Genomic DNA, 45,370 nt, shown 5'->3' with positions numbered 1-45,370 from the left:
CCAGCCGCGCGCCGCCGAGCCGGCTCGCCCCGGCAGCCGCCGCGCGCTGCGCGAGCAGGCCGCCGCCTCCGCCGCCCCCCTCGCAGCGACCGCCCCCGAGCCGAGGCTCCCGTTCGCGGCCGAGGCGGCCTGGGCGCCCGCCGCTCCCGAGCTGCCCACCCGCTCGGACACCGAGGTGCTGGCCCAGCTCGAGGCGCTCCTCGCCGAGCCGTTCGTCCCGCTGTCCACCGAGCCGGCCGGGCCGGCCGTGCCCGCTGCGCCGGCGGCGCTCGACCTGCGCACCGACCCGCTCCTGCCCGACGTCGGCTGGGCCCGCCACCGGCCGGAGACCGCCGCCCCCGCCGTGCCCGCGCCGGCGCCGGCGCGGTGGAGCCAGCAGCCCGACGTCCTCGAGGTCCCCGAGGCCCCTGCGGCCCCGGCGGCGGACCCCCGGAGCGCCCCGTGGACCCCCGCGATCGGGATCACCCCGGTGGTGCTGGCCCCGGCCCCCGTGGCCGCCGCCGTGGCCGACGCGCTGCTCGCCGCCGACGCCGAGCCCGCCACCGAGGCGTTCGCCCCCCGCCGGGGCCGCGGAGCGCACCGGCTGCCCCGCCGCGTGCGGGTCGCGCTGCCGCACGCGGCCGTGGTGGGCGCCCTCGGGGTGGCCACCCTCGTGGCGCCGCTGGTCGGCACGCACCTGCGCGCCGAGGCCGACACCGCCACCGGCACCACGGTGGACGCGGGGGCGAGCACCGCGCGGGCCGCGGCGGCCGCCAGCCTCGCGGAGGCCGCCGACGTGGTCGCCGGGCGCGCCTCGGAGGCCCTGTCCCTGTCCCGCGCCTCCGAGCGCGACGCCGCGGTGCAGGCCGCCTCCGACCGCGCGAGCGCCGCGAAGGCGGCCGCCGACGCAGCGGCGCTCCAGCAGCAGCAGGAGGCCCAGCGCCTCCAGGCCGCGAAGGACGCGGCGGACCAGGCGGCCGCGGACCACCGGGCCGCGATCCAGGGGCTGGTCGGCCAGTGCAGCGGCGTCCGCCCCGACACCGACGGCAGCCGGAACGGGCGCCTCGACGACGACCAGATGTGCGACCTGTGGAGCCCCGGCCACCAGCTGCGCTCCGACGCGGCCGTCGCCTTCGCGGAGCTCAACCTCGCCTACCACGACCACTTCGGCAAGGACATCGTCATCACCGACTCCTACCGCTCGTACGCGGCGCAGGTGGCGGTGCGCCGCAAGAAGCCGGGCCTGGCCGCGGTCCCGGGCACCAGCGAGCACGGCTGGGGCCTGGCCGTGGACCTCGGCGACGGCGTCCAGAACAGCGACGAGCACTACGACTGGCTCATCGAGAACGCCCCGAAGTACGGCTGGGACCACCCGTCCTGGGCCCGCCGCGGCGGTGGCGGCCCCTACGAGCCCTGGCACTGGGAGTTCGTGGCCGGGGAGTGAGCCCCGTCAGCGGCGAGCAGCCGCGCTGGTATCCTCTCCAGGCCGCAGCAGTGCGGCAGCTGCCCCCGTAGCTCAGGGGATAGAGCACCGCCCTCCGGAGGCGGGGGCGCAGGTTCGAATCCTGCCGGGGGCACCGCAGGAGGCCCGGTCAGACCGCGAGGTCAGGCCGGGCCTCCGTCGTCTGCTCGGGCGTCGTCCGCCCGGTCGTCTGCCTGGTCGTCTGCCTGGTCGCCGCCCTGCCCCATGCCTCGCAGGCATCCCCCGGGCCGCCAGCAGGCATTGGACGCGCCTCCCCGCCCTCCACGACGCTGCTGGGCAGTGCGCGACGGCGTCGTCAGCACGGTGCCCGCGGACCCGGTCCCGGACGCCCCGCGAGCGCCGGCGCGCGGCGCGCTCGCAGCGGGCGCGCGGCCGACCCCGCGGAGGACACCGTGCAGCACAGCGACCAGACCACCGTCCGCGACGTCGACGTCGTCGTCGTGGGGGCAGGTGCCGCCGGTCTGACCGCGGCGACGGACCTGCGCCGCGCGGGCCTGCGCGTCGTGGTGCTGGAGGCGCGCGACCGCGTGGGCGGGCGCCTGCACACCGACGTCGTCGACGGGGCGGTGCTGGAGATCGGCGGCCAGTGGGTCTCGCCGGACCAGACGGCGCTGCTGGCGACCCTGGAGGAGCTGGGGCTGGAGACCCACGCGCGCTACCGCGAGGGCGACTCCGTCTTCGTGGACGCCGACGGCACGCGCACCCGCTACACCGGCGAGGTGCTGCCGTGCGACCCGCGCACGGAGGCCGAGGTCAGCCGCCTCACGGAGGTGCTCGACGCGCTCGTGGCGCAGGTCGACCCGGACCGGCCGTGGGAGCACCCCGACGCCGAGCGCCTGGACGCGACGAGCTTCGAGGCGTGGCTCGCCGAGCAGACCGAGGACGAGCAGGCCCGCGTGCAGGTGGCGCTGTTCGTGGCCGGCGCCATGCTCACCAAGCCCGCGCACGCCTTCTCCGTGCTGCAGGCCCTGCTCATGGCCGCCAGCGCCGGCAGCTTCTCGAACCTCGTGGACCCTGACTTCATCCTCGACCGCCGCGTGGTCGGCGGGTTGCAGCAGGTGCCGCTGCGCCTCGCCGAGCAGCTCGGTGACGACGTGCTGCTGGGCCGGCCCGTCCGCACCCTGCGCTGGTCGGCCGGTGAGGACGGCGACGACGACGGCGCTCGGGTGGTGGCGGAGGCGGACGGCGTGGTCGTGCGCGCCCGCCGGGCCGTGCTGGCCCTGGCGCCCGTGCTGCTGCCGCGGATCACCTTCGACCCGCCGCTGCCGCGCCGCCAGCAGCAGATGCACCAGCACCTGTCGATGGGCTTCGTCATCAAGGTGCACGCCGTGTACGAGACGCCGTTCTGGCGGGCCGACGGGCTGTCGGGCACGGCCTTCGGCCCGCACCAGCTGTGCCACGAGGCCTACGACAACACCAACCACGGCGACCCCCGCGGCACCCTGGTCGGCTTCGTCTCCGACGCCCGGGCCGACGAGGTCTTCGCCCTGTCCGCCGAGGAGCGGCGCGAGCGGGTCCTGGGCTCCCTGGCCGCCTACTACGGCGAGCGGGCCGAGCACCCGGTCGTCTACTACGAGAGCGACTGGGGCGCCGAGGAGTGGACGCGCGGCGCCTACGCCGCCAGCTTCGACCTCGGCGGGCTGCGCCGGTACGGCCCTGACCTGCGCACCCCGGTCGGGCCGATCAGCTTCGCGTGCTCGGACCTGGCGGGCCTCGGGTACCAGCACGTCGACGGGGCCATCCGCATGGGGCACCTCGTGGCCGAGCGGATCGCCGCCGAGCTGCCCGCTCCCGTCGGCGCCTCCCGGTGAGCAGTCCGGTGAGCAGCCCCATGAGCAGCAGTCCCGTGGGCGAGCCGGTGCGCCGCACCGTGGTCGGGTGCACCGCCACGGAGGCCGGCCGCGCCGCCGTCCGCGCGGCTGCCCGGCTGGTCCGCGCCGTCGGAGGCGAGCTGCACCTCGTCATGGTGCTGCCCGACACCGGCCGCGGCGCCGTGGTGCCCCCGGATGCCGGCTACGAGGCGCTGCTGCGCTCCAGCGCCGACGCGTGGCTGGACGAGGCTGCCGCGCTGGTGCCGCCGGAGGTCCCGATCGGCCGCCACGTGCGCCGGGCGGAGTCGGCGGCCGAGGGGCTGCTGGAGGCCGCGCGCGAGCTGGCCGCGTCGCTGGTGGTGGTGGGGTCCGGCGCCGAGCGCGGGCTCGGCCGGATCGGCGTCGGCACGGCGGCCAGCGAGCTGCTGCACAGCGCGGACCTGCCGGTCGTCGTCGTCCCGGTGACCGCTGAGGACGACGACGGAGCCGACGACGGAGCCGACGACGGAGCCGCCGACGACGGAGGTCCCGCGCTGAGCCGCGTCACCGTCGCCGTCGGCACGCGTCCCGGCGCTGACGTGCTGCTCGAGGAGGCCCTCGCCCTGGCGCGGGCCGGGGGCGCCCCGCTGCGGCTGGTGTCGCTGCAGGTGCTCGACCTGCCCGGGCACCTGGACCGCGTGGTCGCCGCGGACGCGGCCGACGCGCACCTGCGGAGCGTGCTCGAGGAGGCCCGCGCGGCCCTGCCGGACGGGCTCGTCGACGACGCGCTCCTCGTCCGCGGGCGCGACGTCGCCGATGCCGTCCGCGACCTGGACTGGCTGCCGGGGGAGGTGGTGGTGGTCGGCTCCAGCCGGCTCGCCGCACCCCACCGCTTGTTCCTGGGCGCCACGGCCGCCAGGCTGCTGCGCGCGGTGCCCGTCCCCGTCGTCGTCGTCCCCCGCACCCGCCCCCAGGGAGGCCGTCCGTGAGCGCCCAGCAGGCCGAGCGACCCACCGGAGACCTGTCCAGCAAGGGCCTGGGCGCCGGGACCGTCGGCCTGGTCGGCGCGGTGGTCATCGGGCTGTCGTGCATCGCGCCCGCCTACACGATGACCGCGGCCCTCGGCCCGACCGTCTCCGAGGTCGGGTACCAGGTCCCGGCGCTCGTGCTCGTGGGCTTCGTGCCGATGCTGCTGGTGGCGCTGGGGTACCGCGAGCTGAACCGCGCGATGCCCGACTCCGGCACCACCTTCACCTGGGCCACCCGGGCCTTCGGGCCGTGGGTCGGGTGGATGGCGGGCTGGGGCCTGGTGGCCGCGACCGTGCTGGTGCTGTCCAACCTCGCCGGCATCGCCGTGGACTTCCTCTTCCTGCTGCTCGCGCAGCTCACCGGGAACGCGGGGCTGGCCGACCTCGCCTCGAACGCCGTCGTCAACGTGCTGGTCTGCCTGGCGTTCATGGCCGCGGCGACCGCGGTCGCCTACCGCGACATGCAGACCACGCAGCGGGTGCAGTACGCCCTGGTGGGGTTCCAGCTGCTCGTGCTGGTGCTGTTCGCGGGCGTGGCGCTCTACCGGGCGACCACCGGCGAGGCGGGCAGCGCGACGCCGTCGCCGGAGTGGTTCGACCCCACCGCCGTGCCGAGCACCGCCGCGCTCGCCGCGGGGCTGTCCCTGTCGATCTTCATCTTCTGGGGCTGGGACGTCACCCTGACCATGAACGAGGAGACGAAGGACCCCGACCGCACGCCGGGCCGGGCCGCCACGGCGACCGTGGTGGTCATCCTCAGCGTGTACCTGCTGCTGGCGGTCTCGCTGCTGGCGTTCGCCGGCACCGGGGAGAGCGGGCACGGCCTGGGCAACCCCGAGATCCAGGACAACGCCTTCTTCGCCCTCGCCGGTCCGGTGCTCGGGCCGCTGGCGGCGCTGGTGTCGCTGGCGGTGCTCACCAGCTCGGCGTCCTCGCTGCAGTCGACGTTCGTCTCACCGGCCCGCACGCTGCTCGCGATGGGCCACTACGGCGCGCTGCCGGCGTGGTTCGCGCGCGTCCACCCGCGCTTCTTCACACCCGGCAACGCGACGGTGGCCGCCGCGGTGGTCGCCTCCGCCTTCTACGCCGTGATGCGGGTGGTCAGCGAGAACGTCCTGTGGGACACCATCACCGCGCTGGGCATGATGATCTGCTTCTACTACGGCACCACGGCCTTCGCCTGCGTCTGGTACTTCCGGCGGCAGTGGTGGACCTCGGTGCGGTCGGCGCTGCTGACGCTGGTCTGCCCGCTGGTCGGCGGCGTCGTGCTGGCCGCGCTGTTCGTGACCACCCTGGTGGACAGCACCGATCCCGACTACGGCAGCGGCTCCTCCGTCGGCGGGGTGGGGCTCGTCTTCGTCCTGGGGGTCGGCGTGATCGGCGCGGGCGCCGTCCTCATGGTCGCGCAGCGCCTGGTGTCACCCGCCTTCTTCCGCTCTGAGACGCTGCGCCGCAGCGACAGCACCGCGGACCTCCGCTCACCCCTCAGCCCAGACCTCAGCCCAGACCGAACCGACAGGGAGCACGCATGAGCACCGCCAGCGAGTACCGGGTCGTCAACCCCGCCACCGGCGAGGAGCTGGACTCCTACCCGACCGCCACCGACGCCGAGGTCGAGGCGGCCATCGCCGCCGCCACCGACGCGCACCGCGGCTGGTCGCGCTCGGCCACCGCCGCTCAGCGCGGCGAGCTGGTGCGCCGCGTCGCCGCGCTGCACCGGGAGCGCCGCGAGGAGCTCGCCGACGCGATCGTGCGCGAGATGGGCAAGCCCAAGGAGGCCGCGCTCGGCGAGGTCGACTTCGCCGCGGACATCTACGAGTACTACGCCGACCGCGCCGAGCAGCTCACCGCCGACCAGCCCATCGACCTGCTGTCCGGTGAGGGCACCGCCGTGGTGCGCCGCGCCTCGCTGGGCCCGCTGCTCGGGATCATGCCGTGGAACTTCCCCTACTACCAGGTCGCCCGGTTCGCCGGCCCGAACCTCGTGGTGGGCAACACGATCCTCCTCAAGCACGCCCCGCAGTGCCCGGTCTCGGCCGAGCTGATCCAGAAGGCCTTCGACGACGCCGGGGCCGAGCTCGGCGTCCCGCACGGCGCCTACGTCAACGTGCGCCTGTCCAACGACCAGGCCGCCGCGGTCATCGGCGACCCGCGCGTCGCCGGGGTCTCGCTGACCGGCTCCGAGCGCGCCGGCGCTGCCGTGGCCGAGATCGCCGGGCGCCACCTCAAGAAGGTCGCCCTCGAGCTGGGCGGCTCCGACCCGTTCGTGCTGCTGTCCACCGACGACCTCGACTCCGTGGTGGAGTCCGCGGTGGCCGCGCGCCTGGACAACACCGGCCAGTCCTGCAACGCCGCCAAGCGGTTCATCGTGGTGGACGACCTCTACGAGCCGTTCGTCGAGAAGCTCACCGCGAAGATGGCCGCGGCGACCACGGGGGACCCGTTCGCCGACGGCACCGACCTGGGCCCGCTGAGCTCGCTGGCGGCCGCCGAGCGCCTGGCCGACCAGGTGGACCGCGCCGTGGCGGCCGGGGCGACCCTGGTCACCGGCGGCACCCGTGACGGCGCCTTCTACGCCCCGACCGTGCTCACCGACGTGGTGCCCGGCAACCCCGCCTACTCCGAGGAGCTCTTCGGCCCGGTGGCCGTGGTGTACCGCGTCGCCGACGAGGACGACGCCGTGGAGCTCGCCAACGACACCGCCTACGGCCTGGGCTCCTACGTCTTCACCACCGACGCAGCGCAGGCCGAGCGGGTGGCCGACAAGATCGAGGCGGGCATGGTGTTCGTGAACTGCGTGCTCGCCGACGGTCCCGAGCTGCCGTTCGGCGGCGTGAAGCGCAGCGGCACGTCCCGGGAGATGGGCACGCTGGCCGCTGACGAGTTCGTCAACAAGAAGCTCATCCGCGTCGCCGGCTGACCCACCCACCGTCCGTGATCATGGGCGTCGTGCGCACCTGCTGCGCACGACGCCCATGATCACGGCGGGGTGTGTGCACGACGCCCATGATCACGAGGGGTAGCGGGCGACGACGAAGTCGCCGATGCGTCCGGCCAGCTCCGCCAGCACATCCGCGGCCGGGTGGCGCGGGTCCCAGGCGCAGTGCAGCCGCACGCGCAGCACGTCGTCGTCCCCATCGGCGTCCCCATCGGCGTCCCCATCGGCGTCACCGTGGGCGTCACTGCCGCCGTCGAGCCAGACGGCCACCCGCGCCAGCCCGAAGCGCGGGTCGTCGGAGACCACCGCCACCCCGCGTCCCGCGGCGCACAGCGCCTGCGCCACCGTGCCGTTGCTCGCCTCCAGCAGCCGCGGCGCGTCGAGCCCGGCCGTGGTGAGCGCGGCGTCCAGCACGCGCCGGGCCGGGTGGGGGGCGGGCAGGACGACGAGCGGCTGCTCGGCCAGCGCCGCCAGGTCCACGCACTCCCGCCCCGCCCAGGGGTGGTCGGCGGGGAGGTAGGCCCAGACGGGCAGCGGCGGCAGCGCGCGCGAGGCGAGCGGCTGCGGCGGGCGCCCGGCCACGATGACGAGGTCCGCCCCGGCGCGCAGCGCCTCCTGGGCGGACGCGCCGTCGGTCTCGTGCACCGAGGGCACCGGGTCCTCCGGGGCGAGCGTGGTGAGGAACGGTGAGACGACGTCGGTGAGCGTGGTGGCGGGCGCCGCGACCGTCACCCGCTCCAGCGCGCCGCGCGCGTGGACGCGCGCGGCACGACGCAGGGCCTCGGCGTCGTCGAGCAGCGCCCGGGCGCGGGGGAGGAGGGCGCGCCCGGCGGGGGACAGCTCCAGGCGGCGCTGCCCGCGCTCGAAGAGGTCGACCCCCAGCTCCCGCTCGAGGGCGCGCAGCTGGCGGGACAGCGACGGCTGGGTGACGTGCACGCGCTCGGCGGCGGCGCTGACCGTCCCCGCGTCCGCGGTGGCGACGAAGTACCCCAGGGTGCGCAGCTCCACGCCCGCTGTTCTGCCAGAGGGCGGGGTACCGCGTCCAGGCCGGTGCCACCACCCCACTCGCATGCCCCGTGGGCATGGGCGAGCGGCGAGATCGGCATTGGACGGCATGAGCGACGCGGCTCCACGCTGGCCGCAGCACGCCGAGCGCCCCGCTCGGCGCCCGTCCCCTCCGTGATGCGACGGACCTCGACCGACGTCGACGAGGAGAGCCCCGTGACCCAGCTGGCCGACCGCACCTCCCTGACCACCGCCGCCCAGCCGGGCGAGCTGCCGCAGTCGCGCCACCTGGCCACCGAGCTGCCCGGCCCCCGCTCGCGCGAGCTCATGGCCCGCAAGACCTCCGCCGTCGCCGGCGGCGTCGGCACCACCGTGCCCGTCTTCGCCGCGCGCGCCGGCGGCGGGATCGTCGAGGACGTCGACGGCAACCGCTTCATCGACCTGGGCTCCGGTATCGCCGTCACCACCGTCGGTGCGAGCCACCCGGCCGTGGTGGCCGCCGTCCAGGAGCAGGTGGCGGCCTTCACCCACACCTGCTTCATGGTCACCCCGTACGAGCCGTACGTGGCCGTGGCCGAGAAGCTCAACGAGGTCACCCCCGGTGACCACGCGAAGAAGACGGCGCTGTTCAACTCCGGCGCCGAGGCCGTCGAGAACGCCGTGAAGATCGCCCGCCACGCCACCGGGCGCGACGCGGTCGTCGTCTTCGACCACGCCTACCACGGCCGCACCAACCTCACGATGGCCATGACCGCCAAGGCGATGCCGTACAAGTCCGGCTTCGGGCCGTTCGCGGGTGAGGTCTACCGCGCCCCGCTGAGCTACCCCTTCCGCGACGGCGGCCTGTCCGGCGCCGAGGCCGCCCGCCGCGCCATCGACGTGGTGGAGAAGCAGGTCGGGGCGGACCAGGTCGCCTGCGTCGTCATCGAGCCCGTCCAGGGCGAGGGCGGCTTCATCGAGCCCGCCCCCGGCTTCCTGCCCGCGCTGGCCGCCTGGTGCCGCGAGAACGGCGCGCTGTTCGTGGCCGACGAGGTGCAGACCGGTGTCGGTCGCACCGGTGATTGGTTCGCCTGCGAGGCCGAGGGCGTGGTCCCCGACCTCGTGGTGGTGGCCAAGGGCGTGGCCGGCGGGATGCCGCTGTCGGCCGTCACCGGCCGTGCGGAGCTGGTCGACGCCGTGCACACCGGCGGCCTCGGCGGCACCTACGGCGGCAACCCCGTCGCCTGCGCCGCCGCGCTGGCGGCCCTGGACGCCGTCGAGCGCGACGGGCTGCTGCAGCGCGCCCGCGACGTGGAGGCGCTGGTCAAGGGCCGCCTGCACGCGCTGGCCGCCCGCGACAGCCGCGTCGGCGACGTCCGCGGGCGCGGCGCGATGCTCGCGGTGGAGCTGGTCGGGGCCGACGGCCTCACCCCCGACCCGGCGCTGGCCGCGGCGGTGGCCGGCGCCGCCAAGGCCCAGGGCGTCATCGTGCTGACCTGCGGCACCCACGGGAACGTGCTGCGCTTCCTGCCGCCGCTGAGCACCAGCGACGAGCTCCTGCACGACGCCTTCGACGTCCTCGACGCCGCCTTCGCGGCGACGGCGACGACGACGGCGACGGCGACGGCGACGACGACGGGCGCCCGGTGACCGCCGTCGCCGACCGGTGTGCGGCCGGGGCGCAGCAGCCCGCTGCGCTGACGGGGGGCGCGGCCACCCTGGCCGACGCCCGCGCGCAGCTGGCCGCGGCCGTGGAGCTGCTCGGCTACGACCGCGGCACCTACGACCTGCTGTCGGTGCCGCGCCGCGAGGTGAGCGTCAGCATCCCGCTGCGCCGCGACGACGGCACCGTGGAGGTGCTCACCGGTCACCGCGTGCAGCACAACTACTCCCGCGGGCCGGGCAAGGGCGGCGTCCGCTTCAGCCCGCGCGTGGACCTCGACGAGGTGCGCGCCCTGGCGATGTGGATGACGTGGAAGTGCGCCCTGCTCGACGTCCCCTACGGCGGGGCCAAGGGCGGCGTTTGCATCGACCCGCGCCAGTACTCCGCCGCGGAGCTCGAGCGCGTCACCCGCCGGTTCACCAGCGAGATCTCCCCGCTCATCGGCCCGACGCAGGACATCCCCGCCCCCGACGTCGGCACCGACGAGCAGACGATGGCCTGGATGATGGACACCTACTCCGTCGGCGCGGGCCACACCGTGCTGGGCGTGGTGACCGGCAAGCCGATCTCGCTCGGCGGGTCCAGGGGAAGGGCCTCTGCCACCTCCCGCGGCGTCGTCCACGTGGCGCTGGCCGCCCTGCGCCACCTCGGCCTCGACCCCCAAGGCTCCACCGCCGCAGTGCAGGGCTTCGGCAAGGTCGGGCGCGGCACCGCGCGCTTCCTGGCCGAGGCCGGCGTGGCGGTGCGCGCTGTCAGCGACCAGTACGGCGCCGTCGAGGCGCCGCCGTCGGACGCGGGAGCGGGGCTGGACGTCGCGGCCCTCGAGTCGCACGCGGACGCCACCGGCTCGGTGGTGGGGTTCTGGGGCGGTGTTCCGCTGCCCGGTGAGGAGCTGCTCACCGCCGACGTCGACCTGCTCGTGCCCGCCGCCGTCGAGGGCGTGCTCCACGAGGGCAACGCCGACGGGGTGCGGGCCCGGCTGGTGGTCGAGGGCGCCAACGGGCCCACCACGGCGGCCGCTGACGCGTCCCTCGCCCGGCGCGGGGTGCTCGTGGTGCCGGACATCCTGGCCAACGCCGGCGGTGTGATCGTCAGCTACTTCGAGTGGGTGCAGGCCAACCAGGCGTACTGGTGGTCGGAGGCCGAGGTGGAGGCCCGCCTGGCCGACCGCATGACCTCCGCCTGGCAGCAGGTGCTCGCCCAGTCCCAGCGGCACGGCGTGGACCTGCGCGCCGCCGCCACCAGCCTCGCCGTCCAGCGCGTCGCGCAGGCGCACACCCAGAGGGGGCTCTACCCGTGACCACCACCGCACCCGCTGCCGGCTCCACCGACCTGGCGCTGCTGCTCGCCGAGCTCGACCCGGCCCGCGCCGTGGTCGTCGGCGGCCGCGCCCTGCCCGGCGGGGGGACCTTCGCCGTGGAGGACCCGGCCACCCTGGAGGTGCTCGCGCACGTCGCCGACGGCACCGCGGCCGACGCCACCGCCGCCGTCGACGCCGCTGCCGCGGCCTTCGAGGGCTGGCGGCGCACCCCGCCGCGCGAGCGCGCCGAGGTGCTGCGGCGCGCCTTCGAGCTGCTCGTCCGCGACGCCGACCGCCTGGCCGCGCTGGTCAGCGCCGAGAACGGCAAGTCCCTGGCCGACGCCCGAGGGGAGGTCCTCTACTCCGCGGAGTTCTTCCGCTGGTACGCCGAGGAGGCCGTGCGCCCCCACGGGGACTTCGGCAGCTCCCCGGCCGGCGGCACCCGCACCGTGGTCACCCACCGGCCCGTGGGCGTGGCGGCCCTGGTGACGCCGTGGAACTTCCCCGCCGCCATGGCCGCCCGCAAGATCGCCCCGGCGCTGGCGGCGGGCTGCACGGTGGTCCTCAAACCCGCGGCGCAGACGCCCCTGACGGCCGTGGCCGTGGTGCGCCTGCTCGCCGAGGCCGGCGTGCCCGACGGCGTGGTCAACCTCGTGCCCACCACGGACGCCGGCGCCGTGGTCTCCACCTGGCTGGCGGACGAGCGCGTGCGCAAGGTCTCCTTCACCGGCTCCACCGGGGTGGGGCGCCTGCTGCTGCGCCAGGCCGCTGACCGCGTGCTGACCACCTCGATGGAGCTGGGCGGGAACGCCCCGTTCGTCGTGCTGCCCGGCGCCGACGTCGAGGCAGCCGTGGCCGGGGCCATGACCGCCAAGTTCCGCGGCGGTGGCCAGGCCTGCACCGCGGCCAACCGCTTCTACGTGCACGCCTCCGTCGCTGCGGAGTTCACGGCCCGGTTCGCCGCCGCCGTGGAGGCGCTCACGGTCGGGCCGGCGAGCACCGGCGCGCAGGTGGGACCGATGATCTCCGAGCGGGAGCGGGCGGGTCTGGCGGCCCTGGTGGACGGCGCGCTCGCGCAGGGGGCGCGCGCGGCGGCGCGCGCCGTCGTCCCCGAGGGCCTGCGGGGGCACTTCCTGGCCCCGGTGCTGCTGGTGGACGTGCCCGCGGACGCCGACGTGCTGGACGAGGAGCTGTTCGGACCGGTGGCGCCCGTCGTCGTCTTCGACGACTCCTGGGGCGCGGGCACCGGGTGGAGCGAGCTGCTGGCGCGCGTCAACGGCACCGAGATGGGGCTGGCGGCCTACGTCTTCGGGCCCCTCGGCGATGCGCTGCACCTGGCCGAGGAGGTCGAGGCCGGCATGGTCGGCGTCAACCGCGGCCTGGTCTCGGACCCCTCGGCGCCGTTCGGCGGGATGAAGCAGTCCGGCCTGGGCCGCGAAGGGGCGCGAGCCGGCGTGGAGGAGTTCCTCGAGACCCAGTACCTGTCGGTCGCCTGGTGAGGGGCCGGCCGGCTGGGGCGCCCGCACAGCGGCCCCCCAGCCGGCCACCGGGCGACGTCCGGGCTGCGCTCCTACCCTGGTCCCGTGGCTCTGGTGCTGGTCGTCGACGACACCGCGCAGATCCGCATGCTCATCCGCCTCAACCTCGAGCTCGAGGGCCACGAGGTGGACGAGGCCGCGGACGGCGAGGAGTGCCTGGCGCGGCTGCGCGACCTCGACGCGCCGCGCCCGGACGTGGTGACCATGGACGCCGTCATGGAGCCGCGGGACGGGTGGAGCGCCGTCGCGGAGATCCGCCGCGACCCCGCCCTGGCCGACATCCCCGTGGTCATGGTTACGGCCAGCGTGCAGGCGCACCAGCGCGCGCGGGCGGTCCAGGTGGGCGTGGACGCGCTGGTGGCCAAGCCCTTCGAGCCCACCGCCCTCGTGGAGGTGGTCGAGGACCTCGCCGCCGCCGGCAGGCCGCCGCGCAGCGCCAGCCCGGCCGGGGCCGCCGCCTCCCGCCAGTAGCCTGGGGGAGTGACCCCCGAGGAGCTGTCGGCAGCCATCCGCGCCTGCCTCACCGCCGCCGTCGACGCCGGTGAGCTGAGCCTCCCGGCGGGCGCCGTCCCGCAGGCCGTCAAGGTGGAGCGGCCGCGCAACCGCGACCACGGCGACTGGGCCACCTCCGTGGCGCTGCAGCTGTCCAAGCCCGCCGGCGTGCCCCCGCGGACGGTGGCCGAGGTGCTGGCCGCCCGCCTGTCCGGCGTCGCCGGGGTGAAGAGCGTGGACGTGGCCGGCCCGGGCTTCCTCAACGTCGTCCTCGACGCCGCCGCGGCCGGTGAGCTCGCCCGCACCGTCGTGGAGGCGGGCTCCGCGTTCGGCCGCACCGACGGCCTGGTCGGGCGGAAGGTCAACCTCGAGTTCGTCTCCGCCAACCCCACCGGCCCGGTGCACCTGGGCGGCACCCGCTGGGCCGCCGTCGGAGACTCCCTGGCCCGCGTGCTGGAGGCCGTCGGCGCCGACGTCACCCGCGAGTACTACTTCAACGACCACGGCGCCCAGATCGACAGGTTCGCCCGGTCGCTGCTGGCGCGCGCGCTCGGCCAGGAGGCCCCCGAGGACGGCTACGGGGGCGACTACATCGAGGAGATCGCCTCCACGATCGTCCGCGACGCGCTCGCCGCCGGTGAGCCGGACCCGAGCACCCTGCCCGAGGCGGAGGCGCTGGAGGCCTTCCGCGCCCGTGGCGTGGCGCTGATGTTCGACGAGGTCAAGCGCAGCCTCCACGACTTCCGGGTCGACTTCGACGTCTACTTCCACGAGGACTCGCTCCACACCTCCGGTGCCGTGGGCACCGTGGTGCAGCAGCTGAAGGACTCCGGCCGGCTCTTCGAGGATGACGGCGCCTGGTGGCTGCGCTCCACGGAGTTCGGCGACGACAAGGACCGCGTGGTCATCAAGTCCGACGGCAACCCCGCCTACGTGGCCGGTGACCTGGCCTACCTGCGCGACAAGCGCGCCCGCGGCTTCGACCTGTGCATCTACCTGCTCGGTGCCGACCACCACGGCTACGTGGCCCGCCTCAAGGCCGCCGCCGCGGCCTTCGGCGACGACCCCGACGTGGTCGAGGTGCTCATCGGCCAGATGGTCAACCTCGTGCGCGACGGCGTGCCGGTCCGCATGAGCAAGCGCGCCGGCACCGTGGTGACCATGGAGGACCTCGTCGAGGCGGTCGGCGTGGACGCCGCCCGCTACGCCCTGGTGCGCTCCAGCGTCGACTCCCAGATCGACGTCGACCTCGACCTGCTGGTCAAGCGCACCAACGACAACCCCGTCTTCTACGTGCAGTACGCCCACGCCCGCACCTCCGGGGTGGGCCGCAACGCCCGCGACCTGGGCGTGCGCACCGAGGACGGGTTCGACCCGTCGCTGCTCGACCACGCCACGGAGTCCGCGCTGCTGGCGGCCCTCGGCGACTTCCCCCGCGTGGTGGCGCAGGCGGCCGAGCTGCGCGAGCCGCACCGGGTGGCCCGCTACCTGGAGGCCCTCGCCGGCAGCTACCACAAGTGGTACGACGAGCGCCGCGTGACGCCGATGGGCGAGGAGGCCGTCACCGACGTCCACCGCACCCGCCTGTGGCTCAACGACGCCACCCGCACGGTCCTGGCCAACGGCCTCGCCCTGCTCGGCGTCTCGGCCCCGGAGCGGATGTGAGGGCGCACCCGGCTGGGCCGCAGCACGCCGCTGGGCTGGGCGGCCCGGGGTGGCTGAGCGAGCCTGACGACCCGAACGACCTCCTGCCCGCCCTGTGGCCGAGCACCGCGCGGCGCGGCGCCGACGGCGTCGTGAGCGTCGGTGGCGTGCCGGTCACCGAGCTCGCCGCCCAGCACGGCACCCCCGCCTACGTGGTGGACGAGGCGGACTTCCGCGCCCGCGCCACCGCGTTCCGCGACGCCTTCGCCGAGGCGTTCGCCGACGCGTGCGGCGGCGCCGACGTCTACTACGCCGCGAAGGCCTTCACGTGCACCGCGGTGGCGCGCTGGCTCGCCGAGGACGGACTGCGCTACGACGCGTGCACGGGCGGGGAGCTGGCGGTGGCGCTGCGCGGGGGCACCGACCCGGCGCACGTGCTGCTGCACGGCAACAACAAGTCCGACGCCGAGATCACCCGCGCCGTGCGGGCGGGCGTGGGGAAGGTCGTCGTCGACGGCTTCCACGACATCGACAGGACCGCTGACGCCGCCCGCGAGGCCGGCGTGCGGCAGGGCGTGCTCATCCGCACCACCGTCGGCGTCGAGGCCCACACGCACGACTACATCGCCACCGCCCACGAGGACCAGAAGTTCGGGCTCTCCCTGGCGTCCGGCCAGGCCGCGGAGGCGGTCCGCCGCGTGCTCGCCCGCCCCGAGCTGGAGCTGCGCGGGCTGCACAGCCACATCGGCAGCCAGATCTTCGACGTCTCCGGCTTCGAGGTGGCCGCGCGCCGCCTGCTGGGCCTGCACGCCCAGGTGCTCGCCGAGCACGGCGTGGAGCTGCCCGAGATCGACCTGGGCGGCGGCTTCGGCATCGCCTACACCACCCAGGACGCGCCGCTGAGCCCCGCGGACCTGGCGCGCGGCTTGGCCGAGGTGGTCACCGCCGCGTGCGCGCAGCTCGGCGTGGCCGTGCCCAAGGTCTCCGTGGAGCCCGGCCGCGCGATCGCCGGCCCGGCCGGCGTGACGCTGTACCGCGTCGGGAACGTGAAGGACGTCGCCCTGGGCTCTGCTGGGACTGACCTCCACCGGCGCTACGTGGCCGTGGACGGCGGGATGAGCGACAACATCCGCACCGCCCTCTACGACGCCGACTACTCCGCCACGCTCGGCGGCCGCCGCTCCGGGGAGCGGCCCGTGCTGAGCCGCGTGGTCGGCAAGCACTGCGAGAGCGGTGACGTGGTGGTCAAGGACGAGTTCCTGCCCGAGGACCTCACCGCGGGGGACCTGCTCGTGGTGCCCGCCACCGGCGCGTACTGCCACAGCATGGCCAGCCAGTACAACCACGTGCCCCGCCCGCCGGTGGTGGCCGTGAAGGACGGCGAGAGCCGCCTGCTGGTGCGCCGCGAGACCGAGGAGGACCTGCTGGCGCTCGACGTCGGCTGACGTCGCGTCCGCGGGGCGCGCGAGCGCTGAGCCGGGCGCACCTGGCAGGATCAGCCCGTGGCCATCGCTTACTCGCTCATGGGTGTCGGTTCGGTGCTGGTGTTCCTCGGCCTGCTCAACGGCGAGGTCTCGACGGCGCACAACATCGCCAAGTTCACGGGCATCGTGCTCATCGCGATCGGCCTGGTGGCCTCGGCGCGCATCGCCGCCAAGCGCCGGCAGGAGGAGCGGGTCGCCCGCGTGCAGGCCGGCCTGCCCCAGTCCGAGCCGCTCGGGCGCGGCGGCGCAGCCCACTGACCCGCCGCCGCGCCGCCACCGCCGCCACCGACGTCGTCGGCGGGCGGCCTCCTGGTCCGGTGAGGGTCAGACCGGCGGCAGCACGCGGGTCGGCACCGCCGGGTCTCCCTTGGACAGGGCCAGTCCCTCCCACGGCAGGCTGACCAGCACCTCGCCCAGGTGCTCGCGGGCGGCGCTGAGCCCGTCACCGCTGGACGGCGCCCCCACGCGCTCGCCGGCGCGCACCAGCGGCACCTGCAACGGGCGGTCACCGGGCTCCGCCGGCGGCGGACCGCCGGCGCTGACGACCTCCTCGGTGGCGGTGCCCGAGCTGCGGTGGCGGCGCACGGCCCACTTGCGGCCGCCGTGGCTCGCCTTCGACTCCGAGCGCTTGGCCACCGGGCGCCCGTCGACCTCCACCAGCTTGTAGACCATCCCGGCCGTGGGGGAGCCCGAGCCCTGCACCACCGAGGTGCCCACGCCGTAGGCGTCGACGGGAGCGGCGCGCAGCGCGGCGATGCCGAACTCGTCGAGGTCTCCCGACAGCACGATGCGCGTGCCCGTGGCGCCCAGGGAGTCGAGCTGCTGGCGCACCTGGACGGCGAGCACGGCCAGGTCGCCGGAGTCGATGCGCACCGCGCCCAGCTCCGGTCCCGCCACCCGCACCGCGGTCTCGACGCCGGCGCGGATGTCGTAGGTGTCCACCAGCAGCGTGGTGCCGGTGCCCAGGGCCGCGACCTGCGCGCGGAACGCCGCCTCCTCGGAGTCGTGCAGCAGCGTGAACGCGTGCGCGGACGTGCCCGACGTGGGCACCCCGTAGCGGCGGCCCGCCTCGAGGTTGGAGGTGGAGGCGAAGCCGGCCAGGTAGGCGGCGCGCGCGGAGGCCACCGCGGCCTCCTCGTGGGTGCGGCGACTGCCCATCTCGATGATCGGGCGGTCCCCGGCCGAGACCGCCATGCGCGCGGCGGCGGAGGCGACGGCGGAGTCGTGGTTGAGGACGGCCAGCACCAGCGTCTCCAGCACCACCGCCTCCTCGAAGGTGCCCGTCACCGTCAGCACCGGCGAGCCGGGGAAGTACACCTCGCCCTCGGCGTAGCCGTCCACGTCGCCGGTGAAGCGCCAGCCGGCCAGGTGCTCGAGGGTCTCGGGGGAGAGGCGGCCGGCGGCGCGCAGCGCGTCCAGCACCGGCTCGTCGAACCGGAACCGCTCCAGCGCGTCGAGCACGCGGGCGGTGCCCGCCACCACGCCGTAGCGGCGGCCGTCGGGCAGGCGCCGGGCGAACACCTCGAAGGTGCAGTGCCGCTGCGCGGCACCGCTGCGCAGCGCGGACTCCAGCATGGTCAGCTCGTACGCGTCGGTGAGCAGCGCCGTGCTGGGCAGAGCGCCGGGCAGAGCGCCGTGCAGAGCGCTGGCGAGGGTGCTGGGCGGGGTCGTCTCCACGGGCTCACCGTAGGATGGGGGCGCGTGAGCACCCACCGGACGGACGCACGGTGATGATCCGTCTACTGCCAGTGCCGGCACTCGCGGCACACGGGGCGTTCGTCGCGAGCGTCGCCCCCGCCGAGGCCGAGGAGCGCGTCGAGGCGCCCGACGGCGAGCTGGCCAAGCCCTGGGTCACCATCGTGTGGAACGACCCCGTCAACCTCATGTCGTACGTGACCTACGTCTTCCAGACGTACTTCGGCCACCCCAAGGAGAAGGCCGAGAAGCTCATGCGCGACGTCCACGAGGCCGGCCGCGCCGTCGTCTCCAGCGGCACCCGCGAGGAGATGGAGCGCGACACCGAGGCCATGCACGCCTACGGGCTGTGGGCCACCTTCGCGAAGGACTCCTGAGACGTGGCACGCCGCTTCGAGAGCACCCGCCGCGGGGTCAGCGCGACCCTCGACGACGACGAGCGCGCCCTCCTGGCCGGGCTCATGGGCGAGGTCGCCGAGCTCCTCGACGACGGGTCCGCCCCCGTCGATGACCCCCTCGAGGCGCTCGCGGGCACCGGCGGGCCCACCACGCCGCCGGCGGACCCCGCGGTGGCGCGCCTGCTGCCGCAGGGCGCCACGGACGACCCCGACGCCGCCCGGGAGTTCCGCCGCCTCACCGAGAAGGGCCTGCGGGCCCGCAAGCGTGAGTCCCTCGCGCGGGTGCGCACCACCCTCGAGCGGGAGGGCGCCCTCGTGCTCGACCCCGAGGAGGCGCACGCCTGGCTCGTCTCGCTCACCGACGTCCGCCTGGTGCTGGCCGAGCGGCTGGGCCTGCGCACCGACGACGACGCCGAGCTGGTGCTCGCCGAGGCCGCCGCGCGGACCCCGGAGGACCCGCGCGTGTGGATGGCGTCGGTGTACGACTTCCTCACCTGGCTGCAGGAGTCGCTGGTGGCGGCGCTGACCGCGCGCGGCGGCCGCGCCGGGCGCTGACGGGACCCGTCTGCGTCGTCGTCCTGCCCCGTCCGGCTCGGCGCGCCGACACCGCCGCGAGCGAGTAGAACGGTCGCGTGCGAGCGATCCAGGTCAGCGGTCAGGACTCCGGCCTCCAGCTGGTGGAGCGGGAGGCGCCCACTCCCGGGCGGGGGCAGGTGCTGGTGCGCGTCGCGGCGTGCGGCGTCTGCCACAGCGACGCCATGGCGGTGGGCGGCATGGGCGGCTTCCCCCGCGTGCCCGGCCACGAGGTCGCCGGGCGGGTCGAGGCGGTCGGTGAGGACGTGCCGCAGTGGCAGGTCGGCCAGCGCGTGGGCATCGGCTGGTTCGGCGGCGCCTGCTACCGCTGCGACCCCTGCCGCCGCGGTGACCTCATCTCCTGCGTCGAGGGGCGGGTGACCGGCCTGTCCTTCGACGGCGGCTACGCCGACCACGTGCTGGCTCCCGCCGACGCCCTCGCCGCGGTGCCCGACGGCCTCACCGACGCCGAGGCCGCGCCGCTCATGTGCGCCGGGGTCACCACCTTCCACGGCCTGCGCACCTCCGGGGCGCTCGCGGGCGACCTCGTGGCCGTCATCGGGCTCGGCGGGCTCGGCCACCTGGGCGTGCAGTTCGCCGCCAAGATGGGCTTCGAGGTGGTCGCGGTGGCCCGCGGCGCCGAGAAGGGCGAGTTCGCCGAGCGCCTCGGCGCCCACCACTACGTCGACTCCACCGCCGCCGGCGAGGGCGGCGTGGCCGGGGCGCTGCAGCGCCTGGGCGGCGCCGCGGCGGTGCTCGCCACCGTCACCGACGCCGAGGCGATCGCCGGCACCGCCGCCGGGCTGCGCCCGCGCGGGCGCCTCGTGGTGGTCGGAGTGCCGGAGCAGCCGCTGGCGCTGGACGCCGTCAACCTCATCCTCGGCAGCCGCACGGTGGCCGGGCACGCGTCCGGCACCTCGAAGGACTCCGAGGACGCGCTGCGCTTCGCCGCGCTGACCGGGGTGAAGCCCATGGTGGAGGAGGCGCCCCTGGAGGACGCGCAGGACGCCTTCGACGCGATGATGGCGGGCCGCCCGCGCTTCCGGATGGTGCTCACGGCCTGAGGTCGGCCTAGCCTGCCGTCGTGCACCCAGGCCCCGCCGCGCCCATCGGCATCTTCGACTCCGGCGTCGGCGGCCTGACGGTGGCGCGCGCGGTCCTCGACCAGCTGCCCGGTGAGGCGGTGGTCTACCTCGGGGACACCGCGCGCGCCCCGTACGGCCCGCGTCCGCTCGCGCACGTGCGCGCCTACGCGCTGGAGTGCCTCGACGAGCTGGTGTCGTCAGGGGTGAAGCTGCTGGTCATCGCGTGCAACACGGCCAGTGCCGCGGTGCTGCACGACGCGCGCGAGCGGTACTCGGTGCCGGTGGTCGAGGTCATCCGCCCAGCCGTGCGCCGGGCCGTCGCGAGCACCCGGACCGGGCGCGTGGGCGTCATCTGCACCGCCGCCACCGCCACGTCCGGCGCCTACGCCGACGCCTTCGCCGCCGCACCGGGGATCACGACGACGACGACGCCGTGCCCGCGCTTCGTCGACTTCGTCGAGGCGGGCGTGACGTCGGGGCCGGAGCTGGTGGAGGCGGCGCGCGAGCAGCTGGCGCCGGTGCAGGCGGCCGGGGTGGACACCCTCGTGCTGGGCTGCACGCACTACCCGCTGCTCACCGGGGTCATCTCCTACGTCATGGGGGACGGCGTCACGCTGGTCTCCAGCGCCGAGGAGACCGCCAAGGCGGTCTACCGCGAGCTGACCGCGGCGGACGCGCTGCGCCCCGACGGGTTCCCCGAGCCGCAGCACCGCTGGCTCACCACGGCCGACCCGGAGCGCTTCGCGGTGCTGGCGCGCCGGTTCCTGGGGACGGCGGCGCCGGCGCAGCTGCGGGCCGAGCGCCACCACACGGTCCTCCACACCGGGCTGCTGCCCAAGATCACCGCGCCGCTGGCGCGCCACCGCTAGAGGGGGACACGACGTGAGGCTGACCGTCATCGGCTGCTCGGGGTCCGTGCCGGGGCCGGACTCCCCGGCGTCCTGCTACCTGCTGGAAGCCGACGACCCCGCGGACGGGCGCACCTGGCGGGTGGTGCTGGACCTCGGCAGCGGCGCCTCGGGGCCGCTGCAGCGGCACCTGCCCGGCGGCGACCTCACCGCGCTGGACGCCGTGCTGCTCTCGCACCTGCACGCCGACCACTGCCTCGACGCCTGCTCGCTCTACGTGGCGATCAAGCACGGCCCCGCCGCGCACCGCGGCGAGCCGCGGGCGCCGATGCCGCTGTGGGCACCCACCGGTGCGGCCGGGCGGCTGGCGCGCGCCTACGACCTCCCCGAGGACGGTCCCGGCATGACCGAGCAGTTCGCCGTCGGCGCCTGGGCGGACCGGGCGCCGGTGCAGGTGGGGCCGTTCACCGTGGAGCCGGTGCTGGTGGAGCACCCGGTGGAGGCGTACGGCCTGCGGGTCACCGGCCCGGCCGAGGCCGGCGGTGGTGCCACCGCGGTGCTCGCCTACACCGGCGACACCGACGACTGCTCGGGCCTGGACCACCTCGCCGCCGACGCCGACCTCCTGCTCACCGAGGCCAGCTTCACCGACGACCTGCCCTTCGAGCGGGGCATCCACCTCTCGGGCGCCCGGGCCGGGGACGTCGCCGCCCGTGCCGGTGCGCGGTCGGTGCTGGCGACGCACCTGACGCCCTGGGCCGACCCCGGCGCGGTGCTCGCCGAGCTCCGGTCGCGCTTCGACGGCCCCGCCGACCTTGCCCGCCCCGGCGCCGTCCACCACCTCTGAGCCGGGCCTGTCGGGGGCGGGTCCTAGGCTCGGGAGCATGGCTGAGAGCACCAGCAGGCCCGGTGGACGACGTCCCGACCAGCTCCGCGACGTGACCATCACGCGCCGCTACCTGGAGGCCGGCGAGGGCAGCGTCCTGGTGGAGTTCGGTCGCACGAAGGTCCTCTGCGTCGCCTCGCTCACCGAGGGCGTGCCGCGCTGGAAGAAGGGCAGCGGCTCCGGGTGGGTGACCGCCGAGTACGCCATGCTGCCGCGCGCCACGAACACCCGCAGCGACCGCGAGTCCGTCAAGGGCAAGGTCGGCGGGCGCACGCAGGAGATCAGCCGCCTGGTGGGCCGCTCGCTGCGCGCCGCCGTGGACGTGACCAAGCTCGGCGAGAACACCGTGGTCCTCGACTGCGACGTGCTGCAGGCGGACGGCGGCACGCGCACGGCCGCCATCACCGGCGCCTACGTGGCCCTGCACGACGCAGTGACCTGGGCGCGGGAGAAGGGTCTCGTGCGCAAGGACCCGCTGCGCGGCTCCGTGGCCGCGGTCAGCGTGGGCATCGACCGGGGCCAGCCGGTGCTCGACCTGGAGTACGTCGAGGACGTCCGCGCCCAGACCGACATGAACGTCGTCATGACCGGCGACGGGCGGTTCGTGGAGGTGCAGGGGACCGCCGAGGGGGAGCCGTTCGCCAAGGCCGAGCTGGACGCCCTGCTCGAGCTGGCGGCCGGCGGCTGCGCCGAGCTGACGCGCCTGCAGCGCGAGGCCCTGGGGCTGTGAGCGGGGCGCCGGGGGAGGGCGGCGGTGCTGCAGCCGACCGCGAGCACGGCCACCACGACGACGGGCCGGTGCGCGTGGTGCTCGCCACGCGCAACGCCCACAAGGTCGGGGAGCTGCGCGCCATCCTCGCGCCGCAGCTGCCCGCCGGCGTGCGGGTGGAGCTGCTCGCCGTGGGCGACCCGTCGCTGCCGGAGGTCCCCGAGGTCCCCGAGACGGAGGTGACCTTCTCCGGCAACGCCCTGCTCAAGGCCCGTGCGGTGGCCGCCGCCACCGGGCTGCTGGCCGTCGCCGACGACTCGGGCATCGCCGTCGACGTCCTCGGCGGCGCGCCGGGGATCTTCTCCGCCCGGTGGGCCGGCCGCCACGGCGACGACGCCGCCAACCTGGCGCTGCTGCTGGCCCAGGTCGCCGACGTCCCGGACGAGCACCGCGGCGCGGCCTTCGTGTGCGCCGCCGCGCTGGTGACCCCGCACGGCCAGGAGCACGTGGAGCTGGGTGAGCTGCGCGGGACCCTGGCGCGGGAGCCGCGCGGGGCGGGCGGCTTCGGGTACGACCCGGTGCTCGTGCCGGTGGGCTCGCAGGTCAGCTGCGCGGAGCTGTCGCCGCAGCAGAAGGACGCCGTCAGCCACCGCGGCCAGGCGTTCCGGGCGCTGGCGCCCCACCTGGTGCGGGCCGTCCGCGCCGCCGCCGGCTGAGGCGCCGTTCGGCCGTACGGTCGGACCTGGGGCGCTGGTGAGCCCCGCGCTGGCAGGATGGGTCGGTTCCCGGGGGCCCCGCGTCGTCACGGCACGACCACCGCACCGACGACCGCACCGACGACCGCACCGACGACCGCACCGACGACCGCACCGACGACCGCACCGACGACTGGGAGGAGGCGGCGTGCCCGACCAGCACCACGGTCCTGACGACCTCCCCGACGCCGTCGCGCCGTCGTGGGTCCGGCTCGACCCCCAGGACCGCGTCACCGGCATGAACCGGCCCGCGGAGGCCCTCATCGGGGTGCCGCGCGAGCAGGTCCTCGGCAGGTCGCTGTGGGACTTCTTCCCCCACTCGCGCGACCACGACTTCGGCCCGGCCTACGCCGAGGCGCGCCGCACGGGCTCACCGCTGGCCTTCGAGGCCTGGGGCACCACCGTCCAGAGGTGGCTGTCGGTGCACGTGGTGCCCGAGGGCGACGTGCTCCACGTGCACCTCATCGACGTCACCGAGCGGCGCCGCGCCCAGGAGGAGCTGGTCCGCACCGTGCGGCGCCTGGAGCTGCTCGGGGCCGTCAGCGAGCTCCTCGCGCACGGCTCCGACCAGGGCATCGCCGTGGGGGAGCTTGCGCACCTCGTGGTGCCCGAGCTGGCGGACTGGTGCACGGTCACGCTGGTCCAGACGGGCCGGCTGCGGCGCACGCTGGGCTTCGCCCACCGCGACCCCGAGCTCGACCCGGTCCTGGAGCGCTACGCCAGCTACCAGGCGGCCACCATGAGCCGCGAGGCCGCGATCGCGGTCTGCCTGCGCACCGGGCGCGAGGTGTTCGTCCCCGCCCTCCCGCCCCTGCAGGACTGGGTGGGCGACGACGACGCCCGCGCCCTCCTGGAGGTGCTCGCCCCGGCGTCGGTGCTGGTGGTGCCGCTCAGCGCCGCGGGACGCACCCTCGGGGCGATGGCGCTGGTCCGCACCGACCCGGCGGCCGTGCGCACCGACGCCGAGCTCGACACCGCCCGCGAGGTGGCGCGCCGCGCGGGGCTCGCGCTCGACAACGCGCGCCTCTACGGGGAGCAGGCGGAGCTGAGCTCCGCGCTGCAGCGCAGCCTCCTCACCGCCCCGCCGAGCCCGCCCGGCGTCGAGCTGGCCGTCCGCTACGTGAGCGCCGCCGTCGAGGCGAGGATCGGCGGGGACTGGTACGACGCCTTCCGCCAGCGCGACGGCAGCACCGTGCTGGTCATCGGGGACGTCATCGGGCACGACTCCCGCGCGGCGGCGGCGATGGGGCAGGTCCGGGGGCTGGTGCGCGGTATCGCGCACGCCACCGGGCACCGGCCCGCGCGCGTGCTGACGTGCGTGGACGAGGCGGTCGAGGGCCTGGAGCTGGCCACCTCGGCCACGGCTGTCGTCGCCCGGCTCGACCCGCGCCCGGGCTGCGACGGCGTCCCCGCGGACGCGCCGCGCCGCCTGGTCTGGTCCAACGCCGGCCACCCGCCGCCGCTGCTGCGCCGACCGGACGGCACCGCGGTGGTGCTGGAGGACGCCGACACCGACCTGCTGCTGGGCATCGACCCGGCCACCACCCGCCGCGAGAGGACGACCGAGCTGCCCCTCGGCAGCACCGTGCTCCTGTTCACCGACGGGCTGGTGGAGCGCCGCGGCACGTCGCTGGACGTGGGCCTGGAGGAGCTGCGGGCCGCGCTGGAGGCCGAGGGGCACCTGCCCCTGGAGGAGCTGTGCGACGCCGTCCTCGCGCGCGTGCTGCCCGCGGAGCCCGAGGACGACGTCGCCCTGCTGGCGCTGCGCGTCGTAGCGGACCGCTGACGCAGCGCTGCGCGCCCGCCCGCACGGCGCTGGGCCGGACTGGCCCCGGGAGCTCCTCTGCCACGATCCCCCAGAAGATCCACAGGCGGCGCCCAGCCGCGTGTGAACACCCCTGAGGAGACCCGTGTCCACTGACCTCGAGCAGCCCGACCCCACCGCCCCCGCGCCGGGGGCGCCTGCCCGCGGCGCGACCTCGGTGGCCGCGGTGGTGGGGCTGGTCGCCGCCTTCGTGTTCTGGCCGGTGGGCCTGGTCGCGTCGATCGTCGGCATCCTGCACACCCGACCCGGCGGCAAGGCCGGCCGAGGTCTGGCCGTGGCGGGCGTGGTCGTGAGCGGCCTGAGCGCGGTCGCGACCGCCGTGGTGCTCGTGCTCGGCGCCTCCCTGCTCTGGGGCGCCACGAGCGCCCCTGCGGTGACCGAGGACCCAGTGGTGTCGGCGCAGGGCGCGGACGCAGCTCCCACGGCGGACCCGGCTGTCACCGCGGACCCGGCACAGGACCCGGCACAGGACGCGGACCAGCAGACGGGGCCCACTGAGGAGACGGGGGCCGCTGGTGGTGCGCAGGCCTGGGACGACGCCGTCCTGGACACCTGCCAGCAGGACGACGCCGGCGCCCTGACGGCTTCGGTGACGGTCACCAACTCCACGGGCGCACCGGCCTCGTACACGGTGGCCGTCGGCTTCGACGACCTCGAGGGGAACGTCGTCGGACGGGCGGCGGGCCAGGTCGCGCAGGTCGCCCCCGGCGCCACCGCGGTGATCGACGTGCAGGGAGCGGCGGGCAGCACCCAGGGCGAGCTGGAGTGCTACCTCGACGACGTGGTGCGCCTGGCCGCCTGAGACCGCCCCGACGAGGGCGGTGGCCCTCGCGCGGGGGTCAGCGGATCGGTGCGAACCGGACATCGCCCACGGGTGTCACCCGTAGCGTCTCTCGGGACTGCTCCGGCGCTGCGTCACGGGCTCGGGGCACGGCCGACGACAGCGAGAGCAGGTCGAGATGCGCGAGCCCGGGTCCGCCGCGGTGCCCACGCCCCGGTGCGGGGCTCCGTCGGCCCGGCGAGCTGCGCTCGCCGACCGCTTCGACCCGCGCCGCAACGCGCTGAACGCCATCCGCCTCGCGCTGGCCGTGGTGGTGATCGTCTCGCACACGTGGGTGCTCGGCGGGTACGGCGACGAGCCGCAGCTGGGGGGCGCCAACCTCGGCGCCTGGGCGGTGCTGGGGTTCTTCGGCCTGTCGGGGTTCCTCATCACGGGGAGCCGGCTGCGGACCAGCGCGGGCCGGTACTACCTGGCCCGGGCTCTGCGGATCGTGCCGGGTTTCGCCGTCTGCCTCGTGGTCACCGCGTTCGTCGTCGCCCCGGTGATCGCCGTGCTCGGGACGGGCGGGTGGGACGCGGCGAGCGCCGCGACCTACGTGGTGCGGAACGCTGCCCTGTACCCGTACGCCCCTCCCGGCCTGGTGCAGCCCAGCATCGGCGCGGTCCTGTCCGGTGCGCCCTACCCGGCGCTGAACGGCTCCCTGTGGACCCTGTTCTGGGAGGCGGGGTGCTACCTGCTCGTCGGAGTGGGGGTCAGCCTCCTGCCGCGACGGCTGCTGACGCCGGCCGTCGTGGCAGCCTTCGGGGCGACGACGGCCCTGGCCGCGGTGCTCCACGCGCTGGGGCAGCCCGGGCCCGCGGTGCTCGAGCGCCCGCTGCAGATGGTGAGTGCGTTCATGGCGGGTGCGGTGCTCCTGCTGCTCTCACACCGCCTGCCTCTCGGCGCTGCCTCCGGCGTCTCCGCCGTCGTCCTGGCCGGGGTCGTGATCACCGGCACAGCCGGTCCGCTGGCCGCGCTCCCGCTGACCCTCCTGCTGCTCGCCGCCTCGGTCGTGCTGCCGCTGGCGCGGGTCGGGGCCCGTCGGGACCTGTCCTACGGGGTGTACGTGTACGGCTTCGCCGTCCAGCAGCTGCTGGTGGCCGCGGGCCTGCACCGGCACGTCCCGCCGCTGGTCTTCGTGCTGGTCGCGCTGGTGGTCGTGACGCCGGTCGCCTGGGCGTCCTTCGTCGTCGTGGAGGCCCCTGCGATGAGGCTGGCGCGCCGGGGCCCGGTGGGCCGGACGGCTGCGGCCCAGCCGCTGGTGGTGGACCTGCGGGAGCCCGCGCTGCCGGTGGCGGTCCGGACGCCGCAGCGCGAGCGCTGACCACGCTGACCACGCTGACGCGGCCGGTCCGCGGGGGTCTGGTGCGCGAGGCGGGACTCGAACCCGCACGCCCGGAGGCACAGGGACCTAAACCCTGCGTGGCTGCCAGTTTCACCACTCGCGCCCACCCCGCCGGCGCACCGGCGGGGTGCTGGTGGGTCAGTCGACGCCGAGCTCCTTGCGCAGCCGCGCCACGTGGCCGGTGGCCTTGACGTTGTAGGACGCGTGCGTCACCACACCGTCCGGGCCGACCACGACGGTGGACCGCAGGAGGCCGGTGGTGGTCTTGCCGTACATCGTCTTCTCGCCCCACGCGCCCCAGCGCTGGACCACGCCGCGCTCGGTGTCGCTGGCGAGCGGGAAGGGCAGCTGCTCCTCGGCCGACCACGCCTCGAGCTTGGGCAGCGGGTCGGGGGAGACCCCCACCACGTCGTAGCCCGCGGCGCCCAGGGAGCCGAGGTTGTCGCGGAAGTCGCAGGCCTGCGTGGTGCAGCCCGGCGTGCCCGCCGCGGGGTAGAAGTAGACGACGACGGAGCGGCCGCGGTGCTCGGAGAGCGTCCAGCTGCCGCCGTGCGTCGCGGGGAGCGTGAAGTCCGGGGCGAGGTCACCCGGCTCGAGGCGATCGGCCACGCGCCGAGGCTAACGGACGCGGCCCGGTCGGGCGATGACGCGTCCGAGCAGGTGGGCCGGGGCTGCCGCGGGTCGCTGTTGCCACTAGCGTCCCGACCATGAGCGTCCCGCCCGACGAGCCCGCGCGCCTCGAGCGCGAGATCAGCCTCCACCAGCAGCACCTCGCCGCCACCGTCGACGAGCTCGCCGCCCGTGTCGCGCCGAAGGCGCTGGCGCAGCAGGGCGTGGAGAGCGCGAAGACGAAGGCCAAGGAGCTGGTGCTCGACGGTGACGGCGCGCTGCGCGTCGAGCGGCTGGCCGCCGTCGGCGGGGCCGTCGTCGCGGTGGTGGGCCTGTTCACGGGCCTGGCGGTCAAGCGCCGCCACTGACGCCCCCTGACCTGTGGACGGCGGTCCTGGGGGCTCACCCGCCGGCGGTAGCGTCGGCGGGTGAGCACCACGCCCGCGAGCCCGCCCACTGGACCCGCCGCCGGACCCGCCGCCACCGGCGACGACGGGCGCCTGCCGATCCGGATGCTGCACGACCGGGTGCTGGTGGCCCTGGACCGCGAGGCCGGTGAGCGCCGCTCAGGCTCCGGCATCGTCATCCCCGCCACGGCCGCCGTCGGCAAGCGCCTCTCCTGGGGCGAGGTGGCGGCCGTCGGCCAGCACGTCCGGCAGGTGCAGCTGGGGGACCGGGTGCTCTTCGACCCGGAGGACCGCGCCGAGGTGGAGCTGTCAGGGCGCGACTACGTGCTGCTGCGCGAGCGCGACCTGCACGCCGTGGCCGCTCCCCGCGTGGAGGCCGGCTCCACCGGCCTGTACCTCTGAGCGCGCAGCCGGGCGCCGCCCGCCCCAACGCGCGCTACACGGTGCTGGACGCACCGGGACCCCTGCCGCGGGACATGCTGCGCGACCTGCTGGGCATCCGCCGGGACCCGCTGGGCTACCTGCGCGGCGCCGTGCAGCGCTGGGGCGACCACGTGGCCTTCCCCCTGCCGCGCACCCCCGTCCTGCTGGTCAACACCGTCGCGGGGGCGCGCCGCGTGCTGGTGGAGAACGCGGGGAACTGGAGCAAGCGCACCGTCCAGTACGGGGCGCTGTCGCTGGTCACCGGCAGCGGCCTGCTCACCAGCGACGGCAGCGCCTGGCGCGAGGCGCGCCGCGTGGCGCAGCCGGCGTTCCACCGCTCTGGCCTGGTCGCCGTCGCGGAGCAGTCCGTGGCGGCCGCCGAGCGCCTGCGCTCCCGCTGGGACGCGGCCGGCGGCGGTCTCGTCGACGTCGACGCCGCGGCCCTGCAGGCGACGCTCGAGGTGGTGGGCCGCACCCTCTTCGGCGGTGACGTCACCGCGGAGGGCGTCGACGACGGCGAGCGCGTGGTCGCCGCCGTCCTGGAGGCCCTCGGCGTGGTGGTCTCCCGGGCCCGCACGCCTGTGCCGGGCTGGCTGCCCACGCCCTCGCGGCGCCGCCTGCGCCGCGCCAACCGCGTCATGGACGAGGTGGTCGAGCGGGTGGTGGCGCGCCGCCGCGCCGCCGGGGAGCTCGGGGAGGACCTGCTGGGCCTCCTGCTCGCTGCCGTCGACGAGGGCCGGCTGCCCCCGGAGGCCGTGCGCGGGGAACTGGTCACCATGGTCATCGCCGGCCACGAGACGGTCGCCTCCTGCCTCACGTGGACCCTGCACCTGCTGGCGCAGCACCCACGGGCCCAGGAGCGGGTGCACGACGAGCTGGACCGCGTCCTCGGCGGCCCTGGAGACCCGGGAGACCCGGCGGACCCGGCGGACCCGGCTGGTCCGGCCGCGCTGCGGGCGCCGACCTGGGAGGACCTGCGCGAGCTCACGTGGACCCGCGCCGTGGTGGACGAGTCGCTGCGGCTCTACCCGCCCGCGTGGGTGGTCACCCGCCGCTCGGAGTCCGACGACGTCGTGGACGGCGTGTCCGTGCCCGCCGGCACCCTGGTGATCGTCAGCCCGTGGCTGCTGCAGCGGCGCGCTGACGCCCACGCGGACCCCGAGCGCTTCGACCCGGGCCGGTTCACCGGGGAGGGCCCGGAGGTGCCGCGCGGCGCCTACCTGCCGTTCGGCGCCGGAGCGCGGCTGTGCATCGGACGGGACTTCGCCCTCACGGAGGCGGTGCTGGTGCTGGCCGCGCTGCTGCGCGACCGCGCCGTGCGTCCCGTCCCCGGACGTGAGCCCGTGCTCGAGGCCCTGGTGACGCTGCGGGCCCGGGACGGTCTGGTGCTGCGCCTCGAGCCGCGCTGACCCCGCGCTGCTCCGGCTGGGCACCCCTCGGTGCGCACCGGCGCAGGGCTGGTAGTGTGTTCTCCGCACCACGCGCTTCTAGCTCAATTGGCAGAGCAGCGGACTCTTAATCCGCGGGTTCTGGGTTCAAGTCCCAGGGGGCGCACAGCAGTCGAAGGGCCCGGCCAGCAGGCCGGGCCCTTCGTCGTCGTCAGCCCAGGGCGCTCCGCAGGAACGCGAGCACGGCGTCGTAGGTGGGGTCGGGATCGGTGCCGCTGGAGGTCCGGCCGGCGCGGGTGGTGCGGACCTCGCGGTCGGGGGCGCCGTTCGCGAGGTAGGCGTCGGTGTGCCCCGCCCCGGCCACGAGGGTGAGCGTGGCGCTGGCGCCCGCGCGCTCGCACGCGGCGAAGAGCAGCTCGGACTGGCCGGGCGGCACCAGCTCGTCCGCGGTGCCGTGGGCGACCCACAGCGGGGGGCTGCCAGCGGTGACGTACCGGGTCGGGTCCGCGCGGTGGGTGGCCTCGGGATCGGACTGGATCGGGAAGCCCATGAGCGCGGACTCTGCGGAGTCGGCGCCGTCGTGGGTCTGGCCCCCGGGCACGAGCTGGGAGTCCATGGCCGTGAAGTCGGTGGGGCCGAAGAGGTCCACCACGGCCTGCACCGCGCTGCTCTGGTCGGCGTGGCCCAGGTCAGCGCCCTCGAGGTCGGCCACGCCGCTGACCAGCCCGGTCATGGACGCGCACCACCCGCCGCTGCTGGTCCCCATCGTGGCGAAGCGGGCGGGGTCGAGGCCCAGCTCGGCCGCGCGCGAGCGCAGGTACCGCACCGCGGCCTTCGCGTCGTGCAGCGGGCCGGGGAAGACCGCCTGCGCGCTGCTGCGCACGTTGACGCCCGCCACGGCGAACCCCGCCGGCCCCCACCGCTGCGCCAGCAGCGCCGCGGTCGTCCCGCCGGACAGCTCGGTGGGACCGCCCTTGGCGTCACCGCTGCGCCAGGCCGATCCGGGGAAGAAGAGCACCACCGGCCACGGGCCGGGCGTGACCGAGGGGTCCGGCAGGTAGAGGTCCACCAGGTGCGCCCGCTCCACCGCCGCCGCGTAGGGCAGGTCGGTGAGCACCCGCGGCCCCTGGCCCGTGGTGGCGCCGGTGGGCGGGGGGCTGCTCGTGGGCGGCGGCGGAGCTGCCGACGTCGCGGGCGTCGTCGTCGGTGGGGGCGACGGGGTGCTGGTCGAGCCGCAGGCGGCCAGCACCGCGGACCCCGCGGCCGCCGAGACGGCCAGCAGGCCGCGTCGGGTCATCACGCTCCCGCCGCGCCGGACCCCAGCGAGACGTCCGCAGCGGGGACGACCTCAGCGGTGCGGCCGGGCGCTCGCTGGAACTGCCAGTAGAGGTTGGTGTGCGCGACGACGTCGGCCACCGGCGGGGCGCCCCAGGCGGTCTTGTCGCCTGCGGTGTGCGCGTCCGCGACGAGCGTGACGTCGTAGCCGCGCGTGAAGGCGCCGTGGAGGGTGGAGCGGATGCAGGCGTCGGTCTCGGCGCCGGTCACCACGAGCCGGCCCACCCGCCGCTGCGCCAGCACCTCCTCGAGGTCCGTGGCCTCGAAGCTGTCGCCGTAGCGCTTGTGCACGACGGGCTCGCCACCGGCGGGCTGCAGCTCCTCGACGATCCGCCACCCGTCGCTGCCCTCGGGCAGGCCCTCGTCGGAGTGCTGCACCCACACGACCGGGACGCCCTCGGAGCGGGCGCGCTCGACGAGGCCGGCGATGGCGCTCACCACCTCGTCACGCCGCAGTGCCCCGCCGACGACGTCGGCCTGCACGTCGACGACCAGCAGCGCGGTGCCCGGACGGTCCTCCAGCGCGGTCATGGACTCTCCCCACCTCGGTGTGCGTCTCGTGGCGGGAACGCTAGCCCTGGCCGCTGACACCCTGCAGCGGCCGGGCGGGTCAGGAGCGGACGAGGCGGGCGATGGCCGCGGAGGCCTCGCGGACCTTCTCCTCGGCCTCGGGGCCACCGCGCCGGGCGGCGTCGACCACGCAGTGGGACAGGTGCTCCTCGAGCAGCCCGAGCGCCACCTGCTGCAGCGCCTTGGTGGCGGCTGACACCTGGGTGAGCACGTCGATGCAGTACTGGTCCTCGTCGACCATGCGCTGCAGGCCCCGGACCTGCCCCTCGATGCGGCGCAGCCGCTTGAGGTGCGCCTCCTTGGCGTGCGAGTACCCGTGCTGCGCTTCCTCCTCCACGGGGCGAACGGTACCCCCGGGGGGTGTCAGCCGGTCTGGCCCGTGAGCCCCAGCGCCCGCGGCACCAGGTCGGCGGGCACGGGCCGCCCCGTCAGCCAGCCCTGCGCCGTGCGGCAGCCGAGCGCCACCAGCGCGTCGCGCTGCTCGGTGGTCTCCACGCCCTCGGCGACCACCGCGAGCCCGCCGGCGCGGGCCAGCACGAGGATGGCCTCGACGAAGGCCGCGTCGAGCGGGTCCGCGTCCGGGGAGGTGGTGAGGCCCGCCACGAGCGACCTGTCGATCTTGAGCCCGTCCACGGGCATCGTCTTGAGCCGGGCGAGGTCGGAGTGGCTGACCCCGAAGTCGTCCACCAGCACCGCCACCCCGGCGGCGCGCAGCAGCTCCACCTGCACCACCTCGGGACCGTCCAGCGGCAGGCCCTCGGTGACCTCCACCGCCAGCCGGGTCGGGGCGATCCCGTGCCCGGCCAGCACCTCCAGCACACCGGCGGCGTAGCCGGGCAGCCGCAGCTCCACGGGGGAGGCGTTCACCGACAGCCGCAGGTGGGCGGCGGCGGGCCCCCAGGCGGACAGGTCCGCGCACGCGCGCCGCAGCACGAGCGCGCCGAGCCCGACCACCTCGCCGGTGCGCTCGGCGATCCGGACGAAGACGTCCGGAGAGACCCACCCCTGCTCGGGGTGCTCCCAGCGCACCAGCGCCTCCACGCCCACGGCCCGGTCCGCGACGAGGTCCCAGACCGGCTGGTGGTGCACCTGCAGCGCCCCTGACGCGACGGCCGCGGGCAGGTCCGCCTCCAGGGCGAGGCGCCGGTGCAGCGCACGGGCGGCGGCGTCGTCGAAGGTCCGGACCCGGCGCCCGCCGGCCCGCTTGGCCTCGTACATCGCGGCGTCCGCGTCTCGCAGCAGCGTGGAGGCCCGCTGCACCGCACCGGAGCCGCGACCGCCCACGGCTCCGCCGAAGCAGCCGCCCACCGCCACCACCTCCGGACTGCCGCTGGGGCCCAGCAGCTCGAAGGGCGCGGTGACGGCCTCGAGGAGGCGCAGGCCCACGGCCTGCACCTCCTCGGCGGAGGAGACCCGCTCGAGGACGACGACGAACTCGTCACCGCCCAGGCGGGCCAGCAGGTCGCCCGGGCGCAGCGCCGCGGACAGGCGCCCGGCGACGGCGCGCAGCAGCTGGTCGCCGGCGTCGTGGCCGAGCCGGTCGTTGACCACCTTGAAGTCGTCGAGGTCGCAGAAGAGCACGCCGACGCGGTCCGGCGGGCCGGGCTCCCCGGCGGCGAGGAGCGCCTCGAGTCGGGCCCGCACCACCGCGCGGTTGGGCAGGCCCGTGAGGTCGTCGTGGGTGGCGCGGTGGCGCGAGCGCTCCTCGCTGCGCTCCAGCTCCTCGTACAGGCGCGAGGTGACCAGCGTGGCGCCCACCGAGCTGGCCAGCGTGGTGGTGGCCTCCGCCACCGTGGCCGAGAAGGCGCCCGGGATCTCGTGCACGGCCACGAGCAGGGCCTGGGCGGCACCGTCGACGACCACCGGGACGTGCAGCAGGGACCTGACGGCGCCGGGGACCGGCGGGACGGCCGGGGTGGGGGAGCCGGGGGCCGCGGCCAGGTCGTGGACCACCAGGGACCGGGTGTCCCCGGCACCGCCGGGGGAGGGTGGTGACCACCCGGGCGGGACCGTCCCGCCCAGGGGACCCGCCTGCGCGCGCAGCACGGCACCGCCCTGCGCGGTGGTCTCCAGCAGCCCGGCCCAGGTGGCGCCGGTGAGCTCGGCCAGCAGGGCGGCGACGTCGGGGGTCAGCGGCGTGCGGTGCCCGCCCCACTGCGCTCCGGAGCGCGCCAGCAGCTCGGCGCAGCGGCGGCCCTCCGCGGCTCGCGCGGCGCTGTGGAGGCGGTCGGCGAGGGAGGCGAGCAGGTCCAGCTCGACGTCGGAGAAGGGCGCGGGGTCCGCGCGCAGCAGCAGCACCGCGACGGCGGTGGGGTCGTCCGGGTCCGGCACCAGGCGCGCACCGGAGCGCACGGGGCTGCCGGCGACGAGCAGCGGCGTCGGGGCCGCCCAGCCGGTGGCCCGCGGCAGGCCCGCCCCCCAGGGGGCCAGCTCCCGCGGCAGCCCGTGCAGCTCCTGGCCGCTGCCGAGAGCGGCGCCGGTGGGGGAGAAGGCGACGTGGACGGGTGCGCCGCTGCCGCAGTCCCACGCGGAGCGGACCAGGCAGGCGACCTCCGCGCCGAAGGCCTCCGCCATCGCGGCGAGGGCCGCCGTCAGCACGGCCTCCGGCGTGGCGGTGGGCTGGGCGATGGCGGTGAGGCAGCGCACCACGCGGGTCGCGGCGCTGTGCGCCTCGAGGGCCTCGCGGCGGGACAGGGCGAGCTCGGCCTCCAGCTCGGCCTCACGCGCGCTCGCCCCCGCTGGCGCGGAGGTGGTGGCCGCCCTGCTCATGCGGGTCAGATCGGCACGTCCACCCCCGCACTGAGCGGCGTGTCCCCCGCTCGGCCGTCAAGCCGCCCCGTCGACCGCCCCGTCGACCGCAGCCTCGCCCATCCACGGCTCGAAGCCGTCGCTGCGACCCGCCCAGGAGGCGAGGCCTCGCGCCAGCTCGGCCTCGGTGAGCAGGCTCGCGGCGAACGCCCCTCGCACGCGGTCGGGGTCCTCCTCCACGCCGGTCACCACCAGGCGGGTGCTGCGCTCCACCGGCGCGCCCGTGGCCGCCCACGGCCCGGCGTCACCCACGCTGAGCTGGCCGCCCGCCCCGTCCCACATCCCCACGGTCCCGGGGCGGGAGGGCAGCCAGAACCGCCCCCGGCCCACGAGCCGGCCGCTGGCGAGGGCCTCGAGGTTCTCGCGGAGGCGCTCGGGGTGGGCGGGTCGCCAGTCGTGCAGGTCCAGGCTCCACACGCCGCGGGCGTCCGCGGCGCCGCTGGGCGCCACCGCACGGGGGTCGTCCCAGAGCCGGGAGGCGGCCGGGTCGTGGCGCGGGAGCAGCAGCTGGTCGGCGCCGAGGTCGCTGGCGCCGTCCAGCTGCACGGACCCCGGCAGGGCGAGGTGCTCGAGCAGGGTGTGCGTGCGCGGGTCGGCGCCGGGAGCGAGCACGAGGTCCGCACCGCGCAGCTGCCGTGCGAGGACCTCTCCCACGCTGCGCGCGTCGTCCGGGCCGTGCTCGAGGTCGCGCTCGTCCAGCAGGTCGTCCCCGAGGAGGTCGCGCTCGGCGACCGCGCCGTCGACGGCGCAGACCACCCCGGCCAGGCGCAGCCGCTCGCGCACGGCGCGGTCCGCGGCGGCGCCGCCGAGCAGCCCCAGCAGGCCGCGCACCACCGGTACCGGCTCGCTGGCCAGCGGCAGCGCGAGCAGGGCCGCGCGCCAGCGCCCCAGCTCGGCCAGGCGCACCAGCGTGGGCAGCAGGTCCTCGCGGACCGCGCAGGCCAGGCAGGCGTGCTCGAGGGGGACGGCGACGTCCTCCAGCACCCCGGTGCCGTCGCTGACCACGCGGCGCAGCAGCCCGCGGCCGGCGCCGGTGAGGTCGTGGCGGACGACGACGGCGTCGGGGGCGTCGAGCTGGACGCTGAGCACCACGGCGTCGCGGGAGGCGGCGTCGACGGCGGTCACGGCGGTGACGGGCAGGCGGGAGGCGGTCACAGGGCCCTCCGGGTGTCGAAGTGAGAACAGTTCTCGCATAGAGTGGCACATGACGAGAACCGTTCTCGCCAGGAACCCCCGATCTGCAGGAGGCCACCCGTGAAGGTCCGCTCCTCGCTGCGCTCGCTCGCGCGCCAGCCCGGCTCCAAGGTGGTCCGCCGGCGCGGCCACCTCTACGTCATCAACAAGCTCAACCCGCGCTTCAAGGCGCGCCAGGGCTGAGGGGCGAGCAGCCATGACCCGTCCCTGCCAGGTGACCGGGCGCCGCGGGCGCTCCGGCCACGCCATCTCCCACTCCCACCGGCGCACCAAGCGCCGCTTCGAGCCCAACACGCAGTCCAAGCGCTACTGGGTGCCGTCCCTGGGCAGGCACGTCCGCCTGGACCTCACGCCCGCCGGCATGCGGGTCATCGACAGGCGCGGCATCGACGCCGTCGTCGCCGACCTCGCCGCCCGCGGGGAGGTGCGCTGACCGTGGCGAAGACCCAGGACGTCCGCCCCGTCATCAAGCTCCGCTCCACCGCGGGCACGGGCTACACGTACGTGACGCGCAAGAACCGCCGCAACGACCCCGAGCGGATGGTCCTGCGCAAGTTCGACCCCGTCGTGCGCCGCCACGTCGACTTCCGCGAGGAGCGCTGAGATGGCCAAGAAGAGCAAGATCGCCAAGGACGCCCAGCGCCGCGAGGTCGTCGCGCGGTACGCGGAGCGGCGCGGCGAGCTCAAGCGCCTGTCCACCGCCGCCAGCGCCACCGAGGAGCAGCGCGCCGAAGCCCGCGCCGCCCTCCAGCGCCTCCCGCGCGACGCCAGCCCCACCCGGCTGCGCAACCGCGACGCCGTCGACGGCCGCCCCCGCGCCTACTACCGGAAGTTCGGGCTCTCCCGCGTCCGGCTGCGCGAGCAGGCGCTCGCGGGCGAGCTGCCCGGTGTGACCAAGTCCAGCTGGTAGGAGGAGACCCGCGTGAAGAAGGACCTGCATCCCGAGTACGGCCCCGTCGTGTTCCGCGACGCCACGGCGGGGACGGCCTTCCTGTCCCGGTCCACCGCGGTGTCCCGGGCCAAGGGCACCGTCGAGTGGGAGGACGGGAGCACGTACCCCGTCATCGACGTGGACGTCTCCTCCGCCAGCCACCCGTTCTGGACCGGCCGCTCGCGCGTCCTCGACTCCGAGGGCCGCGTGGAGCGCTTCCGCCGCCGCTACGGGCAGCGGCCCGCCGACCGCCGGTGACCACGCCCCCGTCGTCGTCGTCCCCGTCGTCGTCCCCGTCCTCCCCGTCAGCCGTGTCGCCGGCGGGGCCGCTGGTGGCGGTGTGCACCGGGCACCGGTGCGCCGCCCTGCGGCGGTTGGACGGCGAGGACGACCCGGTGGGCGCCTCGCTGCGGGAGGCCGTCCGCGCCTCCCGCGGCGGGGTGCTGGTCTCCAGCCCCTGCGTCGGCGGCTGCGCGCAGGCGCCCGTGGCAGCGGTCGGCCAGCGAGCCGAGGGCCGTGAGCGGCCCGACGCGGTGGTCTGGCTCGGCCAGCTCGACGCCGCCCGGCGCGAGCACCTCGCCACCTGGGTGGCCCACCTCGGCGCCCTCAGCGGCGCTGACGACGTGCCTGCTCCTCTGCGGCCCGCTGTGCTCGCCGTCCGAGGGGCTGCGGCACCACGACCTGCCGCGGGGACAGCTCCCACGGCACCTCCGCACCCGCGGGCGGACCAGCGGGCTCAGCACCCGTGGCCGCACGGGTCTCCGGCAGCTCGACCGCACCGCGAGCCGGGCGCTGCACCGACGCGCGGGCCACGGCGGCCGCCGCCACCGCCGTCGTGATGGGCACCGACAGGGCCACGCACGCGCCGCCCAGGGCGGTCCTGATGACCTCTTCGGCGATCGCGCTGGAGCCCACCGCGTCGATCCAGCGCGGGTCGGTCACCGCCAGGATCACCAGCACCGGCAGCGCGGCCCCCGCGTAGGCGAAGGCCACCGTGTAGACGGTGGAGGCCAGGTGGTCGCGGCCCACGCGCATGCCGGAGCGGACCAGCGTGGTGAACGAGGCGCCGGGGGCGTGCTCGCGGACCTCCCACACCGCGGAGGCCTGGGTGATGGTGACGTCGTTGAGCACCCCCACGCCCGCGAGCACGATCCCGGCCACCACCAGACCCCGCAGCGTGCTCATCGAGGTGAGCTGGCCCAGGTAGGCGGAGTCCTCGTCGGACAGGCCCTGCAGGTGCGTCGCCCCGACCATGACGTGCGCGGCCACCCCCACCAGCAGCAGGCCGCTCACCGTGCCCAGGTGCGCCGCGGCCGTCCGCAGGCTGAACCCGTGCGTCAGGTAGAGCACCACCGACATGATCGCCGTGCAGCCCGCCACCGACACCAGCAGCGGCGGCTTCCCCGCGAGCAGGGCGGGGATCATGAAGAAGGCCAGCACGGCGGCGGCCAGCACCATCCCCCCGAGCGCCGCCGCGCCGCGCTTGCGGGCTACCAGCACCGTGAGCAGGGCGAACGCCCCCACGGCCAGGCCCAGCGGGCGGGTGCGCGAGAAGTCCACCCACTGCCAGGTCGCGTCGTTGCCGGGCGTGGGCGGGAAGTAGCCCAGGTCCACCCGGTCACCGGGGCTGATGCCGCCCTCGGCCACCTGCGCGGGCACGTCCACCTGCACCTGCTGGCCCTTCGCGGGGCCCTGGAGCACGGTGGCCGTCAGCGTCGGGCAGCTCGCGGTGGCGGGGACGGTGCCGTTGGGCAGCCGGTCCAGCGTGGTGCCCGGGCACTGCTTCTGCTGCAGGGAGTCGGCGCGCGCCTCGACGTCGGTGATGACCGACCCGCCCGCGCTGACCTGGGTGCGGAGCTCCTCCAGCGTGCCCGAGGGGGGCCACAGCAGCGCCACCCCCACCGCCGAGGCGAGAGCGCACAGCACCGCGAGGACGACGACGACGCGTCGCGCGGTCGTGCCCACCCGCACGTCGTCGCCGGGGCGGCTGCCGTCGGGACGGGTGTGCCCGTGCCCGGTGTGCCCGGAGTGCCCGGTGTGCTCGTGCGGGTCTGCGGCCACCCGACCATGGTCACGGCTGGGGGCGGGGCGCGTGGCCGACTCGGGAACTTCCCAGCCAGGCCGGTCCCGGTGGCTTCAGGTCCGCTTCAGAGGCGGGGCGCAGGCTCCTGCCATGGACCAGACGCCTTCCGCTCGACGACGGCGGCCCCGGTGACCGCGCCCTCGTCGCAGACGCTGCTCGACGTCGCCGTCGCCGTCCTCGTGGTGGCGGCGGTGCTCTTGGGGGCCCGGGCCGGGTGGCGCACGGGTGCCAGCCGCTCGGTGCTCTCCCTGGCCGGCCTGGTGGCCGGCGCCGTGGTGGGTCTCGCGCTGTCGGCGTGGCTGGTGGGCGGGCACCTGTCCGCGCTGGTGCACCTGCTGCTCGTGGCCGCGTGCGTGCTCGGCGGCGCCCTCGTGGGGTCCGCGCTCGGCGGCGCCGTCGGCGACCTGCTCGGACGGGGCCTGTCGCGGCTGCACCTGGGGCTGCTCGACCGGACCGCCGGGGCGGGCGTGCGCGCCGTCGTCGCCCTGGTGGTGTGCTCGGCCCTGGCGGGGCTGGTCCTGGCGTTCGCGCCGCCGTCCAGCGCGGTGGCCCGCAGCAGCGTGGTCTCCGACCTCGCGGACGTGGTGCCGCCCGCGCGCAGCGTGGTCGACGACGTGCGCACGGCGCTGCCCACGGGTGCTGGTGACGACCTGCTCGCCCTCGTGCCCGCACCGGCCGGTGCCGCGGCCGACGCCCCGAGCGGGTCGTCGCTGCGCTCCGTGGGCGAGCGGGCAGCCGCCAGCGTGGTGGAGGTCCAGGCCCCCACCTGCACCGCAGGACGCACCTCCCAAGGCACCGGCTTCTACGCCGCCTCCAGCTCCGGTCAGCGCTTCGTGGTCACCAACGCGCACGTCGTCGGCTCCGCCACGCGCGTCACGGTGCAGGGGCAGCAGGGCAGCCAGGCGGCCCGCGTCGTCGTCGACGACCCGACCGCCGACGTCGCGGTGCTCGCCGTGGACGGGAAGGCCGGACCGGCCCTCACCCTGGCCAGCGGGAACGCGGCCAACGGCACCCCGGCCGTGGTGCTCGGGCACCCCGAGGGCGGTCCGCTGACCGCCACCGGCGCCGTGGTGCTGCAGCGGCTCCCGGTCGCCGAGGGCACCGAGTCCGCCGGGCTCATGCCGGGGGTGCGCGAGGCGTTCCGCCTGGCCGCCGAGGTGCGGCACGGCAACAGCGGCAGCCCGCTGCTCGACACCTCCGGCACGGTCATCGGCGTGGTGAACGCCGTGGGCCTGACCGGCGACGGCACCGGGTACGCGCTCACGCTGCCCGCGGTGCGCGCCGACCTCGAGGCCGCCGCCAGCGGCGGCTCCACCACCACGACCACGGACGGAGGGACGAGCGGTGGCTGCTGACCACGGCCGACCGGACGGGCGGGACCCGCTGGACCAGCTGCGCGCGGACCGGGAGCGCCACCTGGCCGAGGAGCGGGCCGACTCGCTGCCGCCGCCGGACTGGCGCCACGACACCCTCGACCTCGACCTCGACGAGCTGCGCCGGCAGTCCGCGCCGGCCGGGCCGCCGCCCGTGGTGGACGGCAGCGTGCTGAGCTCTCGCACGCACGGCGGGGCCTGGCGCGCGGTCCGCCGCGGCGCCGGGCGGGCCCGGAGGGCGCGCGTGCCGGCGGGCCTGGTGGTCGGACTGGTGCTGCTGGCCGGTGCGGGTGGGGCGAGCGCGGTGCTGGGCGCAGGTGCCAGCGGGCCGCAGTCCTCGCCGCTGCAGACCAGCACCACCCAGACGTATCCGGGGACGACGGGGACGACGGGGACGACGGCGGGGAACGGGCAGCCGCAGGGCTCGGTGCGCGTGGAGACGGGCGGGGCCGGTGCCGGCTCCCCCGACGGCTCGGAGGCGGTGCCGGGGCCCGGTGCGGACGGCGGGCAGCAGCCGGCCGGACCACCAGCGCCGGGGCAGGACGCCGCAGGCGGACCGGCCGGACCGGGCTTCGGCCCGGGCTCTGGCCCGGGCGGCGCGGCGGGCGGCGGGCCGGGCGGAGGACCTGCGGGCGGTCCCGCCGCCCCCGGCCGCCCGTGACGGGTCCCGTGCGGTCTAGTCCCTGACGGTGCGTCGGGCCGCCTGTCGTCCACCGCGGTGCAGAACAGGGTCAGGATCCGGGCTCCCCCGACCCTGTTCTGCACCGCCGAGCTCCGCCGGCGGCGCGGGAGTCCCCGCGGCGCACTGGTCCGCCTCTGGTCTGATGGGACGAACCGACCCGACCGACGAGGGGCGCTCGACGATGGCTCTGCTCCGCTGCGACTTCTTCTCCGACGCCCTGCGCCTCTCGACGTCGATGCAGGTGGTGCTCCCGCAGCCGGCGCACTCCCAGATCGGGATGGCGGGCAGCGGTGGTGACGAGCCGCCGCCGGTGCTGTACCTCCTGCACGGCCTGTCCGACGACTGCACCACGTGGGTGCGCCGCACCTCGATCGAGAGGTACGCCTCCGAGCTGGGCCTGGCGGTGGTGATGCCGCAGGTCGCGCGCAGCTTCTACCTGGACGGCACGCACACCGGGGCGTACTGGGAGTTCCTCTCGGCCGAGCTGCCCGCCGTCGTCCAGAGGTTCTTCCGGGTCTCCGACGCCCGCGAGGACACCTTCGTGGCGGGCCTGTCGATGGGCGGGTACGGCGCGCTGCTGTCAGGGCTGCGCCAGCCGGAGCGCTTCGCGGCGGCCGCCAGCCTGTCGGGTGCGCTCGACGCCGCCGAGCTGCAGCGCACCGACGCGCACGACGTGTTCTCGCACGTGGCCGACGCGCCGCTGGACGGGACCCCGGCCGACCTGTTCGCCCTGCTGGACAGGGTGGTCCCCGCCACCGCGCCGCAGTTCTACGTGCGCTGCGGCACCGAGGACGGCCTCCTCGACTCCAACCGCCGCTTCGCCGCGGCCGCGCGGGAGCGGGGCTTCGACATCACCGACGGGTTCGACCCGGGCACCCACGAGTGGGGCTACTGGGACCGCACCGTCCAGGACGTCCTCGCCTGGCTGCCGCTGCGCACCCGCTGAGCGCCGAGGGGTCACCAGCGCAGGGCGAGGTAGGACTCCGAGTCCTGTGCAAGCGCCTCGAGGGTGGACCCCTCCCGCGGGGCGGCGAGACCGAGCGCGTGGACGTCCACCAGGCACCGGGCGTTGTACGCCAGCGTCCAGACCACCGTCGCCGCTGCGGTGACCTGCTCGTCAGCGGTGAAGGGGCGTTCGCGGGCGGCGTCGAGCTCGGCGAGGAACGCGGCGGCCTCCTCGGGGGTCGGCGCCTGCGCGCCGCTGGTGCTGCTGTCCGTGAAGGACGCGGCGGCCATGCCGGCGATGACGGCCTCCGACTCCGCCACCACGCTGTCCCAGTCCCACGCGCTCACCACGCGGACCTCGGCGGTGCCGGGCGGGCCGTCGTCGTCGTGAGCGGCGGGGGAGACGCGGACGTTGCCGCAGTACCAGTCGCTGTGGCCGACCACCCGCTCGGCCTGTGGGGCCCCCGCCCGGTTGATCACGGCCGAGGCGCGCGCGGCGACCCGGTCCAGCCAGGCGTGCTCGGGCGGGGTGGTGGAGAAGTCGAAGACGGGGTCGTGCGGGGTCGGCCACGGCCCGCGCTGGTGCACCGCCCAGGCCGGTGGGTGCCGCAGCGCGTCGCGCTGGTGCGCCGGCAGCGACCGCAGCAGCTCGACCTGCTCGGCGAGGCTGCGGGCCAGCGCCCGCCGCACGGGCGCGCGGTGGGCGTTGCCGGGCACGCCCTCGTCGAGCGGGGTCTCGACCGTCGCGGTGAGGCCGGCGGTGGCCGCCGGCCCGTCCAGAGGCGCCGGGCACGGGTACCCGGCGCTGGCGAGCAGCCGCTGGGCCGCCACCGCGGCGGCCAGGGTGGCGGTGCGCCCCGCGTCGAGCCGGCCCCGCTGGACCTTGACGACGACGTGCTGGCCGTCCGCCAGCCGCAGCCCGAAGACCGCGTTGACGCGGCCGGAGCGCCAGAGCACCGCGTCGAGGTCCGTGCCCAGGCGGGCGCGCACGTGCCTGCCCAGCCAGCCGTCGACGACGGCGGGGGGCACGGCGCCGAACGTCGCGCGCTGGATGCCGTCGACGGTCTCCTCGGCCACCGCACCACCCTGCCCCCTCGGTGATCGCCTCCGCGAGTGCGGAGAGCAGGGTCAGGAACGGGCCGCGCGTGACCCTGGTCTCCGCCGTCGCGGGGTGCGCCAGCAGATCAGCTGGCGTCGGCCCGGGGGGAGGACCGCTCGGCGGACTGCACGTCGAAGGCGAACGCCGCCTGGGGGTCGTGCGCCACGAGCAGCGCGGTGCGGGCGTGCTCGGCGACCTCCGGGCGCGGTGAGCCCGTCGCGCGGCGCAGCACCGCGGTGGCGGCAGGGCCCAGCTGCACCAGGGAGCGGCTCAGGGCGCGTCGCACGTCCCGGTCCCCGCGCCCGAGCTGCCGGCCCAGCAGCTCGGCGAGCTCGGCCCGCTCGGCCTCCGCCTCGGGGTCGGCCGGGTCGGCCGGGTCGGCCGGGGCGTCGTCGGGCGCGTCGTGTGGCAGCGGGGTGAGCTTGACGGCGGTCCGCCAGGCGGTGCGGGCGACGGTGTCGTCCGGGTCGGCGAGCAGCTCCGGGGTGACCCACGGCCGCACCGTCCGGTCGCCGACCTTGGACAGCGTGTGCAGCGCCTGGGCCCGTGCCTGCGGCTCGGCCCGGTCCAGCTCCGGCCGCAGCCGGGTGAGCACGAGGTCCGCCGGCAGGCGCGTCAGCGCCCACGTCAGGGCGTCGCGGACGAACGGGTCGGGCTCCACGGCGCACCGCTGCACGAGGGCCTCGAGGTGCTGCGGGTCCGGCCAGGTGCCGAGGGCCATCGCCGCCCGCAGCCTCACCTGCACCTGCTGCGCCGCGAGCGCGGCCACCGCCCCGCTGCTGCCGCCGTCCGCGCGGCCGTCCGCCGTCGTCATGCCCACCACCTCACGGGACGAGTCAAACCCCTCCCGCGGGGGTGCGCCCGGCAGGAGCCTCAGCCCCGGCCGGGCACCGCCGTGGGCAGGTCGTCCGACCACGGCTGCGCCCGCACCTCGCCGCGGTCGGAGCGTGACGGCGCCCAGAAGTCGCCGCCCGCTGCCGGCGCGCTGGGGACCGCGGTGGCGGAGGACGACGACGAGGGCGCCGGTGCCGGAGCCGGTGCGGCCGGCTCGGCGCCGGGCAGCAGCGGCACCGCGACACCGGCGGCCACCAGCGCTGCGCCCGCGGCTGCTGCGGCGACCAGGCCGGCCGGTCGTCGTCCTGGGCCACGACCGGGGCGCACGGCGATCACGGGGACGACGGTAGGGCCGGCGCGCGCCGTCCGCGCTCAGGGCGCGCCGTCAGCCCTGCTGCGGCCGGACCCAGCCGGACGTGGCGCCCAGCACGCGGGAGCCGTCGAGGTCGGCGAGGGACAGGCCGGCGAACCGGACGGCGGTCTCGGAGGTCTGCCAGCGGAACCTGGGCGCGTCCGTGGTGGCGGCCTCGACCACGGTGCGCGCCGCGTCCTCCGGGGCCTGCGCCGCGGCGAAGGACGCCTGCGTGCGGGCCAGGTAGGCCTGCAGCTGCTCGGTGTAGGGGCCGGCGTCGCTGTGGTCGACCGAGTCCACGAAGTGGGACGCGACCGCGGCCGGCTCGACGACGCTCACCTGCACGCCGAACGGTGCGACCACCGGCGCGAGGGACTGCATGAGCCCCTCGACGGCGAACTTCGCCGCGCAGTACGCGTCGGCGAACGGCTGGCCGACCGCCCCGCCGACGCTGGTGACCGTGACGACGCGGCCCCGCCCGCGCTCGCGCATGCCCGGCAGCACGAGGCGGGTCAGACGGGCGACGGAGAGGTAGTTGGTCTCCAGCTGGGCCTGCAGGTCGGCGTCGCTGAGCTGCTCCAGGGTGCCGACGGCGCCGCGGCCGGCGTTGTTCACCAGCACGTCCACCGGGCCGGCGGCCTCCACGAACGCCGCGGCGCCGGCCGCGTCGGTGACGTCGAGGGCCCTGACGTCCAGGGTCACCCCGGCGTCGTCCGCGGCGGCGCGCAGCGCGTCCGCGCGGGAGGTGTCGCGCACGGTGGCGATGACGCGGTGGCCGGTGGCGGTGAGCTGCACCGCCGTGTGGAGCCCGATGCCGCTGGAGGTGCCGGTGACGATCGCGGTGGTCATGCCGGCATCCTCCCGCTGCCCGGCCGTCGACGGCACGGGCTCAGGTCCGGTGGGCAGGCTGGGTGCCGGTTCCCGTCGAGGAAGCGGACGCCAGGCTGCCCACCGGTGCTGAGGCTCCCCACCGAGGTGGCGCGCAGGTGCTTGATCGTGCGGGGGAGGGGGAGCGGGGTCAGAGGCGGGGGTCCACGGGCTCGGACTCCAGCGCCAGCACCGCGAACACCGCCTC

The 45,370-nt window shown here is 76.3% G+C and carries 47 protein-coding genes and 3 tRNA genes (1 of these 50 only partly in view); 35 read left to right on the top strand and 15 right to left on the bottom strand.

Annotated features, from left to right (window positions below; all coding sequences use genetic code 11):
• The 6 genes from H7K62_RS13860 to H7K62_RS13835 all read left to right on the top strand — a co-directional run.
• The coding region (locus H7K62_RS13860) for a M15 family metallopeptidase (RefSeq protein WP_186719189.1) at positions 1–1,423 on the top strand (1,423 nt) is incomplete at its 5' end.
• A 61-nt stretch (positions 1,424–1,484) separates the two neighbouring features.
• Positions 1,485–1,556: transfer RNA gene (locus tag H7K62_RS13855), tRNA-Arg, on the top strand.
• A 298-nt stretch (positions 1,557–1,854) separates the two neighbouring features.
• Positions 1,855–3,273: a flavin monoamine oxidase family protein gene (locus tag H7K62_RS13850; RefSeq protein ID WP_186719186.1), complete on the top strand. Its 1,419-nt coding sequence runs from the start codon at positions 1,855–1,857 to the stop codon at positions 3,271–3,273.
• 20 nt (positions 3,274–3,293) lie between these two features.
• Positions 3,294–4,241, top strand: a complete 948-nt coding sequence (locus H7K62_RS13845) for a universal stress protein (protein WP_186719184.1) — start codon at positions 3,294–3,296, stop codon at positions 4,239–4,241.
• Positions 4,238–5,812, top strand: coding sequence for an APC family permease (locus H7K62_RS13840; protein ID WP_186719182.1), 1,575 nt, complete (start codon positions 4,238–4,240; stop codon positions 5,810–5,812). The genes H7K62_RS13845 and H7K62_RS13840 overlap by 4 nt, the downstream gene beginning before the upstream one ends.
• Positions 5,809–7,200: an NAD-dependent succinate-semialdehyde dehydrogenase gene (locus H7K62_RS13835; RefSeq protein ID WP_186719180.1), complete on the top strand. Its 1,392-nt coding sequence runs from the start codon at positions 5,809–5,811 to the stop codon at positions 7,198–7,200. Before H7K62_RS13840 ends, H7K62_RS13835 begins: the two co-directional genes overlap by 4 nt.
• Before the next feature lie 90 nt (positions 7,201–7,290).
• Here H7K62_RS13835 and H7K62_RS13830 read toward each other — a convergent pair whose 3' ends face one another.
• The gene (locus tag H7K62_RS13830; protein WP_186719178.1) at positions 7,291–8,226 is read right to left on the bottom strand and encodes a LysR family transcriptional regulator; all 936 of its coding nucleotides are present in this window, start codon (positions 8,224–8,226) and stop codon (positions 7,291–7,293) included.
• A gap of 213 nt (positions 8,227–8,439) precedes the next feature.
• On the opposite strand from H7K62_RS13830, the gene gabT reads away from it, so the two are divergent.
• The 7 genes from gabT (at position 8,440) to H7K62_RS13795 (ending at position 16,581) form a co-directional block, all read left to right on the top strand.
• Complete coding sequence (gene gabT / locus H7K62_RS13825) at positions 8,440–9,852, top strand: 4-aminobutyrate--2-oxoglutarate transaminase (RefSeq protein ID WP_370591772.1); 1,413 nt, start codon at positions 8,440–8,442, stop codon at positions 9,850–9,852.
• Positions 9,853–9,899: 47 nt separating this feature from the next.
• Complete coding sequence (locus H7K62_RS13820; protein WP_255480379.1) at positions 9,900–11,165, top strand: Glu/Leu/Phe/Val family dehydrogenase; 1,266 nt, start codon at positions 9,900–9,902, stop codon at positions 11,163–11,165.
• A complete protein-coding gene (locus H7K62_RS13815) occupies positions 11,162–12,664 on the top strand; it encodes an NAD-dependent succinate-semialdehyde dehydrogenase (RefSeq protein WP_222437576.1) in 1,503 nt (500 codons plus the stop codon). The genes H7K62_RS13820 and H7K62_RS13815 overlap by 4 nt, the downstream gene beginning before the upstream one ends.
• A gap of 84 nt (positions 12,665–12,748) precedes the next feature.
• A complete protein-coding gene (locus tag H7K62_RS13810; protein ID WP_222437575.1) occupies positions 12,749–13,174 on the top strand; it encodes a response regulator in 426 nt (141 codons plus the stop codon).
• Positions 13,175–13,183: 9 nt separating this feature from the next.
• Entirely contained in the window at positions 13,184–14,860 is a 1,677-nt protein-coding gene (gene argS, locus H7K62_RS13805) for an arginine--tRNA ligase (RefSeq protein WP_186719172.1), read from the top strand.
• Positions 14,857–16,284 (top strand): diaminopimelate decarboxylase, encoded by a 1,428-nt coding sequence (gene lysA / locus H7K62_RS13800; RefSeq protein WP_186719170.1) that lies wholly within the window; start codon positions 14,857–14,859, stop codon positions 16,282–16,284. The genes argS and lysA overlap by 4 nt, the downstream gene beginning before the upstream one ends.
• Positions 16,285–16,341: 57 nt before the next feature.
• Positions 16,342–16,581, top strand: a complete 240-nt coding sequence (locus tag H7K62_RS13795; protein ID WP_186719168.1) for a hypothetical protein — start codon at positions 16,342–16,344, stop codon at positions 16,579–16,581.
• Positions 16,582–16,647: 66 nt separating this feature from the next.
• On the opposite strand, the gene H7K62_RS13790 is transcribed toward H7K62_RS13795, so the two are convergent.
• A complete protein-coding gene (locus tag H7K62_RS13790; RefSeq protein ID WP_370591776.1) occupies positions 16,648–17,898 on the bottom strand; it encodes a nicotinate phosphoribosyltransferase in 1,251 nt (416 codons plus the stop codon).
• A 173-nt stretch (positions 17,899–18,071) separates the two neighbouring features.
• Between H7K62_RS13790 and clpS the strand changes: the two genes are divergently transcribed.
• The 10 genes from clpS to H7K62_RS13740 all read left to right on the top strand — a co-directional run bounded on the left by clpS (position 18,072) and on the right by H7K62_RS13740 (position 27,241).
• Entirely contained in the window at positions 18,072–18,395 is a 324-nt protein-coding gene (clpS, locus tag H7K62_RS13785; protein ID WP_370591771.1) for an ATP-dependent Clp protease adapter ClpS, read from the top strand.
• 3 nt (positions 18,396–18,398) lie between these two features.
• The gene (locus H7K62_RS13780) at positions 18,399–18,971 is read left to right on the top strand and encodes a DUF2017 domain-containing protein (protein ID WP_186719164.1); all 573 of its coding nucleotides are present in this window, start codon (positions 18,399–18,401) and stop codon (positions 18,969–18,971) included.
• Positions 18,972–19,048: 77 nt separating this feature from the next.
• Entirely contained in the window at positions 19,049–20,053 is a 1,005-nt protein-coding gene (locus H7K62_RS13775) for an alcohol dehydrogenase catalytic domain-containing protein (protein ID WP_186719162.1), read from the top strand.
• 20 nt (positions 20,054–20,073) lie between these two features.
• Positions 20,074–20,943 carry a glutamate racemase gene (gene murI / locus H7K62_RS13770; protein WP_186719160.1) on the top strand — a complete coding sequence of 290 codons (870 nt, stop codon included), beginning with the start codon at positions 20,074–20,076 and terminating at the stop codon, positions 20,941–20,943.
• Positions 20,944–20,956: 13 nt separating this feature from the next.
• Positions 20,957–21,769: an MBL fold metallo-hydrolase gene (locus H7K62_RS13765; RefSeq protein ID WP_186719158.1), complete on the top strand. Its 813-nt coding sequence runs from the start codon at positions 20,957–20,959 to the stop codon at positions 21,767–21,769.
• Positions 21,770–21,806: 37 nt separating this feature from the next.
• Positions 21,807–22,538 (top strand): ribonuclease PH, encoded by a 732-nt coding sequence (rph, locus tag H7K62_RS13760; protein WP_186719156.1) that lies wholly within the window; start codon positions 21,807–21,809, stop codon positions 22,536–22,538.
• Between the two features lie 68 nt (positions 22,539–22,606).
• A complete protein-coding gene (gene rdgB, locus H7K62_RS13755; protein WP_186719252.1) occupies positions 22,607–23,233 on the top strand; it encodes an RdgB/HAM1 family non-canonical purine NTP pyrophosphatase in 627 nt (208 codons plus the stop codon).
• A gap of 187 nt (positions 23,234–23,420) precedes the next feature.
• Complete coding sequence (locus tag H7K62_RS13750; RefSeq protein ID WP_186719154.1) at positions 23,421–25,058, top strand: SpoIIE family protein phosphatase; 1,638 nt, start codon at positions 23,421–23,423, stop codon at positions 25,056–25,058.
• A gap of 124 nt (positions 25,059–25,182) precedes the next feature.
• On the top strand, positions 25,183–25,899 hold the full coding sequence (locus H7K62_RS13745) for a hypothetical protein (protein ID WP_186719145.1): 717 nt from the start codon (positions 25,183–25,185) through the stop codon (positions 25,897–25,899).
• A 157-nt stretch (positions 25,900–26,056) separates the two neighbouring features.
• Positions 26,057–27,241 (top strand): acyltransferase family protein, encoded by a 1,185-nt coding sequence (locus H7K62_RS13740; RefSeq protein ID WP_186719143.1) that lies wholly within the window; start codon positions 26,057–26,059, stop codon positions 27,239–27,241.
• A gap of 39 nt (positions 27,242–27,280) precedes the next feature.
• On the opposite strand, the gene H7K62_RS13735 is transcribed toward H7K62_RS13740, so the two are convergent.
• Positions 27,281–27,365: transfer RNA gene (locus tag H7K62_RS13735), tRNA-Leu, on the bottom strand.
• 35 nt (positions 27,366–27,400) lie between these two features.
• Positions 27,401–27,871 carry a peroxiredoxin gene (locus H7K62_RS13730; RefSeq protein ID WP_186719141.1) on the bottom strand — a complete coding sequence of 157 codons (471 nt, stop codon included), beginning with the start codon at positions 27,869–27,871 and terminating at the stop codon, positions 27,401–27,403.
• Between the two features lie 98 nt (positions 27,872–27,969).
• Between H7K62_RS13730 and H7K62_RS13725 the strand changes: the two genes are divergently transcribed.
• The 4 genes from H7K62_RS13725 (at position 27,970) to H7K62_RS13710 (ending at position 30,255) form a co-directional block, all read left to right on the top strand.
• Complete coding sequence (locus tag H7K62_RS13725; protein ID WP_186719139.1) at positions 27,970–28,239, top strand: DUF3618 domain-containing protein; 270 nt, start codon at positions 27,970–27,972, stop codon at positions 28,237–28,239.
• A gap of 144 nt (positions 28,240–28,383) precedes the next feature.
• Complete coding sequence (locus H7K62_RS13720; RefSeq protein WP_186719246.1) at positions 28,384–28,680, top strand: GroES family chaperonin; 297 nt, start codon at positions 28,384–28,386, stop codon at positions 28,678–28,680.
• Between the two features lie 41 nt (positions 28,681–28,721).
• Positions 28,722–30,110: a cytochrome P450 gene (locus tag H7K62_RS13715; protein ID WP_186719136.1), complete on the top strand. Its 1,389-nt coding sequence runs from the start codon at positions 28,722–28,724 to the stop codon at positions 30,108–30,110.
• Between the two features lie 72 nt (positions 30,111–30,182).
• Positions 30,183–30,255, top strand: a tRNA-Lys gene (locus H7K62_RS13710).
• A gap of 45 nt (positions 30,256–30,300) precedes the next feature.
• Here H7K62_RS13710 and H7K62_RS13705 read toward each other — a convergent pair.
• The 5 genes from H7K62_RS13705 to H7K62_RS13685 form a co-directional block, all read right to left on the bottom strand.
• Positions 30,301–31,386 (bottom strand): alpha/beta hydrolase, encoded by a 1,086-nt coding sequence (locus H7K62_RS13705; RefSeq protein ID WP_186719134.1) that lies wholly within the window; start codon positions 31,384–31,386, stop codon positions 30,301–30,303.
• Positions 31,386–31,955 (bottom strand): isochorismatase family protein, encoded by a 570-nt coding sequence (locus H7K62_RS13700; RefSeq protein ID WP_186719132.1) that lies wholly within the window; start codon positions 31,953–31,955, stop codon positions 31,386–31,388. The genes H7K62_RS13705 and H7K62_RS13700 overlap by 1 nt, the downstream gene beginning before the upstream one ends.
• 79 nt (positions 31,956–32,034) lie before the next feature.
• Entirely contained in the window at positions 32,035–32,361 is a 327-nt protein-coding gene (locus H7K62_RS13695; RefSeq protein ID WP_222437597.1) for a metal-sensitive transcriptional regulator, read from the bottom strand.
• The gene (locus H7K62_RS13690) at positions 32,358–34,763 is read right to left on the bottom strand and encodes a putative bifunctional diguanylate cyclase/phosphodiesterase (RefSeq protein ID WP_186719130.1); all 2,406 of its coding nucleotides are present in this window, start codon (positions 34,761–34,763) and stop codon (positions 32,358–32,360) included. Before H7K62_RS13690 ends, H7K62_RS13695 begins: the two co-directional genes overlap by 4 nt.
• Positions 34,764–34,820: 57 nt before the next feature.
• Positions 34,821–35,957 carry a GTP-binding protein gene (locus tag H7K62_RS13685; protein WP_222437574.1) on the bottom strand — a complete coding sequence of 379 codons (1,137 nt, stop codon included), beginning with the start codon at positions 35,955–35,957 and terminating at the stop codon, positions 34,821–34,823.
• A 99-nt stretch (positions 35,958–36,056) separates the two neighbouring features.
• On the opposite strand from H7K62_RS13685, the gene ykgO reads away from it, so the two are divergent.
• Genes ykgO through H7K62_RS13660 form a run of 5 tightly spaced genes read left to right on the top strand, consistent with a single transcriptional unit; the run spans position 36,057 to position 37,185 of the window.
• On the top strand, positions 36,057–36,179 hold the full coding sequence (gene ykgO / locus H7K62_RS13680; RefSeq protein ID WP_109773426.1) for a type B 50S ribosomal protein L36: 123 nt from the start codon (positions 36,057–36,059) through the stop codon (positions 36,177–36,179).
• 13 nt (positions 36,180–36,192) lie between these two features.
• Positions 36,193–36,429 carry a 50S ribosomal protein L28 gene (rpmB, locus tag H7K62_RS13675; protein ID WP_186719120.1) on the top strand — a complete coding sequence of 79 codons (237 nt, stop codon included), beginning with the start codon at positions 36,193–36,195 and terminating at the stop codon, positions 36,427–36,429.
• A 2-nt stretch (positions 36,430–36,431) separates the two neighbouring features.
• Positions 36,432–36,599, top strand: coding sequence for a 50S ribosomal protein L33 (gene rpmG, locus H7K62_RS13670; RefSeq protein WP_186719118.1), 168 nt, complete (start codon positions 36,432–36,434; stop codon positions 36,597–36,599).
• A gap of 1 nt (position 36,600) precedes the next feature.
• Positions 36,601–36,906, top strand: coding sequence for a 30S ribosomal protein S14 (gene rpsN, locus H7K62_RS13665; RefSeq protein ID WP_186719116.1), 306 nt, complete (start codon positions 36,601–36,603; stop codon positions 36,904–36,906).
• A 12-nt stretch (positions 36,907–36,918) separates the two neighbouring features.
• Positions 36,919–37,185, top strand: coding sequence for a type B 50S ribosomal protein L31 (locus H7K62_RS13660; protein ID WP_186719110.1), 267 nt, complete (start codon positions 36,919–36,921; stop codon positions 37,183–37,185).
• A gap of 348 nt (positions 37,186–37,533) precedes the next feature.
• Here H7K62_RS13660 and H7K62_RS23990 read toward each other — a convergent pair whose 3' ends face one another.
• Positions 37,534–38,988: a YibE/F family protein gene (locus tag H7K62_RS23990; protein WP_186719101.1), complete on the bottom strand. Its 1,455-nt coding sequence runs from the start codon at positions 38,986–38,988 to the stop codon at positions 37,534–37,536.
• 150 nt (positions 38,989–39,138) lie between these two features.
• Here H7K62_RS23990 and H7K62_RS13650 point away from each other — a divergent pair, with 150 nt between their 5' ends.
• From H7K62_RS13650 to H7K62_RS13640, 3 genes are all read left to right on the top strand, one after another.
• On the top strand, positions 39,139–40,365 hold the full coding sequence (locus H7K62_RS13650; protein WP_186719100.1) for a CvpA family protein: 1,227 nt from the start codon (positions 39,139–39,141) through the stop codon (positions 40,363–40,365).
• Positions 40,355–41,044 carry a hypothetical protein gene (locus H7K62_RS13645; RefSeq protein ID WP_186719099.1) on the top strand — a complete coding sequence of 230 codons (690 nt, stop codon included), beginning with the start codon at positions 40,355–40,357 and terminating at the stop codon, positions 41,042–41,044. The genes H7K62_RS13650 and H7K62_RS13645 overlap by 11 nt, the downstream gene beginning before the upstream one ends.
• A 202-nt stretch (positions 41,045–41,246) precedes the next feature.
• Complete coding sequence (locus H7K62_RS13640) at positions 41,247–42,011, top strand: alpha/beta hydrolase (protein ID WP_186719097.1); 765 nt, start codon at positions 41,247–41,249, stop codon at positions 42,009–42,011.
• Between the two features lie 11 nt (positions 42,012–42,022).
• Here the strand turns inward: H7K62_RS13640 and H7K62_RS13635 are convergent, their stop codons facing one another.
• The 5 genes from H7K62_RS13635 to H7K62_RS13615 all read right to left on the bottom strand — a co-directional run.
• A complete protein-coding gene (locus H7K62_RS13635) occupies positions 42,023–43,087 on the bottom strand; it encodes a phosphotransferase family protein (RefSeq protein ID WP_186719095.1) in 1,065 nt (354 codons plus the stop codon).
• A 107-nt stretch (positions 43,088–43,194) separates the two neighbouring features.
• Complete coding sequence (locus H7K62_RS13630; protein ID WP_186719093.1) at positions 43,195–43,923, bottom strand: HEAT repeat domain-containing protein; 729 nt, start codon at positions 43,921–43,923, stop codon at positions 43,195–43,197.
• Positions 43,924–43,982: 59 nt separating this feature from the next.
• Positions 43,983–44,279 carry a hypothetical protein gene (locus H7K62_RS13625; RefSeq protein ID WP_186719091.1) on the bottom strand — a complete coding sequence of 99 codons (297 nt, stop codon included), beginning with the start codon at positions 44,277–44,279 and terminating at the stop codon, positions 43,983–43,985.
• A 49-nt stretch (positions 44,280–44,328) separates the two neighbouring features.
• Positions 44,329–45,144 (bottom strand): SDR family NAD(P)-dependent oxidoreductase, encoded by an 816-nt coding sequence (locus H7K62_RS13620; RefSeq protein WP_186719088.1) that lies wholly within the window; start codon positions 45,142–45,144, stop codon positions 44,329–44,331.
• Positions 45,145–45,313: 169 nt separating this feature from the next.
• A protein-coding gene (locus H7K62_RS13615; RefSeq protein WP_186719085.1) for a polynucleotide kinase-phosphatase crosses the window boundary here: on the bottom strand, positions 45,314–45,370 show its end. It continues 2,592 nt past the right edge of the window; the window shows 57 of its 2,649 coding nt (coding positions 2,593–2,649); its start codon lies off the right edge, out of view; the stop codon is at positions 45,314–45,316.

Origin of the sequence: Quadrisphaera sp. RL12-1S (genome assembly GCF_014270065.1) — a bacterium.
Taxonomy (GTDB): Bacteria; Actinomycetota; Actinomycetes; order Actinomycetales; family Quadrisphaeraceae; genus Quadrisphaera.
This window is presented reverse-complemented; position numbering and strand designations above follow the sequence as displayed.

Bases quoted from the DNA above. Each gene is read 5' to 3' on its own strand.
- H7K62_RS13845 (WP_186719184.1), top strand. From the start codon at position 3,294: ATGAGCAGCAGTCCCGTGGGCGAGCCGGTGCGCCGCACCGTGGTCGGG.
- H7K62_RS13835 (WP_186719180.1), top strand. From the start codon at position 5,809: ATGAGCACCGCCAGCGAGTACCGGGTCGTCAACCCCGCCACCGGCGAG.
- H7K62_RS13790 (WP_370591776.1), bottom strand. From the start codon at position 17,898: ATGCTGGAGTCCGCGCTGCGCAGCGGTGCCGCGCAGCGGCACTGCACC.
- rph (WP_186719156.1), top strand. From the start codon at position 21,807: ATGGCTGAGAGCACCAGCAGGCCCGGTGGACGACGTCCCGACCAGCTC.
- H7K62_RS13740 (WP_186719143.1), top strand. From the start codon at position 26,057: ATGCGCGAGCCCGGGTCCGCCGCGGTGCCCACGCCCCGGTGCGGGGCT.
- H7K62_RS13725 (WP_186719139.1), top strand. From the start codon at position 27,970: ATGAGCGTCCCGCCCGACGAGCCCGCGCGCCTCGAGCGCGAGATCAGC.
- H7K62_RS13720 (WP_186719246.1), top strand. From the start codon at position 28,384: ATGCTGCACGACCGGGTGCTGGTGGCCCTGGACCGCGAGGCCGGTGAG.
- H7K62_RS13705 (WP_186719134.1), bottom strand. From the start codon at position 31,386: ATGACCCGACGCGGCCTGCTGGCCGTCTCGGCGGCCGCGGGGTCCGCG.
- H7K62_RS13700 (WP_186719132.1), bottom strand. From the start codon at position 31,955: ATGACCGCGCTGGAGGACCGTCCGGGCACCGCGCTGCTGGTCGTCGAC.
- H7K62_RS13690 (WP_186719130.1), bottom strand. From the start codon at position 34,763: ATGAGCAGGGCGGCCACCACCTCCGCGCCAGCGGGGGCGAGCGCGCGT.
- rpmB (WP_186719120.1), top strand. From the start codon at position 36,193: ATGACCCGTCCCTGCCAGGTGACCGGGCGCCGCGGGCGCTCCGGCCAC.
- rpsN (WP_186719116.1), top strand. From the start codon at position 36,601: ATGGCCAAGAAGAGCAAGATCGCCAAGGACGCCCAGCGCCGCGAGGTC.
- H7K62_RS13640 (WP_186719097.1), top strand. From the start codon at position 41,247: ATGGCTCTGCTCCGCTGCGACTTCTTCTCCGACGCCCTGCGCCTCTCG.
- H7K62_RS13630 (WP_186719093.1), bottom strand. From the start codon at position 43,923: ATGACGACGGCGGACGGCCGCGCGGACGGCGGCAGCAGCGGGGCGGTG.
- H7K62_RS13620 (WP_186719088.1), bottom strand. From the start codon at position 45,144: ATGACCACCGCGATCGTCACCGGCACCTCCAGCGGCATCGGGCTCCAC.